The sequence below is a fragment of the Salegentibacter salarius genome (assembly GCF_900168265.1).
GTDB classification, from domain to species: domain Bacteria; phylum Bacteroidota; class Bacteroidia; order Flavobacteriales; family Flavobacteriaceae; genus Salegentibacter; species Salegentibacter salarius.
Window position 1 is genome coordinate 173015 of sequence record NZ_FVZF01000001.1, and the last position, 57671, is coordinate 230685.

The 57671-nt window shown below is 35.1% G+C and carries 48 protein-coding genes and 1 pseudogene (3 of these 49 only partly in view); 38 read left to right on the forward strand and 11 right to left on the reverse strand.

What is annotated here, in order from left to right; translation table 11 throughout:
• Positions 1-2: a 2-nt sliver of an HpcH/HpaI aldolase/citrate lyase family protein gene (locus tag B5440_RS00685; RefSeq protein ID WP_070052513.1), read on the forward strand. Its footprint begins 841 nt before the window's first position; only 2 of the gene's 843 nt are visible here; its start codon lies beyond the left edge, outside the window; only part of the stop codon is in view: it crosses the left edge, with 2 bases visible at positions 1-2.
• Positions 1-444, forward strand: partial view of a MaoC family dehydratase gene (locus tag B5440_RS00690; protein WP_070052512.1) — the 3' portion only. 21 nt of this gene lie to the left of the window's left edge; the window shows 444 of its 465 coding nt (coding positions 22-465); its start codon lies beyond the left edge, outside the window; it ends in the stop codon at positions 442-444. The genes B5440_RS00685 and B5440_RS00690 overlap by 23 nt, the downstream gene beginning before the upstream one ends.
• A complete protein-coding gene (locus B5440_RS00695; protein ID WP_070052510.1) occupies positions 441-1334 on the forward strand; it encodes an HpcH/HpaI aldolase/citrate lyase family protein in 894 nt (297 codons plus the stop codon). Before B5440_RS00690 ends, B5440_RS00695 begins: the two co-directional genes overlap by 4 nt.
• A gap of 33 nt (positions 1335-1367) precedes the next feature.
• Positions 1368-2045 (forward strand): formyltransferase family protein, encoded by a 678-nt coding sequence (locus B5440_RS00700; RefSeq protein WP_070052509.1) that lies wholly within the window; start codon positions 1368-1370, stop codon positions 2043-2045.
• Entirely contained in the window at positions 2023-2739 is a 717-nt protein-coding gene (locus tag B5440_RS00705; protein ID WP_070052507.1) for a PIG-L deacetylase family protein, read from the forward strand. Before B5440_RS00700 ends, B5440_RS00705 begins: the two co-directional genes overlap by 23 nt.
• Positions 2740-2744: 5 nt before the next feature.
• Positions 2745-3404, forward strand: a complete 660-nt coding sequence (locus B5440_RS00710; RefSeq protein ID WP_070052505.1) for a PglD-related sugar-binding protein — start codon at positions 2745-2747, stop codon at positions 3402-3404.
• Positions 3401-4393 carry a glycosyltransferase gene (locus B5440_RS00715; RefSeq protein ID WP_070052503.1) on the forward strand — a complete coding sequence of 331 codons (993 nt, stop codon included), beginning with the start codon at positions 3401-3403 and terminating at the stop codon, positions 4391-4393. Before B5440_RS00710 ends, B5440_RS00715 begins: the two co-directional genes overlap by 4 nt.
• Entirely contained in the window at positions 4386-5378 is a 993-nt protein-coding gene (pseI, locus tag B5440_RS00720) for a pseudaminic acid synthase (protein ID WP_070052500.1), read from the forward strand. The genes B5440_RS00715 and pseI overlap by 8 nt, the downstream gene beginning before the upstream one ends.
• A 183-nt stretch (positions 5379-5561) precedes the next feature.
• On the forward strand, positions 5562-7037 hold the full coding sequence (locus tag B5440_RS00725; RefSeq protein WP_070052499.1) for a lipopolysaccharide biosynthesis protein: 1476 nt from the start codon (positions 5562-5564) through the stop codon (positions 7035-7037).
• A 165-nt stretch (positions 7038-7202) separates the two neighbouring features.
• Positions 7203-7790, forward strand: a complete 588-nt coding sequence (locus tag B5440_RS00730) for a serine O-acetyltransferase (protein ID WP_070052497.1) — start codon at positions 7203-7205, stop codon at positions 7788-7790.
• Positions 7791-7858: 68 nt separating this feature from the next.
• The gene (locus B5440_RS00735; protein ID WP_157823630.1) at positions 7859-8596 is read left to right on the forward strand and encodes a polysaccharide deacetylase family protein; all 738 of its coding nucleotides are present in this window, start codon (positions 7859-7861) and stop codon (positions 8594-8596) included.
• The gene (locus tag B5440_RS00740) at positions 8593-9702 is read left to right on the forward strand and encodes a glycosyltransferase family 4 protein (protein ID WP_070052494.1); all 1110 of its coding nucleotides are present in this window, start codon (positions 8593-8595) and stop codon (positions 9700-9702) included. Before B5440_RS00735 ends, B5440_RS00740 begins: the two co-directional genes overlap by 4 nt.
• Entirely contained in the window at positions 9696-10586 is an 891-nt protein-coding gene (locus tag B5440_RS00745; RefSeq protein ID WP_070052493.1) for a GNAT family N-acetyltransferase, read from the forward strand. Before B5440_RS00740 ends, B5440_RS00745 begins: the two co-directional genes overlap by 7 nt.
• A gap of 4 nt (positions 10587-10590) precedes the next feature.
• Positions 10591-12822, forward strand: a complete 2232-nt coding sequence (locus B5440_RS00750) for a glycosyltransferase family 4 protein (RefSeq protein ID WP_070052492.1) — start codon at positions 10591-10593, stop codon at positions 12820-12822.
• A gap of 192 nt (positions 12823-13014) precedes the next feature.
• Positions 13015-14124, forward strand: a complete 1110-nt coding sequence (locus B5440_RS00755) for a glycosyltransferase (protein ID WP_070052491.1) — start codon at positions 13015-13017, stop codon at positions 14122-14124.
• Positions 14125-14225: 101 nt separating this feature from the next.
• Complete coding sequence (locus B5440_RS00760) at positions 14226-15158, forward strand: GNAT family N-acetyltransferase (protein WP_070052489.1); 933 nt, start codon at positions 14226-14228, stop codon at positions 15156-15158.
• Between the two features lie 303 nt (positions 15159-15461).
• Positions 15462-16361, forward strand: a complete 900-nt coding sequence (locus B5440_RS00765) for a hypothetical protein (RefSeq protein WP_232755970.1) — start codon at positions 15462-15464, stop codon at positions 16359-16361.
• A 217-nt stretch (positions 16362-16578) separates the two neighbouring features.
• Positions 16579-17547 (forward strand): polysaccharide deacetylase family protein, encoded by a 969-nt coding sequence (locus B5440_RS00770; RefSeq protein WP_070052485.1) that lies wholly within the window; start codon positions 16579-16581, stop codon positions 17545-17547.
• Positions 17537-18397: a glycosyltransferase family 2 protein gene (locus B5440_RS00775; RefSeq protein ID WP_070052483.1), complete on the forward strand. Its 861-nt coding sequence runs from the start codon at positions 17537-17539 to the stop codon at positions 18395-18397. The genes B5440_RS00770 and B5440_RS00775 overlap by 11 nt, the downstream gene beginning before the upstream one ends.
• Here the strand turns inward: B5440_RS00775 and B5440_RS00780 are convergent.
• Together B5440_RS00780 and B5440_RS00785 are read right to left on the reverse strand one after the other, a co-directional pair.
• On the reverse strand, positions 18389-19324 hold the full coding sequence (locus tag B5440_RS00780; protein WP_070052482.1) for a glycosyltransferase family 2 protein: 936 nt from the start codon (positions 19322-19324) through the stop codon (positions 18389-18391). The two genes, B5440_RS00775 and B5440_RS00780, sit on opposite strands and share 9 nt — an antisense overlap.
• Positions 19324-19983, reverse strand: a complete 660-nt coding sequence (locus tag B5440_RS00785; RefSeq protein ID WP_070052481.1) for an acetyltransferase — start codon at positions 19981-19983, stop codon at positions 19324-19326. Before B5440_RS00785 ends, B5440_RS00780 begins: the two co-directional genes overlap by 1 nt.
• 287 nt (positions 19984-20270) lie before the next feature.
• On the opposite strand from B5440_RS00785, the gene B5440_RS00790 reads away from it, so the two are divergent.
• The 9 genes from B5440_RS00790 (at position 20271) to B5440_RS00830 (ending at position 31045) form a co-directional block, all read left to right on the forward strand.
• Positions 20271-20948 (forward strand): hypothetical protein, encoded by a 678-nt coding sequence (locus B5440_RS00790; RefSeq protein ID WP_070052479.1) that lies wholly within the window; start codon positions 20271-20273, stop codon positions 20946-20948.
• A gap of 164 nt (positions 20949-21112) precedes the next feature.
• Positions 21113-22075, forward strand: coding sequence for a hypothetical protein (locus B5440_RS00795; RefSeq protein WP_070052478.1), 963 nt, complete (start codon positions 21113-21115; stop codon positions 22073-22075).
• Positions 22076-22192: 117 nt separating this feature from the next.
• Positions 22193-23359 (forward strand): glycosyltransferase family 4 protein, encoded by a 1167-nt coding sequence (locus tag B5440_RS00800; RefSeq protein WP_070052477.1) that lies wholly within the window; start codon positions 22193-22195, stop codon positions 23357-23359.
• A gap of 46 nt (positions 23360-23405) precedes the next feature.
• Positions 23406-24011 carry a sugar transferase gene (locus B5440_RS00805; RefSeq protein WP_070052476.1) on the forward strand — a complete coding sequence of 202 codons (606 nt, stop codon included), beginning with the start codon at positions 23406-23408 and terminating at the stop codon, positions 24009-24011.
• 1 nt (position 24012) lies between these two features.
• Complete coding sequence (locus B5440_RS00810; RefSeq protein ID WP_070052475.1) at positions 24013-24621, forward strand: acetyltransferase; 609 nt, start codon at positions 24013-24015, stop codon at positions 24619-24621.
• Complete coding sequence (locus B5440_RS00815; RefSeq protein WP_070052473.1) at positions 24608-25768, forward strand: DegT/DnrJ/EryC1/StrS family aminotransferase; 1161 nt, start codon at positions 24608-24610, stop codon at positions 25766-25768. Before B5440_RS00810 ends, B5440_RS00815 begins: the two co-directional genes overlap by 14 nt.
• Before the next feature lie 101 nt (positions 25769-25869).
• Entirely contained in the window at positions 25870-27846 is a 1977-nt protein-coding gene (locus B5440_RS00820) for a polysaccharide biosynthesis protein (protein ID WP_070052472.1), read from the forward strand.
• A gap of 10 nt (positions 27847-27856) precedes the next feature.
• The gene (locus B5440_RS00825; RefSeq protein WP_070052746.1) at positions 27857-28639 is read left to right on the forward strand and encodes a polysaccharide biosynthesis/export family protein; all 783 of its coding nucleotides are present in this window, start codon (positions 27857-27859) and stop codon (positions 28637-28639) included.
• The gene (locus B5440_RS00830) at positions 28640-31045 is read left to right on the forward strand and encodes a GumC family protein (protein WP_070052470.1); all 2406 of its coding nucleotides are present in this window, start codon (positions 28640-28642) and stop codon (positions 31043-31045) included. It begins immediately after the preceding gene.
• 224 nt (positions 31046-31269) lie between these two features.
• Here B5440_RS00830 and B5440_RS00835 read toward each other — a convergent pair whose 3' ends face one another.
• The gene (locus B5440_RS00835) at positions 31270-32001 is read right to left on the reverse strand and encodes a tyrosine-protein phosphatase (protein ID WP_070052469.1); all 732 of its coding nucleotides are present in this window, start codon (positions 31999-32001) and stop codon (positions 31270-31272) included.
• Positions 32002-32077: 76 nt separating this feature from the next.
• Here B5440_RS00835 and B5440_RS00840 point away from each other — a divergent pair, with 76 nt between their 5' ends.
• The 4 genes from B5440_RS00840 to B5440_RS00855 all read left to right on the forward strand — a co-directional run bounded on the left by B5440_RS00840 (position 32078) and on the right by B5440_RS00855 (position 38051).
• Entirely contained in the window at positions 32078-33436 is a 1359-nt protein-coding gene (locus B5440_RS00840) for a capsule assembly Wzi family protein (protein WP_070052467.1), read from the forward strand.
• A gap of 86 nt (positions 33437-33522) precedes the next feature.
• Complete coding sequence (locus B5440_RS00845; protein WP_070052466.1) at positions 33523-35637, forward strand: PAS domain-containing sensor histidine kinase; 2115 nt, start codon at positions 33523-33525, stop codon at positions 35635-35637.
• Positions 35638-35859: 222 nt separating this feature from the next.
• A complete protein-coding gene (locus tag B5440_RS00850) occupies positions 35860-37617 on the forward strand; it encodes a PAS domain S-box protein (RefSeq protein ID WP_070052464.1) in 1758 nt (585 codons plus the stop codon).
• Between the two features lie 23 nt (positions 37618-37640).
• Positions 37641-38051, forward strand: a complete 411-nt coding sequence (locus tag B5440_RS00855) for a response regulator (RefSeq protein WP_070052462.1) — start codon at positions 37641-37643, stop codon at positions 38049-38051.
• Here B5440_RS00855 and B5440_RS00860 read toward each other — a convergent pair.
• Together B5440_RS00860 and B5440_RS00865 are read right to left on the reverse strand one after the other, a co-directional pair.
• Positions 38048-39124: an endonuclease/exonuclease/phosphatase family protein gene (locus tag B5440_RS00860; protein WP_070052461.1), complete on the reverse strand. Its 1077-nt coding sequence runs from the start codon at positions 39122-39124 to the stop codon at positions 38048-38050. The genes B5440_RS00855 and B5440_RS00860 overlap by 4 nt on opposite strands.
• An 11-nt stretch (positions 39125-39135) precedes the next feature.
• A complete protein-coding gene (locus B5440_RS00865; RefSeq protein ID WP_070052460.1) occupies positions 39136-39951 on the reverse strand; it encodes a phosphatase PAP2 family protein in 816 nt (271 codons plus the stop codon).
• A 189-nt stretch (positions 39952-40140) separates the two neighbouring features.
• On the opposite strand from B5440_RS00865, the gene B5440_RS00870 reads away from it, so the two are divergent.
• The 6 genes from B5440_RS00870 to thrC all read left to right on the forward strand — a co-directional run bounded on the left by B5440_RS00870 (position 40141) and on the right by thrC (position 48366).
• Complete coding sequence (locus B5440_RS00870; protein ID WP_070052458.1) at positions 40141-41271, forward strand: vWA domain-containing protein; 1131 nt, start codon at positions 40141-40143, stop codon at positions 41269-41271.
• Between the two features lie 79 nt (positions 41272-41350).
• Positions 41351-41722 carry an endonuclease domain-containing protein gene (locus B5440_RS00875; protein ID WP_070052745.1) on the forward strand — a complete coding sequence of 124 codons (372 nt, stop codon included), beginning with the start codon at positions 41351-41353 and terminating at the stop codon, positions 41720-41722.
• 82 nt (positions 41723-41804) lie between these two features.
• Positions 41805-43268 carry a magnesium chelatase gene (locus B5440_RS00880; protein ID WP_070052456.1) on the forward strand — a complete coding sequence of 488 codons (1464 nt, stop codon included), beginning with the start codon at positions 41805-41807 and terminating at the stop codon, positions 43266-43268.
• A 329-nt stretch (positions 43269-43597) separates the two neighbouring features.
• Positions 43598-46045, forward strand: coding sequence for a bifunctional aspartate kinase/homoserine dehydrogenase I (gene thrA / locus B5440_RS00885; RefSeq protein ID WP_070052452.1), 2448 nt, complete (start codon positions 43598-43600; stop codon positions 46043-46045).
• 3 nt (positions 46046-46048) lie between these two features.
• Positions 46049-46972, forward strand: coding sequence for a homoserine kinase (locus B5440_RS00890; RefSeq protein WP_070052450.1), 924 nt, complete (start codon positions 46049-46051; stop codon positions 46970-46972).
• Positions 46973-47070: 98 nt separating this feature from the next.
• The gene (thrC, locus tag B5440_RS00895) at positions 47071-48366 is read left to right on the forward strand and encodes a threonine synthase (protein ID WP_070052449.1); all 1296 of its coding nucleotides are present in this window, start codon (positions 47071-47073) and stop codon (positions 48364-48366) included.
• Positions 48367-48507: 141 nt separating this feature from the next.
• Here the strand turns inward: thrC and B5440_RS00900 are convergent, their stop codons facing one another.
• From B5440_RS00900 to proB, 6 genes and pseudogenes are all read right to left on the reverse strand, one after another.
• A complete protein-coding gene (locus tag B5440_RS00900) occupies positions 48508-49992 on the reverse strand; it encodes a S10 family peptidase (RefSeq protein ID WP_070052447.1) in 1485 nt (494 codons plus the stop codon).
• A gap of 57 nt (positions 49993-50049) precedes the next feature.
• The gene (locus B5440_RS00905; RefSeq protein WP_070052445.1) at positions 50050-51714 is read right to left on the reverse strand and encodes an ABC1 kinase family protein; all 1665 of its coding nucleotides are present in this window, start codon (positions 51712-51714) and stop codon (positions 50050-50052) included.
• Positions 51715-51899: 185 nt separating this feature from the next.
• Positions 51900-53906, reverse strand: coding sequence for a cation:proton antiporter (locus B5440_RS00910; RefSeq protein WP_070052443.1), 2007 nt, complete (start codon positions 53904-53906; stop codon positions 51900-51902).
• 112 nt (positions 53907-54018) lie between these two features.
• Positions 54019-55884: pseudogene (locus B5440_RS00915) on the reverse strand (M61 family metallopeptidase).
• A 208-nt stretch (positions 55885-56092) separates the two neighbouring features.
• A complete protein-coding gene (locus B5440_RS00920; RefSeq protein ID WP_070052441.1) occupies positions 56093-57292 on the reverse strand; it encodes a glutamate-5-semialdehyde dehydrogenase in 1200 nt (399 codons plus the stop codon).
• A gap of 104 nt (positions 57293-57396) precedes the next feature.
• Positions 57397-57671: the final stretch of a glutamate 5-kinase gene (gene proB / locus B5440_RS00925; RefSeq protein ID WP_070052440.1), read on the reverse strand. The gene runs 496 nt beyond the window's last position; 275 of the gene's 771 nt are visible here — the last part of the coding sequence; its start codon lies beyond the right edge, outside the window; the stop codon is at positions 57397-57399.

Genomic DNA, 57671 nt, shown 5'->3' on the forward strand with positions numbered 1-57671 from the left:
AATTACTATGAAGATTTTGAAATTGGTGCAGTAATTAAGCACCAGCTTTCGAAAACTATCTTTGAAAGTGACAACAATTTATTTAGCTTACTTACAATGAACCATCACCCTGTTCACCTCAATGTAAATTACTGTAAAGATGAGAAGTACGGAGAAATTTTAGTAGTAGGAACTTTAGTGTTCAGTTTGGTTGTAGGGATAACCGTTCCTGACATTAGTGGTAAGGCAATTGCAAACCTCAATTATGAGGAGATAAATCATCTTGGCCCCGTATTTATAGGTGATACAATTTACGCTTCAACTACTGTGGTTGATAAAAGAGAATCGAAATCCAATACAAATGCTGGAATAGTATATGTTGAAACTGTTGGAATGAATCAAAAAGAGGAAAAAGTGATCTCTTTTAAGAGAAACGTTTTGATTAAAAAACAAGAAGCTTTATGAAAGACAAGGAATTTTTCTTGATGAGAAGTTTAATGTTTGTGCCAGCGCATAATTCAAAATTAATGGAAAGTGCTAGCACCAGAGATGCTGATGTTCTATTGTTGGATTTAGAAGATTCAGTTCAACCTGCTGAAAACAAGCCCATTGCTAGAGAAAGCATTAAAAAATGGATTGAATCTGGACGCTTTGGTAATAAAAAGATATTTCCTAGAGTAAACGATAGGGAAAGCGGACAATTGCTGAAAGATATTTATCAACTTACTATTGAGGGAATCGATGGATTTATGTACCCTAAAGCAAAGAATGGGGACGATATCTATTTCATTGATAAATTACTTGAAACTATTGAATATGAAAAAGGAATGCCTATTGGGACTTTCCAGCTTATACCGTTAATTGAGACGACAGCGGCCGTTTTAAATGCGCAAGAAATATGTAAAGCATCTTCTCGTGTTATTGCAATAGCATATGGTTGCGAAGATTTTATCTCGGATTTAGGAGGCATTCACGATAAGGAGGGTCAGAGCTTGTTTACCCCCAGATCAATTATTGCGATGGCAGCAAAAGCAAATAATGTTATCCCTATCGATACTGTTCATATTAATGTTCATGATTTAGATGAACTTGAGGACAATCTTAAAATAGCTAAAATTTTAGGTTTCGAAGGAATGATGGTACTTAATCCAAAAGAAATTCCATTGGTTCATCAATATTTCTCACCTACAGATGAAGAAGTAAAGAATGCTAATGAAATATTAGAATTAGCAGAAGCTGCTAAAAAAGAAGGAAAAGGAGTGGCATTAGTGAATGGTAAATTTGTAGGACCTCCAATGATAATTGCTGCAAATAAAACTATTAAAAAAAACAACCTAATCAAGAATAAGACTTAAATTAATAAATGAGTTAACATATATAATCAAAAAATGAAAACTTACATTATTCTTTCAAATAGAGTTTGGAGTAAATTTCTTTATCAAGATTTAGCAAAGCAAATTGAAGCCAATTGGATATTTATAGATGACAAAAATGAAGTCAATTTTGATTATCTTTCCAGCCTGAATCCTGAGTACATTTTCATTCCAAATTGGTCTCATATTATAGAAGAACCTATAATAAGAAAGTTTAAATGTATTGTTTTTCATGAAACGGACCTACCCTTTGGGAGGGGAGGAAGTCCGATTCAAAATCTAATAGTTAAGGGCTACGAGAGCACTGTTGTATCTGCAATACGAGCCTCAGAAAATATTGATGCTGGACCAATTTATCTAAAAAAAGAGGTTTCTCTTTTGGGAGGAATAGAAGAAATATTTTTAAGAATTTCTAATGTTGTGCAGGAGATGATTGTAGAAATCATTAGTAAAAATATTGATCCTGTCCCTCAGTCAGGGGAAGGTACTATTTTTAAAAGAAGAGGCCCTAAAGATAGTTTAATAAAAGAATTCGAATCAATTGAGAAAATATTTGACAAAATAAGAATGTTAGATTCAGACTATTACCCTCACGCCTATTTCGAAAGTGAAAAATTAATTTTTGAATTTACACGACCTACTTTAAGAGGAAACAAAACAATAATTGCAGATGTTAGAATCATTAAAAAATAAAAAAATACTGGTAATAGTAGCTCATCCAGATGATGAACTCCTAGGGCAAGGAGCAACTATTAACTTATTGTCAAAAAAGTTTAATTGTAATATTAAAACAGTAATACTTGGAGAAGGAATTACTTCAAGGGCCAACGAGCGGGATACAGATAAATGGTCACAAGAGCTAATACAACATAAAAGCAACATCACGAACGCCTGTGAAAAAGTTGGATACAAATCATTCAGTACATATGATTTCCCTGACAATAGGTTTGATCAAGTAAATTTACTTGATATTGTAAAAGTCATAGAAAGTGAAATTGAAACTTTCAAACCTTCGGTAATTTTTACTCACCATCCGGGTGATACTAATATTGATCATAGGTTAACCCATGATGCTGTATTACCAGCTATTAGACCTATGAAAGGACAGACCGTGGAAACATTAATTACCTTTGAAACACCGTCGAGTACAGAATGGCAATCGCCAGATCATGAAAATTCCTTTATCCCTAATTTTTTTGTTGAAGTTGAGGAAAAAAATATTGATGCTAAAATTGAAGGAATGCAATCTTATTATTTTGAAAAACGTGAGTATCCTCACCCGCGGTCTCCAGAGTCGCTGAAAATCCTTTCTAAAAGATGGGGCATAGTCATAGGGACTGAATTTGCTGAAGCATTTAGAGTAATAAGAACAATTTCTAGAATATAAGAACTATGAAAAAACTTATCATTATTGGTGGACATGGAAATGGTACCGTTGCAGCCTCTACCGTCGAAGATTTAAATAAAAGAAAAAAAGAATGGGAAATTATAGGTTTTCTGAACGACTTTGAAGAATCTATATATCATTATCCAGTTTTAGGCCCTATTTCAAAAGAGTCGGTTAATAAATATATAAATGATTTTAATATCTTTTTTTTGTACACTTTAATCACACCTAAGTTTCGTGAAAAGAGCTTGAATAAACTATTGGATCTGAAGATCCCAAAAGAAAAGTTTGCAACGGTCATTCATCCAACTGCTGTAGTTTCAGAATTCTCAAAAATTGGTTACGGTTGTGTTATACAACCCTTGGTTTCAGTTGGCCCAGGTGTTGAAATCGACAATTTTGTACAAATATTCGCTCAATCATTAATAGGACACGACGCTAGAATAAAAGACTATGGATATGTTGCTAATAATGCTTGTGTTGGGGCAAAAGTGATTTTAGAGGAAGGGGCTTATCTAGGTACAAATTGTTCTCTTTTGGAAAATATAGTTATAGGTAAATGGGCTTTTGTTGGAATGGGTAGTGTGGTTATTAAGCATGTATCAAATTATACAAAGGTTGTTGGTAATCCTACAAGAGAAATTGGAATGATAGATCAAGCATGAAATTTTTGTTTCGAGTTGATGCGGGTGGAAAAATTGGGTTAGGTCACTTTTTTAGATCAATAAATTTGGCTAAAAAGTTAACTAAAAGAGGGCACAGTGTTATTTTCGTGCATAAAGAGTCTTTGTTTTGGAAAGAACAAAAGAATAATAATTTTCCATTTGAAGCCTTTCAAATATTAACTTCTCAGACTGAATTAGAGATAATCAAAAAATATAAAATAGATAAATTTTTCGTAGATGGTATAATTAACTTTAGTACCGAATTCGTTGAGGAAATAAAACTACATTCTGAAATAATCTTTTATCAGAATTTGTCTGATTCAAAATTCTTTGCAGATAAATTTATTCTACCGTCAATACATCAAAGCGATTCATTTTTTAATAATTTCAACAAATCAACAAAAATTTACCAAGGATTACAGTATTTTACGTTTAATGAAAATATTGAAAAGCTAACTGAAAAGAAGCCAGTAGAAAAGGTTAAAAATATAGGTGTGATAGCAGGAGGTTCCGATCCTAAGAACACATTAGAAAAAATTTTATCTATGCTCGAACATTTTGATTCAGAGTATGTGAATTTTATATTTTTCTACGGGGTGGACAGCTCCTTTGATAAAATTTTTAGGCATTCAAAATTAAAAAACTCTAATATTTCTTGCTTGCCTTATGATCATAGTAAAATATTAAATTGTGATCTATTAATTTCTGCTTTTGGGGTAAGCACTTATGAGTTTATGGTGCTAGGAATGCCGATAATAGCGTATGGTCACCAGTTATCAAATAGCATTGCAGCAAATTATTTAGCATCAAATACAAAAGGATTGGTAAGCTTAGGGTTTATTGAAGATGTGAGTCAGGAATATTTGTTTCAAGAATTAAGAAAACTTATACAAAACAAAGAAAGTAGAGACCAATTAGTTAATAATGCGAAATTATCAATTGACCTTTTTGGAATTGAGAGAGTTATTAAAATTATAGAAAATGAGTAAGAATAATACATTTATAATAGGTGAACTGTCAGCAAATCATAATAATGATTTTGATATAGCAGTGAGAACTATTGAAGCAATAGCTGAAGCAGGAGCAGATGCTGTTAAAATCCAGACTTATAAACCTGAATCAATGACTTTAAACATTGATAATAAATATTTTGGTCCAAGAACAGAAGGTTTATGGAAAGGTCGAAAGCCTTACGAACTCTTTATGGAGGCAGGCATGAACTATGACTGGCAACCTAAATTACAAAAGGTTGCGAAGGACTTAGGATTAACGTTCTTTAGCTCCCCATTTGATTTACCTGGTGTTGACTTCTTGGAGGATCTAAATGTTCCAATGTATAAGATCGCGTCTTTAGAAATTACACATATTCCTCTTATTGAATATGTCGCATCTAAAGGTAAACCAATTATTCTATCGACCGGAGCAGCAAAGCTATCAGATATTGAATTAGCTATCGAAACTTGTAGAAATGCTGGCAATAATGACATTACAATTCTCAAATGTACTGCGGAATACCCTGCTCCTTTTGAAGAGGCTAACCTTAAAACGATACCTAATTTAATTGATACTTTTGGAGTAAAAGTTGGAGTCTCGGACCATACAATGGGCAGTACTGTTCCTATTGTTGCCGTTGCTTTAGGTGCTACAGTGGTTGAGAAACATTTTATTTTGGATCGTAGCATGGGCGGTCCAGATTCAGCATTTTCAATGGAACCAGATGAATTTAAATTTATGGTAGATTCAATAAGAGAAGCTGAAAAAGCAATAGGTACTATTAATTATAATGTTCCCCAAAAAAGAGCTTTAAAAAGACGATCTATATTTGTCTCTGAAGAGATCAAAGAAGGAGATATTCTTACTGAAAACAATATAAAAGTATTAAGACCAGGAAACGGAATGCACCCTATACACTATAAAAACTTGTTAGGATCTAAAGCTATAAAAGGCTTTAAAAAAGGTGAGCCTTATATTTAATAGGGCATCTAAAAATATTATGATTAAGCAGGGAAACTTATGAAGAATATTTTCATTATTAGAATAAATTGGTTGATTAAAAAATTAATATAATTGTATTAATCCACTTAAATTTACGGTATATCTATAGACTTCTTTCTTCACTCTAAAAATCTTTTTTTTTTCACTCGATTAATATAATTTATGTCATTACAGAGTAAGACACTCTCAGGTATTAGCTGGACATTTCTTGAACAATTTGGGAGTAAAGCAATAGGTTTTATTGTTCAAATTATTTTGGCAAGATTAATTGAACCTGAAGAATTTGGTCTATTGGGAATGATATTGATTTTTAATGCTGTCGGAAATTCCTTATCCGATTCTGGCATGAGTCAATCTTTAATTAGGTCGGATAATCCGGATGAAAAGGATTTTGCTACCGTTTTCACTATGAATTTTGTGATTTCAATGTTCCTGTACCTTGTTTTTTGGTTTACCGCACCATTAATTTCAGAATTTTATGATCAACCAAGATTAACTAATCTTATACGCGTTTATAGTCTTGTAATTGTAATAAACAGCTTATTCACTATTCAAAAAACAAGATTAACTTATAATCTAAATTTTAAATATCAAATGAAAGCTCAGTTGCCTGCTTTATTAATTGCTGGTTCAATTGGTATCCTTTTAGCTTTTTTGGATTTTGGAGTATGGGCTTTGGTTTATATGGAAATAGTTACTGGTTTAGCACTTACTATTATTTATTTTTTTCAAACCAGATGGATACCAAAGTTTACATTATATAGGGAAAAATTAAGTGAGCATTTTTCTTTTGGTTATAAAATTACATTGGCAGGAATTCTAAGTCGTATTGTTAGAAATATTTTTCCGATGATTATCGGAAAATATTTCTCTGCAGCAATGGTCGGTTATTACACCCGTGCCAGTACCATGAAAGAATTCCCGGTTGCCACTATTTCTGGTACTCTGGACAAAGTCTTTTATCCGTTGTTTTCTAAGATTAAGAATGATACAATTAAGTTAAAAAAGGCCTATCAAAGAGCACAGATCCTGGTTTTGTTGGTTCTGAGTACAATTATGTTATTATTAATTTTGACTGCTCATCCTTTATTTGGTGTTTTGCTCGGTGAGAAATGGTTGCCTGCAGTTCCTTATTTCCAATTACTTTGTATAACAGGAATTTTTTATCCTTTAAATAAGTATAACTCTAATATTTTAAAAATTAAAGGGCGAACCGATTTATATCTGAAAATGGCAGTTATCACTCAAGTTACCTTAATTTTAGGCATTATTTTAACTGTTAGATATGGCATTATACCATTAATCTTATCTCAGGTGGTGAACAGCTTTATTGGGGCCTTGATCAATATTCATTTTGCGAATAAGTTTATTGACTATTCTTTTAAAGAACAATTTACAGATGTCTTTAAAACGGTTTTTCCCGGCTTAGTTGTTTTTACGATATTATTTTCAATAATTAAGCTGTCTCCAATATTTGATGATATTCATTACTTTTTTCAGTTGATTACACTTGGAAGCGTATTTCTGGTTTTACTAGTATTTATCCATCTAATATTTAAAACCCGGTCTATCCAGGAACTATTAGGACTTATTAAAACAAGTCATATAGGAAAACCATTACAAAAATTTTTAAAATGATATAATCGTACATATGTCAAATCATACAATATATGATTTTATGAAACTATGGCATAAGAAGATAGAACATTTGAAGAATTTTTTAAACTGATATCTAAAATAATGCGTTTTGTTACTTATTACTTTAATTAAACTGCATAGTTTTCTAAATTAGCACATCGAAATATGATTAAAAAGCCTGTAAAAGAAGAAATACTCGCAGATCTTTACCGTTCTAGGCCGGAAAGACTTTCGAAAAAAGGAATTATAAAGGTGATTTTGTCAGATCCCTGTGTGAGATATATGTTTGCATATAGGCTGGCATCATCTTATCACAAAACGCACTTCTATGGTTTTTTTAGCCGGGTGTGGCTCCATTTTCTAAAGCCGAAATTTAATATTCAAATTTATTTAGGAGCGAAAATAGGGAAAGGGTTCAAATTAAATCATTATGGACATATTTTAATAAACCAATGTGTAAAGATTGGTGAAAACTGTAATGTTGCTCAGGGAGTATCTATTGGTAATGTTAGCCGTGGAAGACTGAAGGGTTGTCCTACAATAGGGGATAGGGTATGGATAGGCCCCAATGCGGTAGTTGTTGGTAAGATAAATATTGGGGACGATGTTTTAATTGCCCCGCTAACCTATGTAAATATGGATTTACCAGATGGTGCGGTCGTGTCAGGAAACCCGTGTAAAATTCATAATTATAATGGGAGTGGGGTTTACGTAAAGAATGTTTATGAACCCCAGAATTACAATAAAGTATAGAGATCTTGGTTGTTTTAACATATCATAAAATAAAACAGAAATCTGAATTTGAAAAGCAAATTCAATATTTGAGTGAACACTATCAAATAGTAGATGAATTCACTGAAAGTAAGACAGCTCAACGACAATTAATAATTACTGCCGATGACGGTGACCCTAGTTTTTATTACCATGCTTTTCCAATTTTAAAAAAATATAAAATTCCTGCAATTCTCTTTGTAATTACCGATTTAATAAACAGCCAGAAAGCATTTTGGTGGGATGAGTTTGAATATTATTTAGGAAGGGAAGAAGGGAATAAAAAAGCCTGGGAGGTAAAAACCTGGGCTAATAGTAAACGGGAAGCTTTTTTAGAGGAACTACGAAATACTTCTTCTAAACCACTTTTAAAATATAAACAACTCACTACAGCCCAACTTAAGGAAATGCAGGAGGCTGGTATTAGGATAGCTAATCATTCGCATACCCATCCCATGTTTGATCAATGTACTGATCAAGAACTCGAATGGGAAATAAAAAGTTCTATTGAAATACTTAAAGATTTAGGGTTTACTCATGATGTTTTTGCATATCCTAATGGGAACTATTCAGAATTGGCAGAAGAGAGACTTAAAGAATTTGGAATTAAACAGGCATTTCTTTTTGATCACAAAATCCACAAAAGCAGCCTTAATCTTTTACGTATTTCCAGATTAGCAGTCAATGATAATACTCCAATGTGGAAGTTTAAATTAATTTTGAGTGGTTGGCACACTAAACTATTGCCCATAACTAAAGGCTTTGCCAAATTGAAAAATAAGCTATGAAGATATTATTTGTAATTGATTCACTTGGAGGTGGTGGTGCTGAAAGATCTACTCAGGTTTTATGTGATTACCTTCATGAACACAATGTTGATTTTAAAATTGTTTGCCTTTATTTTTATCCTGATGGGTTTCATCAGGAAATGATAGATAAAGGATACGATATTCGGTTTCTTAAAGAGAAGAGCTTTTTGGGGCAAACTAAAGAAATTGTAGGTATAATCAAGGAAGGAGACTATGATATTGTTCATAGTATTTTATTCAAATCTAATTTAAGAACCAGATTTGCAAAATTGTTTACAAAATTCCAACATTTAGAAAGCCTGGTTAATACAACTTATTCTGAGGAAAGAAAGCTGGATAAAAAGGTTAACCAGAATTTGCTTTCGCTATATAAGGTTTTAGATAAATATTCTGCTAAATTGTTTGTGGATCATTTTCATAGTATAACAAATACTGTAAAAAAACACTATATAGACCATTTGGGTTTGAACTCAAAAAAGATCACTGTGGTGTACAGAGGGAGAAAACCGATTAAATTAGGTACAGTTAGAAAAAAATCCTCCCCTGAGTTCATCCTTTTAAATGTGGCTAGACAGGATTATCAAAAAGGGCAGATATTTCTTCTTCAGGCTATGAACGAATTGAAAGCCCAAAATGAGAAAAATATAAAGCTCATTATTTTAGGTGTTGAAGGTAGTGTGACATCAACTTTAAAAGATTATGTGAAACAAAAGGAACTACAAAATATGGTTAATTTTGCAGGGTTTTCTAATAATGTAGAAAAGTATTTCTCAGAAGCTGATGTTTTTACTTTTTCTTCTCTTTTTGAAGGACTTGGAGGGGCCTTAATTGAAGCACAATCTGCAGGCCTGCCTATTATTGCTAATGATCTAGAAGTGTTGAGAGAAGTAGCTGTAGATAATAAGAATGCAATTTTCGTTGATATTAAAGATTCATCATCTGTAGCGCAGGCCATATTAAAACTCAAAAATTCTTCTTTGTTGAGATCTGAATTCTCACAAAATAGTTTTGAGAATTATGATGAAAAATTTAGAGAAGAAGTTAGTAATCGGGGTATGCTTAAATTATATAAGGAATTATGTTAGAGTTTAGACCTTTAAATTATGATGATGAGATCGATGAAGTAGTTAAACTAATTCAACTAAATCTACAACCAAATTATTCCAGGGACTTCCTTATTTGGAAACATCTAAATAACCCATTTGGCCCATCTCTATCTTTAGTTGCAATACATGAGGAAGAAATTGTAGGAGTTGTATTTTATATGCGGTATAACTTCTATAATAAAGAGGGGGAGATGATAAAATGTATAAGACCCTTTGATGCCTGTACCTCGCCTAAAATGAGAGGAAAAGGCATTTTTAAAAAATTAATGACCAAAGGTCTTGAAAGATATAAGAATGATTATCAAATTCTGTTGGCTAATCCAAACTCCAATAGTCACCCGGAATTTTTAAAATTGGGTTGGAAAGAGCCCAGACATAATTATGTATATAAATTTGGTTTTATTGTGTCTTCAAAATTAAGAAAGGGAGAAAGCTTAAACAATCTCCCAAAATCAGAAAATTCTCCAGACATAATTTCAACCAGTCACCTTTTCCAGGTTGGTAATTCTCTTGAATTTATACAATGGCGTTATGAGGATCCTAATTACCAGAAAGTAAAGTTTAAAACTCCTAACGAAAAAATACTTTATGTGGTTTATCGCAGGGATCGGATCAAAGGTATACCATCAATTGTATTATGTGATACCTATGGTGATAATGATATATTGCAGAAAGCAATAAAAAGAATACTGGCCAAAGAGAATACTCCTTTTGTATATTTTCTAGAGAATCAAATTAATAAAAAGATTTCATCTTTATTTTCACTAAAACATAGGAAGGCATTAATTGTTTTTAAGGGAAATGACTCCCACATTCCAGATAACTTTATAATATCTCTAGGTGATCTTGAAGGTAAACTTTAACTAGGTGAAAAAATTAAAGGTTCTTTATATAATAGATACTCTTGAAGGCTATGGAGCGGAAAAAAGCCTGGTGGAAATCACCAGTAATCTGAATAAAGTGACTCCTGTTTTTGTTCATGTATATCAGGGAGATATGTTGAAGGCAAAATTAGAAGATGCCGGAATAAAAGTGTACTCGTTAGATTTAATGAAGAAATACGGTTTCCGTGAAGCAGTAAAAAAGTTAATCCCCTTAGTGAATAGAGAAGAACCAGATTTAATACATGCCACCTTATTTAGATCTGAAATTATTGCACGAAAACTAAAGAATTATTTCCCAGGTATTCCTCTGGTGGGCAGTTTTGTAAGTAATGCATATTCCAAAGTTCGTTACCACAATAAAACTTTTGTAGAGCGGCTTAAACTTGCTTATATCTTTCGATTAGATAAAAATTCGGTTAAAAAAGTAGACTTTTTTATTTCTAATTCTCATGCTATAAAAGACAAGACGGGAAAAAAGTTGGGAATCGACTCCAAAAAAATTAAGGTTATTTATCGCGGGCGAGATAGTAAATCTTTTAGTAAATCTTTAGATAGTTTAGATATTCCAGGATTAAGAAATGATCATAATTCTTCCTTAATTTTAAACGTAAGTAGATTAATTCCTCTAAAAGGCCAATTAGATATTATTAGAGCTTTTGGGCTAGTAATTAAACATATTCCTGAAGTAAAGCTCTTGTTTGCGGGGCACGGGCCTTCTAGAAATGAATTAGAGAAAGAGGTGTCTAAACTTAAACTGCAGGAGAATGTTGAATTTTTGGGAAGAGTAGATCATATTAATAAATTATTAGTATCTGCTGATATTTTTGTTTACCCATCTTATTCTGAAGGTCTGCCAGGGGCGCTTATTGAAGCTATGATGGCTGGTAAGATTATTATAGCCTCTAATATTCCTGAGAATCTGGAATGTGTGAATAAGGATTGTGCCCTCATTTTTGAAAAAGGGAATATCGAAGATCTTGCCAATAAGATTATAGCTGTATTGCGAAATCCTTCAGAATATAAAGTTAAAGCTGAGCGTGCAAGAGAACTTGCAATAGAAAAATTTGCAATAGAAAAAATTGTTATGGAATATGAAGAGGTTTACAAAAACTTTTCTGATGCATTTCATAAATCTGGTATGAAGATCTTGCATCTAATTCAAAAACCTCAACATCGTGGTGCCGAAATTTTCACCTGTCAGTTAGCGAAGCATCAAAAAGAGGCAGGCCTTCAGGTTAAAATTGCTTGTATTTTTAACGGAGATGCCCAATTAGTTTGGGATGAAGGAATTATTAATATGGAGGGTAATCCTAATTCTCGATTCGCTGACTATAATGCATGGAGAAATTTATCTCAATTAATTAAAGACTTTAAACCAGATATCATTCAGGCCAACGCTGGTGACACATTAAAATATGCAGTATTTTCGAAAAAAGTCTTTGGTTGGAATACGCCTATAATTTTTAGAAACGCCAGTGAGGTGGGCAGGTATTTAAAATCGGGCTTACAGAAGAAATTCAATAGCTATTTATATAAGAATGTGGCAGGAGTGGCTTCTGTGTCGAAAGCTTCGGAAATAGATCTTTTAGAGCATTTTCCTTTTTTAGAAGGAAGAACTGGAATAATCCCAATTGGACTTGAGGAGAAAAAAGTAAGTAACCTTTTTAAATTTGAGCCGCAATCTCATAAACACATAGTTCATGTTGGAGGTTTTAGTTTTGAAAAAAATCATAAAGGCTTATTAGAGATCTTTAAAGAAATTAAGATTCAACAGCAGGATGTTACATTACATCTAATAGGAGACGGGGTCTTAAGGCCTGAAATTGAAAGTTTAGTTCAAATAGAAAATTTACAGGACCATGTGAGGTTCTATGGTTTTGTAAATAACCCGTTAGATTTTATAGCTGCAGCAGATGTATTGGTTTTACCAAGTATTATTGAAGGGCTGCCCGGCGTAATTTTGGAAGCTATGTATTGTAAAACTCCAGTTGTTGCTTATAATGTTGGCGGGATTAGCGAAATTCTTGATTCTGGAACTGGTCATATAATTCTCAAAAATGACAATAATAGTTTTGCTCAGGCTGTTATAGAAGTTTTAAAGGAGCAAAATGAGGGACAAACAGAGAAGGCCTTTACTTTGGTAAAGGAAAAGTTTATGAATAAACAAATTTCCAAAAAGTTCATGGAAATGTATAAAGAGGTAGTTAAATTATGATTTCTCTTAAGGCTTATAATTTGGTATTTTTCAATTAGATTGAGGCTCTTGTGAGAAATAAACGATTAATACTTTTAAAATTTGGGTGGTTTTTTTAAGTATTAACTGGTGGCTCAGTAGTTCTTTCTTAATAAAATTCAAATTTCTTGTTTAGGGTATAGAATGGCTTAACTTTGCCATATTAATTAAGTTATGGCTAAAATAAAAATTCTTCATATCATTAAATCCTTGGGTAGAGGCGGTGCTGAAATGTTATTGCCCGAAACTTTAAAGCTTCATAATAAAGAAAAATTCGAATTTCATTATATTTATTTCCTTCCCTGGAAGAACCAAATGGTTGAAGCCCTAACGGAAGCTGGTGCTAATGTTAACTGTTTCGAAGCGAAAGATAATATTAGGTTGATCCTACAGTATAAAAAAATAATCGCTTATTGCAAAGAACAGGAAATAGCACTAATACATTGTCATTTGCCTTGGGCTGGCTTTTTAGGCAGGCTGGTGCATAAAAAGACTGGCCTTCCGGTTTTATATACGGAGCACAATATGCAAGAGCGTTATCATATAGCGACTAAAACAATAAATAAGTTAAGTTTTAATTCTCAAAACCTTGCTTTCGGTGTTTCTGATGACGTCTCAAATTCCATAAAAAAGAATATAAAGCCTAATATACCTGTTAAAACCTTACTTAATGGCGTTAATACAAATTCGTTTGTAAGAACTTCAGATTCGAAAGTCCGCAAAGAATTAGGTATTCCAGATGATGCTATAGTTATCGGTAATGTAGCCGTGTTTAGATTTCAGAAAAGGCTTGTGGAATGGTTAAGAGTGATTAATAAAATACGGGAAGAGAATCCAAATGTATACGGAATAATTGTGGGTGCCGGACCTTTGGAGGAGGAAATAAAAGAAGAATGGAAACGTTTGAAATTACAGAATGTGGTATTCTTTCCGGGACTTAAAACCGATGTGAAACCTTATTTTGAAGCCATGGATATTTTTATGATGTCTTCTTCTTTTGAAGGTTTACCCGTCGCGTTATTAGAGGCTATGAGCATGGAATGCGCAGTGGTTTCTACTGATGCAGGTGGAATTAAAGAAGTGGTAAGAAATGGAAAAGACGGACTAACTTTACCGGTGGAAGAGTGGAGAGAATTAAGTGAAAAGTTAACAATATTAGTTCAAGATATAGCAAAACTCAAAAAATTCCAAAAGGCAGCCAGGAATAGGGTAAAAGAAAGCTTTAGTCTTCAGCGAATGGTAGGGGAACTGGAAGAATATTATGTGGAAGCGGTGAAATTATGAAGGTGTAAAAAAGTAAAGTAGTGATGAAGTTATAAATTGATGAGGACAAGGTTACAATATTATAGCATCACAACATAACAATCTGAAATAAAGAAAGAATAATGCAGGTTAGGGAGGCAACAGATAATGATATACCAGAAATCCTGAAAGTTTTAAAAGCAAGCTTAGGAGAAGTTTCTTCACAGAAAACAGAGAAGGTCTGGAGATATAAACATATAGATAACCCCTTTGGTAAATCTTTAGTGCTGGTGGCCGAAGAGAATAATAAACTTATTGGAGTTAGGGCTTTTATGCGGTGGCAATGGCAAAAAGGGGAGCAGGTTTATTCTACATTTCGTGCTGTAGATACTGCTACTCATCCAAATCACCAGGGAAAAGGAATATTTAAGAAGCTAACTTTAAGAGCATTAGAGATAGCTAAAGAGCAGGGGGATCACTTTGTATTTAATACACCGAATTCTAAAAGTAAACCGGGTTACCTAAAAATGGGATGGAAGGAAGTGAATAAACTAAAAATCCAATTACGTCCATTAAATCCATTAAAAACGGTTAAGAATCAATTTGAATATAAGATTATAGGTGAAAAATCGGCTAGTGAAAAGGTTGTGAATTCTTTTTTTGAAAAGCAAAAAGGGATCAATAGCCTTTTTACTCCTAAAAATATTAATTATCTATTGTGGCGATATGTCAATAATCCTTTACAAAATTATTCGGTAATTTTTGATAGGGAATATTTTGTCGCAGGATATGTTAAAAAGCGAAATAGATTGGAGGAATTTAGGGTTTCTGAAGTTATATTTTCTGAAGCTGGAGAAAAAGAAGCAAAAGCGGCTATGTTGAAAATGGCAAATACTTCTGGAGCAAATATTTTAAGTCTTTCCCCTAATACTGGAATCAATTTAAAAGCTGGAGTAACCGGTAATTTTGGTCCCGTATTAACCTTTAAAAATATTAACTTAGGTGTAATAGAAGAACAAGAACTTTTAGCTTTGTCAAGTTGGAACTATGGGTTAGGCGAACTGGAATTATTTTAGATGATAGGAGCAATAGTTTTAATATTATTTTTATTTGCTATAAATCAGGGGTTATTTAGCTCTTTCTCAAAGAAGCATAAATGGTTTTCTAAGAAATTAATGAACTCCTTATTTCTTTATCATATTTTCTTTTTCTTGGTATATTATACTTATGCTACCTTCAACCGCTCTGATTCTAAATCATATTTCGGGAGACCTCAAGGCGGGAATTCCTGGCTAGAATACTTTGGGACCAGTACTACCTTTATAGATTTTATCTCCTGGCCGTTTATAAATGTACTCGGATTCAATTATGAAATGATGATGGTGCTTTTTGCCTGGTTTGGATATATCGGTTTTGTATATGCCTATATGTTTTTTCGAGAAAATATTCCTATAAAGATCAAAGTATTTAAAAATTTTGATCTCTTGATGTTGACACTATTCCTCCCTAATATGCATTTTTGGACCGCTTCACTAGGTAAAGGGGCACCAATTTTTATGGGGTTGATGATGTTTGCTTATGCTATTAAAAATCCCAAATCAAGGTTTATGACTTTAATTTTAGGCTCGGCATTAGTGTATTTCATTAGACCTCACGTGTTTTTATTTGTAGCGGTTGGAACTGTTTTAGGATATATGACAGGACAAGAAAAAATTTCTTTCGGAAGAAAGCTTTTGATTTATGTAGGAATGATTGGGGGGCTAATAATAGTACAAGATCAAATTTTAGGAGTGGCAGGTTTAGAAGATTCCGAAAATTTAGTCTCTGATTTTGAAAATTTTTCACAGGGACGTTCTCAGAAATTAGATAATGCAGGGTCTGGAGTTTCTATGACTTCTTATCCATTACCATTAAAACTTTTTACATTTTGGTTTAGACCTTTATTTTTTGATGCACCGGGTATTTTGGGCCTAATCGTTTCAGCAGAAAATTTAATTTATTTGCTTTTATTCTTTAAAATTTTAAAAAAAGATTTCATTTCCTTTCTGAAAAAATCTCCAGTTTCTGTAAAAATGAGTTTAGTAGTTTTTTTTCTTTCTTCATTCGCTATGACCTTTTTAATGTCTAACCTTGGAATTATCATGCGTCAGAAATCGATGGTGATGTATTTCTTGTTTTTCGTGATCTATTATTATCTGGCGCAGAAGAAGTATGATAGGATTGTGAAGTTGAGAAGGCGCAGGAAGAAAATACTGGATGGAAGGGACTTGGTAAGCTAATTAGTTAATGAATAAATGATTTAAATTAGAGCGCTGAAATAGTGACTATTATACGGATTAATGATTTTAGGATTCAATACGTCGGTATTCAAGACGATAAAAACTAATTTTAGCTAAAACTTAGTAAAGTCTCTTTTAAAAAGTAGAATGATTATAGAGGTGATAATCTTTAGAAAAGAAAGTTTTTTGTAATTTTTTGAATTTTTAAAAGAGATTTATGGAAAATGGTGCATTAGTTATATCATTAGATTTTGAACTTCTGTGGGGAGTTTTTGATAAGGTAGACTGGAAAGAAAAAAAGGAGTATTTTCAAAATACCAAAAAAGTAATCCCAGAGATTCTACAGCTTTTTGAAAAGTATGAAATTCAATGTACGTGGGCTACAGTGGGAATGCTATTCAATGAAAATTGGGATGAATGGAACCATAATATTCCCGAAATACTGCCTGACTATGAGAATGATAAACTTTCCGCCTATAAATATGGGAAGTCAATTCAAAATAAAGGAACTGAAGAGCTTTGCTTTGCTCCTGAGCTCATAAAACTAATTACAGAAAGTCCGGGACAGGAGATAGGAACCCATACCTATTCTCATTATTACTGTCTGGAACCGGGACAAAATATTAAAAGTTTTCATACAGATCTGCAAAAATCCAAGCATTTGGCAGAGAGTTTTGGGATTGAATTAAAATCTCTGGTTTTTCCTCGAAATCAGTATAATTTAGATTACCTGGAAGTTTGCAGGGAAATGGGCTTGGAGACTGTGAGAACCAATCCTGATGTTTGGTACTGGGAAAATACACAGGAAAATAGTTTTCAACGGAAGATTTTTAGAACCGGGGATGCCTATATTGGGTTAAACAATAAATCATATACGGATGTTCCTGAAATAGCTCCTGGAATTTCCGGGCAAAAAGCCAGTAGATTATTAAGACCGAATAGTGGAAGAAATTTTCTTGATAGGGTTCGCATAAAAAGAATACAATCTGAAATGAGTTCGGCGGCTAAGAATAATGAGGTCTATCATTTGTGGTGGCATCCTCATAACTTTGGAGGGAAACCAGAAAAGAACCTGCTCGAGCTAAAAGTTATATTGGAACATTTTAAAACTTGTCAAAATAAGTTTGGATTTCAATCTTTGAATATGGCAGGAATTAATCAAACTGCAGTAGGGAATGATGAATAACATTATTTCCATTGTTATTCCTACTTTTAACAGGGAAAATAGTCTTTCTAAAGCCATTCAAAGCGTTTTAGACCAGTCGGCCCCAAACTGGGAACTTATCATTGTAGATGATGGTTCGACCGACAAAACTCAGAAAGTAATCGAAAAATACCTTTCAGATGAAAGGATTCAATATTTTTTCCAGGAAAACTCGGGAGTTTCTGTAGCCCGAAATAAAGGGGTAGAGATAAGTAAGGGGGATTATTTGATTTTTCTTGATTCAGATGATCAGTTTTTACCCGGGCTTATTTCCCGCTTGAATAAAATTAACTATACCGAATATGATTTAATATGCTGGCAGGTTTCGAAATTGATTGATGGAAAATCTTCGGTTTGGAAACCACAAAAGCTGGAAAAGATCTATAATAATATTACCGCTAGCTTTCTTGCGGGTAGTATTTGCTATAAAAAAGACACCTTTTTAAAGGCAGGCGGTTTCGATCCAGAAATGTTCTTTGGAGAAAATTATGAACTTGGAATAAGAATTGGAGATTTGGGAGGTTTAAAGATTAAAATTCTAAATGAAAACTTTCTTTTTTATAGAATTCAGTCCAAACATAGAACGAGTGATTCAATTCTCAATAAACTAAAATCTAATAATTATCTTCTTTTCAAGCATAAAGAAAAATATAAAAAAGATATTGACTCTTATTCTAAATTGAAATATCAAATTGCTTATTTAAATGAAAAGTCAGGAGATAAAGGAAAGGCTTTAGAACTTTATCGGGAAGCCTGGAATACAAAACCTTTGTATCTAAAAGCATTTCTCAAAACACTTTGGTTAAGTTTAAAACTCAAAAAATCAAAGTAGTTTTGGTATTAACCTTACTGCTTTAATTGGCATTCCACTTTTTAAATATAAAACTAAAAGCATTTTTCGGGTATTTTTCAGATTGCTTTGAAAGTTTCTAGTCAGACTTTTATCCTTATAATAAGAAACTAAGTTTTTAAAAAGAAGGATCTTTGTTAATAGCTGGATTTCTCTATTTTTTCTTGTCCAAATACCTCTTGGATGTCTTCGGTATACGGAAGCCGAAATTTCGGACTGGAATTTCGCTTTCCCGAAAGTACCCAACATACTAAGTAAAAAACTATCAACATTAATTACCTGCATCACCTCTTCCGGAAGATCTTTCAAATAGTTACGAAAACAAACTGTAGAAAATAAGGGATGATAAATAAGAGCTGACAATTCGTTTTTATTCAGATCCTGTTTGGGCTGCTCTAACGATAGTTGTTCTATTTTTTTTGATGATTGCTCAAACTTTTCTTCGAACCGATGGTATGATAAAGCGAAATCTGATTTTATTTCTAGGAAATCAACCTGTTTTTGCAGTTTTAGAGGATCGGTCCAGTAATCATCTCCTTCGCAAAAAGCTATATACTTTCCCCTGGCCTTATAGAGATTATAGAAGGCATTAAAGTTTCCAGTAACTACATCCATCACCCTAATTTTATTAGCTGGATGATGAAGAAATAGCCTAATCTTTTTTGGATAATTTTGAGCGTATTCTAGACATATTTCTCTTGTCTTATCGGTAGAAACGTCTTCCCCTAATAAAATTTCAAAATCAAAATTTGTTTTTTGAGCTAAAATAGCATCCAGACATTGTTTTATATAAAACTCGTGATTGTAGGCTTGAACCAATACAGATACCAATGGCTTAGAGGTTACCTGATGTTGGAAGTGCTGAACTTCCTTTTTTTGATATAATTCTTTGAATTTATTGAAATCCATTATTTAAGGAATAGTCTGGAAATTTGATTGGCATCTAAATTTCTTTTGGTTGTTCCTTTATGGGTGAAAACAGATGATTCTAGTACGTTTTTTTCAATAATACATCCCATTCCAATAATAGTTCCTGATGCAATTTCAACATTTTGTTTTATGGAAGCGTTTAAGCCTAAATAACAGTGGTCACCAATCTCTACATTTCCTCCTGTTTTTGATCCACTTATCAAGGTGTGTTTTCCAATTCTGGTATGATGTCCAATTTGGGATGTGAATAAGATTGTATTGTCAGAGATGCTTATAAAAGGTTGCAGTACACAACCTTCATCTATAAAAACATTTTTTCCTATTATCAGGTTTTCCCAATGGCTGGATTTGGTGGATATGTAGGAGGGGAAATTATAACCTAGCTCTGTAGCTCTATTATAAAGTCGCTCTCTTATTTTATTATTTCCCACAGCTATAAAGATTGAAAATTCATCTGGAGGAAATTCATCATTTAAGTTCTCGAAACTTGTTAAGGGTTTATTACAGAATGAATTTTGTTTCAAAAATTCGTCTTCAATACAATATGAAATCACCTTATAATCAGTGTCATTTTCAAAAACATAACCAACGTATTCAGCGAATTTACCTACCCCGTAAATAACTAATTTTTTTTTCATTCATTTTCTTTTCTCAAAGATAAGATTTGTTTTTAGATAAGATTGTACAGTAGGTTTTTGTAAGAAAAAGAGAAGAACTTAACCCTTATTGAATTTATGCTTAAGTATATCGAAAATTATGTAATCATTTAGTTTTGAGTATTATAAATAGTTGAATTAAACATGTTATTAATTTAATAATTAGAAAGATGATTAAAAAGATTTGGTTGTTAGGCTTAAGTATTTTTGCCTTTTCCTGCAGTGTGGACCGGGAAGAAGTGCCGGAAGAAGATTTACTTGTCTGAGATATGATTACATCCGTTGATGGTTGTACAGTCCATCAATATGACCTGGGGGAAACAGGCCGGGTAGAAGTTCGGAACTTCCATGATCATCTGGTTATTAGGGTTTCAAAGCTGGGGTCTAACTCTTGGAGCCAGATAAATTTTCATTTTGCTGAAAATGAAGAGAGATTTCCTACAAATAAAAAAGGTAAATTTTTATTGGGTCAAATGGATTACAAGAATAAATACCCTCAAGGAACTTTTTATGAAGAATTCAAGATTCCACTTTCTGATGTTCCACGGGAATTTATGATGGTAGTTTATGCAGAATTTGGATCTGGAAAAAACAAAAGTAGCGCCTGGGCTGGGGGTCTCAGTTTAAATGAAGCTGATTGGAGTTATTTTGAATATAAGGTTTCAGATTTTCCGTTTTATACAGGTACCGATCAAATTCGGGAAATTGCCATATCAGAAGCTCTTGCAGTAGAGAGTGGGGACGAAGTCCGTAAAATTTATGCCAATATGATGGATGAGGGGGTAGATAAAAGTCAATGGTATGCCTATAAACCGAGTATAGATGAGATTATTGATGACTTTAATGATCCTTCTCGGGAATCTCAATTGGGAGATTATAGCACTACCTATACTTTAGGAAGTGGAGAGTGCTCAGATTCCGTGAATTTAACATTAAGAATAGATTAAAAATTTTATTTTTTTCGTACAAAAAATTTACAAAAACCTCCAAAAAAAATTTAAACTCCTACACAAAATATGTATTGACAATTATTTATGCCCTACAACGATTAGCTGAATTTTTTGGGATTTTTAGAGTTAAATTTAGGTAACCATTTTAAATCCAGACAGCTATGAAAGCAAAATTATTTTTCTTACTAATAATGGGATTTTTAGTAACGTCCTGCTCGGTAGATCCCATTGAGGAAGAAATCAATTTCCAAAAAATTGATCTGATTACAGAAGAAGTGGGGTGTGCAGGCCCGGATAATTCCAAAACTATTACTCTTTCCGAAGCGGAAGCCGTTCCCAGTTGGGATGAAGTGCGCAAGCTTTACCTGAGTTTATTGGCACCCGGCATAGCTCGTAACGGTACCTTTGATCCATCTATTTGGAATATAATTGATGCTTTTAACGATGCTGAAGAACCATTAGGAGAATATATCACTACCTACAGTTTAGAAGGAGACTGTGCCGATTCAGTAGAATTAACAATAATTATTATTCCAGATCCCATTTTGGAAGATCCCTGCGAGGATTTCTCGGCAGGCGAGGATAATTCCAAAATCATTAGTTACTCTGAAGCAGCAGGAATTGAAAGCTGGGATGAAGTTCGAAAACTTTATCTGAATTTATTAGAGCCAGGTATTGCAAGAAATGGAGAATTTGATCCTACTATTTGGAATTTAATAGATGCTTTTAATGATGCAGAGAATCCATTAGGGGACTATACAACAACCTATACCGTTACAGAAGGTGAATGTAGTGATTCGGTAGAATTGACTATTACGGTAGTAGCTGATGAGCAACAGCAACCCAATTGCGATGACGTAAATGCCGGGCCTGAAAATATGAAAGAAATGAGTGTGTCTGAGGCAGCTGCAGTACCTAGTTGGGATGAGGTAAGAAAATTGTATTTAAATCTTTTAGCGCCGGGAGTTCCTCGTGATGGATCTTTCGATCCTTCTATTTGGGATATAATTAATGCTTTTAATGAAACCGATAACCCTGTGGGGGATTATACCACAATCTATACTATAACAGATGGACAGTGCACCGATTCAGTAGAATTGACCATACGAGTTGTTCCAGATTAAAAAATAAATTATAAGAAAATTTTCTAAGGCCATGCGTAAGTATGGCCTTTTTCATTAACACTACTTTCAGATAAATACTTTTAAAAAAGCTTAGTTTTGCGTCATAATATCGTTTATATGCCCAAAAAACTCATCCGAATCACAACCATCCCTCTGTCTTTAGAAAAACTCCTGGAAGGTCAGCTTACTTATATGAGTCAATATTATGAGGTTACCGCTGTCGCAGCTGAAAAGGAACGACTGAATAAGTATGGAGCAAAAAACCAGGTAAATACTTTTTGGGTTGAAATGACAAGGGCTATAACACCGGTAAAAGATCTAAAAGCGGTTTGGAAGCTGTATAAATTTTTTAAAAAAGAAAAGCCGGAAATTGTTCATACGCACACTCCAAAAGCGGGGATTGTCGGAATGTTGGCCGCTAAACTAGCTGGAGTTCCTTTGCGCTTGCATACAGTAGCTGGACTACCGCTTATGGAAACTACCGGCACAAAGCGAAAAATATTAGACCAGGTGGAGAAATTTACCTATAAGTTGGCTACAAAAGTTTTTCCGAATTCGCGAGGCCTCAAAGAGATTATCCTCGAGGAAGGTTTTGCTGAAGAAAATAAATTAAAAGTGCTTGGAAAGGGAAGTTCCAACGGAATTGACACCAAATATTTCGATCCATACAGCTTTAAAGAGGACCAGAAGAAAAATAAAAGACAATCGCTTGGGATTCCTCAGGATGATTTTGTGTTTATTTTTATTGGAAGATTGGTTAGTGAAAAAGGTATAAATGAATTAGTAGATGCCTTTAAAAAGCTACACAAGAAAAATAAGAATATTTCTCTGCTGCTAGTAGGGCCTTTTGAGAAAGAGTTGGATCCTTTAAAGCAAGATACGTTTAATAGTATAAAAAACCACGAAAAAATTATCACTACCGGGTACCAGGAAGACGTTCGCCCTTATTTTGCAATTGCCAACGCATTGGCTTTCCCCAGTTATAGAGAAGGTTTTCCAAATGTAGTGATGCAGGCTGGAGCTATGAACCTTCCTGCAATAGTGAGCGATATTAACGGATGTAATGAAATTATCGTAGAAGGAATTAATGGGGTTATAATTCCGGTTAAAGATACCTCTGCTTTATTGTCTGCTATGGAGTTGTTTGTTGAGAATATCAATTATACCAGTAGACTTTCATCAAATGCCAGAGATGAGATCTGTAAATATTATGAGCGTAAAGAATTTTGGCAAATTCTGTTAAAGGAATACAAAAATCTAGAAAAGGAATATATAAAATCATAGTTTTGCACAGCCTAAATTTTGTTGGCATAAATGTCTTAATTCCTCTATGTACAAGCACTTTTTAAAAAAATTACTTGACTTTTTTATTGCTTTTACGGCATTATTAGTGCTTAGTCCGTTATTAATTCCAATTACAGTTTTATTAGCTTTGGCGAATAAAGGGAAACCCTTTTTTTTTCAGAAAAGACCTGGAAAAAATGGGCGTATTTTCAATATCATTAAGTTCAAAACGATGACTGATGAGAAGGATGGAAATGGAGATTTTCTTCCGGATGAAAAGAGGTTAACAGCGGTTGGAAAATTTGTTAGAAAAACCTCTATAGATGAGATTCCACAGTTGATAAATGTTTTAAAAGGAAATATGAGTTTAATAGGTCCCAGACCGTTATTACCTCAGTATTTACCTTTGTATTCTGAAAGACAAAGAAAACGACATAACGTAAAGCCTGGAATAACCGGATGGGCCCAGGTTAATGGTAGAAATGCGATTAGTTGGACCAAAAAGTTTGAATATGATGTTTGGTATGTGGAAAACCTATCTTTTGGATTAGATGTGAAAATTATAATCAAGACGATTAAAAAAGTAGTGATTTCTGAAGGAATAAATACAGCCAATATGGCAACTACGGAAGCTTTTAACGGAAAAAATTAAAATGAATATTTACGGAGCTAGTGGTCACGGAAAGGTTGTTTTTGATATTCTAAAAAGCAGGAATATTCAAATAGATTCAGTATTTGATGACAACCTCGAAGTTGAAGAATTCCTTGACTTCAGGGTAATTCATAAACCTAATGAAGATCAACTTAAGAACCCTACGGTTTTAGCTATTGGAAATAATGCGATCAGAAAACAAGTTGCGAGTAAGTTTAACGGTGTAATCTCGGAGGCAATTAGTCATTTTAGTGCAATGATTTCAGAAAACAGTAAAATGGCAGCTGGGACAGTAGTGATGCCTGGGGCTATTATAAATTCAGGTTCTAGAATTGGAAAACACTGTATTATAAATTCTGGTGCGGTTGTTGAACACGACGTGCGCCTCGAAGATTTTGTGCATATTTCACCAAATGCGGTACTCACAGGAAATGTTAGTGTTGCCGAGGGTACACAGGTGGGAACCGGCGCGTCGGTTATCCCCGGAGTTAAAATTGGCAAATGGGCATCTATCGGGGCCGGAGCCGTAATAATTGAAGATATTCCAGACTTTGCTGTTGTTGTTGGTAATCCTGGAAAAATTATAAAATACTTAGATGAACAAAGATAAAATATGGTTATCCTCTCCACACATGGGTGGAACTGAGCAAAAATTCGTTAATGAAGCTTTTGAGCAGAATTGGGTAGCACCTTTAGGTCCCAATGTAAATGGCTTTGAAGAAGATATAAAAAAATATCTATTTGATAGCTCTTCGAAAGAAGGAGCTGTAGCTGCTTTAAGTTCCGGCACGGCTGCCTTACATTTAGCTTTAATAATGCTAGGGGTTAAAGCGGGCGATGAAGTACTTTGCCAAAGTATGACTTTTGCAGCTTCAGCCAACCCTATTGCTTATCTGGGAGCAACACCTATCTTTATAGATAGTGAAGAGAAAACCTTGAATCTTTGTCCCAAACATCTAAGAACAGCTATTGATGATAGGATTTCTAAAGGAAAAAAGCCAAAAGCATTAATAGCTGTACATTTATACGGAATGCCTTATCAGGTAGATCAAATTAATGAAATATCTAGGGAGTTTGGAATTCCGGTGGTAGAAGATGCTGCCGAAGCACTAGGTAGTACTTATAAAGGAGAACGATGCGGAACTTTTGCTGAGTACGCGATCCTTTCATTTAATGGCAATAAAATTATCACGACCTCAGGTGGTGGAGCCTTAGTGACTAAAACTCAATCTGCTAAAGAGAAAGCCGTTTTCTTGGCAACCCAGGCTCGAGATGCGGCGCCCCATTATCAGCATAGTGAAATTGGTTATAATTACCGATTGAGTAATATTTCAGCGGGAATAGGGCGTGGTCAAATGCAAGTAGTGGACGAACGCGTGAAAGCCAGAAGAGAAATGCACGAATTTTATGTAGATTTGTTTTCTGAAATTGAAGGAGTTAAGGTTCATAGTGCTCCCAATGATGACTTTTTTTCCAATCATTGGTTGAGTGTAGTGAGCTTAAATGAAGAAAAGACCGGGGGAATAAATCGCGAGGATTTACGTTTGCATCTTGAAGAATTAAATATAGAAAGCAGACCTTTATGGAAACCGATGCATATGCAGCCGGTTTTTAAAAATGCTCCTTTTTATGGAGATGGGGTTGCAGAGAGTTTATTTGATAATAGCCTATGTCTACCTTCGGGTTCTAATTTAACCCAGGAGGAAAAAGACCGAATCAAGGCTGGAATTTTATCCTGTTTTAAAAAACAGAAGTAAACAACTTCGGAGCAAGCTCACGAAGCATTATGATTGGAAAATATAATTTGATTTCGAGGCAAGCCTCGGAGTATTTAATCTCGATTATCGAGTAAACAATTATGGGAGATAAGGTAAATAAGATATTAAGAAATATACTCTCGGGAACCGATAACGCCCTCGATTTAAGGAATATAAAGTATCTTCCCAGGTGGGCGGTTTATTTGATAGACCTTTCTCTGGTGGCGATTTCTACCCTGTTTACCGTTTTACTTATTATAGATCTTACTCCAAATTATTATACGGTGCTCAGTTTTTATGATAAGGCCTTTATCGTAATAGCAGTTCATATTTTCTACTTTTATATTTTTAAAACTTACGCAGGGATTATTAGATATTCTTCTAATATAGATGCTTTGAAGTTGCTCCTGGCTACCATGAGTTCGTTTTTTACATTGCTGGTTATTAATTATATAACTTTTTTCGTTACAGGGGAGAAAATATTCTTGGTAGGCGGTTTGTTCATTAATTTATGTATTTCTTTTTCCTTGCTATTTCTTTTCAGACTAGGGGTGAAACAGATATATGAATACTTTAAACTAGTTAGTCGGGACGAAGACATCTTAAATGCGGTTATTCTTGGAGCTGATGAAAACGCCATTTCTATAGCAGGTGCGCTTGATATAGAAATCCCCAGGAGATTTAAAATTGTGGGTTTTCTGACCAATGAAAGGCACAATAAAAGTATAAGATTGCTGGATAAACCGGTAATTAATTATTCTTCTGAAATTCATAAAGCTGTTCAATCTGTAAATGCAGAAGCGGTTATCCTTTCTGAAAATAATTTTTCGGCCGAAGAAAAATTTAACTTTGTAAAAGATTGTCTTGAAAACGATATTAAGGTATTTAATGCACCAATTGTTTCAACCTGGGGTGAAGATACTCAGCCTATCGCGAAAAAGGTGAAGTCTCTTCAAATCGAAGACCTTTTAGAACGTGAACCTATTAGGCTTAATCCTGAAAATAAGATCGAGCAACTAACCGGAAAAACTATTTTGGTTACTGGTGGAGCAGGATCTATAGGAAGCGAGATAGTAAGACAGGTAGCCCAGTACAACCCAAAGAAACTTATTATTCTTGATCAGGCTGAAACTCCGCTTCACTCGTTAAGTCTGGAAGTAAACGCAAAATTCCCTGAATTGGATTGTAAATTCATTATTTGTGACGTAGGTAACTTTAAGCGCTTAGAGCTTATGTTCCAGAATCAGAATATTGATGTGGTTTACCACGCCGCGGCTTATAAGCATGTTCCATTAATGGAGGAGAATCCTCACGAAGCGGTGTTTGTAAATATCCAGGGAACAAAAAATCTCGCCGATCTTTCGTTAAAGTATCAAGCTTCACATTTCGTAATGGTTTCTACTGATAAAGCGGTTAATCCGAGTAATGTGATGGGGGCTTCTAAAAGAGCCGCTGAAATGTACGTTCAGTCGCTTTATCATTCCAGGATCAAAGAAGACTCAAATACTACAAAATTTATCACAACCCGTTTTGGTAACGTACTGGGCTCAAATGGATCTGTAGTGCCTTTGTTTAAAAAGCAAATAGAAAAAGGAGGGCCGGTTACTATAACCCATCCCGATATCATAAGATATTTTATGACCATTCCGGAAGCTTGCCAGCTGGTTCTTGAAGCCGGGGCAATGGGAAAAGGTGGAGAGATCTTTATTTTTGATATGGGAGAACCGGTTAAAATTATGGATTTGGCTATAAAAATGATTAAACTTGCCGGTTATGATCCAAATAAAAATATTAAAGTAAAGATTACCGGACTAAGACCCGGAGAAAAACTTTATGAAGAATTATTAAATGATGAATGCAAAACACTTCCTACACATCATAAGAAAATTATGATAGGTCAGGAGGTAGTTAGAGATCACGAATTGATAAAAGAGAAAATTGAGAAAATCATTAATTCAGCCAATTCATTAAAGGCAGAAAAGATGGTTAAAAAATTAAAAATACTTATCCCGGAATTCAAGAGTAATAATTCTTTATTTGAAAGCCTGGATAACAAAGAAGAAGTAATAAGTGAATAAAAACAATTGCATGTTCAAATCTATAGGGAAACTGGGATGGTTTCTTATTTTAAGTATTATTGTATCAAGTTGCGCTACCAAAGATGATGTGGTCTATTTCCATAATTCTCAAAGTCTGGAAGGCAAAGAAAATCTATTGGATTACGAACCGAAAATTGAAGCCAATGATGTACTAAGAATTAATATCTCTTCTTCTTCGGTAAATGAAGAAATAGTAGCTCCATTTCAAATGAACCAACAAGGTGGCCAATCCGGGGGCGGTGGTGGCCAAAACCTTTCGTTAACAGGTTACCTTGTGAGCCCTGAGGGTACTATTAACTTTCCCGTTCTTGGCACAGTAGAAGTAGAGGGACTAACGCGTACCGCAATTCAGCAAAAATTACAGAAGCAGATAGCTGAATACGTAAGAGATCCTGTAGTGGATGTTAGGATTGTAAATTTTAGTGTAACAGTTTTGGGAGAAGTTGGTTCTCCCGGAAGAGTCCAAATAACAGACGGGAGAGTTACTATGCCCGAACTTTTGGCAATGAGTGGGGATATCACTTATAACGGGAAAAGAGAAAATATTAAGATTATTAGAGAGGTCAATGGAGTAAAAACTGTAGGGTATATTGATATGACCGAATCTGATCTGTTTGATAGTCCGTTTTATTATTTAAAGCAAAATGATTTGGTATATGTTGAGCCTACTTATAGGACTGTTAAATCCGCCGGATTTTTTACTAGTTATCAGGGGATCATTTCAGTGGGAACTACAATAATTAGCCTTTACTTTTTAATTAATAGTCTTTAAATGGAAGAATTAAACGATTTTAACGAGGATAAAGAAGAATCTACCTTCGATTTAAAAGCTGAACTCTTTAAGTACCTTGCATATTGGAAGTGGATTCTTTTAGGTTTTCTTATCGGCGGTTTGATAGCCTATTTATATAATAGGTACACTATTGCGAAATATAATACTGAAGCTACAATGATGATCGTAGACGATCAGGAGAATAATGCCTTGAACGCTGGTTCGTCAGGAGGTGTTGGTATTTTTTCACTTGTAGATGAAGGTATTCAAAATCACATAGAAAAATTAAGATCCAAACAACTTGTAGAAAGTGTTGTTGATGAATTAGATCATAATATCAGCTATTTTACAGAGGGAAATGTAATTACTGTTGAGTCTTATAAAACCAGTCCTGTTTTAATTGAATTCATCACCCCGGATAGTATTGTTCATTCTGTTTCCAAAGATTTAATTGTAACCCCTATATCAGATACTTCATTTAAACTAGAAGACGAGGCAAGTAAATATTCAGAAACTCATAATATAGGGGAAGTCATTAAATTAGATGATATTCAATTCACTATTTTACCGAAATCGGGTGAAGAAGAAGGGACTTTTCGAAAGACTAGTTCGGTAAATATCAAAATTCAACCTCTCAGATCTGTAGCTGCAGAATATATTTCGAAATTGCAAATAGCTCAAAAAGGGCAGGCAAAGGATATTTTATCCTTAAGTTTAGTTCAGAATACTCCAGAGAAATCGGAGGACTTTCTTAGTAAATTGATGGAGCGTTTTAATGAAGAAGGTATTAAAAATAAACAGGAGGTAGCAGAAAATACTACAAAATTTATTCAGGATAGACTTGAAATGATAACTACGGAGTTAGATTCAGTAGAAGTAAACATCGCTGATTTTAAAAGGGATAACCAAATAATGGATGTTAGTAGCGGGGCTTCCCAGTTTCAGTCAAAATTTACAGCTACTGAGCAAGAGATTTTTAATATTGAAACTCAGTTGGAACTTTTAAATTCAGTAGAGGAATTACTAAGAAATCAAGGTAAATACGAGCTACTACCTGATGTGGGTATCAGTGAAGGTGGTGTTTCTGGACTTGTGAATTCTTACAATACTCTTATTATGGAGCGTAATATGTACCTTGAAGGAGGTACAGAGCGTAATCCTATCGTAAAAACAATAACTCAACAGCTAGACAGTTTAAGAGAAAACCTTTTTGAAAATATTGAAAGTACCAGGCGTTCACTCAACGTACGGTTAAGAGAACTTAATCAAAGAGGAAATGTTGCACAAGGCCAGTTCAGTAACTTTCCTGGGCTTGAAAAAGGGATGCGAAGTATAGAACGCCAGCAACAGATTAAAGAGCAACTTTATTTATTTCTACTGCAAAGAAGAGAAGAGGCGGCTATTTCTTTTGCTGCTACAGCTTCTGTAGCCCGGGTTATTGATGCTCCTTTTACCAATAACGACCCTGTTGATCCTAAGCCATGGCTTATTTTAACAGGAGGTTTTATTATTGGATTAATAATTCCAATCCTGATAATATTCGCTAAGAATATGCTGGACACTAAAGTTCATCATAAAGGCGAATTAAGTGGGTTGATAAAGCATATTCCGTTTATCGGGGAGGTGCCGCGTATTGGTGGAGAGCAAAATGAACGTATCGAATTAAACGATCGTACTCCCTTGGCTGAATCATTTAGGATTTTACGGACAAACCTTGCTTATTTATTTCAGAATAAAGATAAAGATAAGGGAGAGATAATTTTTGTCACTTCTACTATTAAAGGAGAAGGAAAGACCTTTGTATCTTATAATATGGCACGTACTTTAGCGAGTACGGGAAAGAAAGTTTTACTGATTGGTGCAGATATTCGTAATCCCAAACTTCATAGGTATGGCGAAATAAGTGATGCGGCACCTAAAGGTCTTTCAGATTATTTGTACGATTTTGAAGTTACTGAAAATGAAGTTATTTCTATAGAAAAACAGGCAGGGATAAAAGTAGATATGGTTCTTTCAGGCCCTATTCCACCTAACCCTGCAGAACTTCTTATGAATGATCGATTAGAAAGCTTATTAGAGTATGCAGGGGGAGTTTATGATTATGTACTGGTGGATACCGCTCCAACTATGATAGTAACAGATACCTTGTTAGTAAGTCCATTGGCTGATACTACCTTGTATGTTGTGCGAGCTGATTTCACTGATAAAAAGATGCTGGATTTCCCTAAAGAACTTAAGCAACAGGGAAAACTTAAAAGCCCGGCGATTATTTTAAATGATGTGGATTATTCAAAATTCTCTTATGGAGCTAAGTATGGGTATTCTTATGGCTACGGATATGGTTACGGTGCCGATAAAGAATCTCGCTGGCAACGAATAAAAAACAAGATGTTTGGAAATAAATAAGATTTCCTAGGCTAAATTTTTTGAATATCCGTAAACAGCAGTCATACTTTTAAATGTTAACGTCACCCTGAACTGGTTTCAGGGTCTAAGGTGAGTGGTAGGTACTATTCGTGTTAGATGCTGAAACAAGTTCAGCATGACGATTTTTTCATAAATTCACTTCTATGAGTGAAAGGGGATATACATTCTTAATTTTATATCGAATTGTAAGTCCAGAGTTTTGTTTACTTAAACAAGGCTTTGGATTTTTCAATTATAGGTTCTAGAAGATTAAGCTGCTTTTTCTTTAATTTTATATTCCCGATTTTTTCCAGGTGTTCCATTCTGTGGGCATCACTGCTAATAAAATCAATCATCCCTCTTTCAAGTAACTGGAAGGCTTTCTTTTGTATTCCTGTTCCATAGTGAGGGGTAAGGGATAACATATTTAATTGGAAATCACATCCTCTTGTTTTTAGGTCTTTATACTTATCAAAACTGCTATCGTGATAAAAAGCATAACGCTCTGGATGAGCTAGTATTGGTTTTAAATTTGTATTCTGAATTTTAAATAGGATTTCAGCTAAATTAATAGGTGCCTGAAAATACGACATCTCTACTAAAACACAATTTTCTGCAACATTCAATACATTATTCTTTTCCAGTTGATCTATTAAATATTGATCCATCATATATTCTCCTGCAGCTTTAATAGAATTTCCGTGTGGCAAATTCTTTTTTACTTTTTCCAAAGCGGGAAAAATCGTCTCTGGAGTATTGGGGTAAAATTCTCCCATAACGTGAGGACTGGCTACAAAATTAGTGACTCCAAATTCATTAAATTTTTTGATCATTGCTATAGAGTCTTCTGCACTATTAGCACCATCGTCTATACCGGGCAGTAAATGATTGTGGAAATCGGTGAAACCTTCCAGCAAATCGACTAAAAAATATTTTTTCTGAAAAATGGATAGCATTTCTAAGTTTTAGAAACATAAAATTACATATTTTTAAATCGAATTAAGCATATTTGAAAAGTCTTAACGCCTACTTATGAAACAAAATTTACTAGTATTTTTATTTCTTTCCTTTTTCCTAAATGTCCACGCACAAAATTTTGAGTTCAGTGGACAAGTGAACGCAACCGGATTATTGTATAGCGAGGAGAACTCTCCATTTTGGTTGCACACCAATCAAAGAGGAAGAATAGATGAACTTACCAATTTTTCAGGCTTTATTAGCACTCACGGATTTTATAATCTTTCTGAAAATTCTAATTTAGAGTTTGGGCTGGGAGCACTTTACCAGGACGGTTTTTCCGATAAACTTCAATTAGATGAAGCCTATTTAGCTTTTAATAATTCCTGGTTGGGAATTGTGGCGGGACGTAAACAGCGCAAAGAATTGTATAGAGGATTAAGCGCTACTAACCAAAGCATTTTATGGTCTTTAAATGCAAGACCACTTCCCGGAATTCGACTTTTTACTAGACGCCCCATATTTTTTAAAAATAATCGCGGATTTGGGTTCCAGGCTTCATTTGAAGAATACCTTATGGATGATGAGCGTTTTGTAGAAAACACCCGTCTTCATCATAAAAGCTTCCATTTAGTTTATAAATCTTCACCTAAATTTCAAATTTTAGCTGGGTTGAGACACTTTGTACAATGGGGCGGCACACACCCGGAATTCGGAGATCTTCCTTCCGATTTTGAAGCTTATACCAGGGCAGTTACTGGAAGAGGAGCAGGCGAAGACACGGGAGATGGAATTTCTGAGCAGGAAATTAACGGTTTAGGAAATCATTTGGGGAGTTACGAGATAAATATCAAAACCATATTAGCTGGTTATAATGTTGAATTTATTTACAATCATTTATTCGAAGACGGCTCTGGCAGTTTGCTAAGAAATACCCCTGATGGACGTTACGGCATTTTTATAGAAGATCCTGCGGCTTCTTTAGATTCCTGGTTTCAAGCAGTAATGTATGAATTTTACTATACCAAAAATCAAAGTAAAAATACACCCACCACCGATGGTGAGGATAATTATTTCAATAATAATTTATACCGATCTGGTTGGACTTACGAAAATAGAGTGCTGGGGCTTCCATTTATTACCCTTGGGCCAGATAGATTTAGGATAAATAACAATAAAATAATTGCACATCATTTAGGTTTAAGCGGGATGGCCTTTAATAAGGTGCCATATAGATTTCTAGGAAGTTTCAGGAAGAATTATGGCGGAAAAGGAAGTGCAAATACCAATGGGAAACACGTTCTTTCTACTTACCTCGACTTAAATTTACTCCAAAATGTAGTGAACTTAAATCTTCAGCTAGGATCCGATTTTAGCGAAATTGAAGGTCCTAATTTTGGTGCCGGCGTTTCTATTTCTAAATCGTTTTTATAAAAAGAAACCGTAAATTCAAACTGCGCCTCAATGAAAAAAATAACAACACCGGTTTTAAAAATTGATGGGAATTTTGAAATTATAAGTTGGAATACTTCCGCAGAAGAATTTCTAAAGAACACTTTAAAAAAAGACTTAAGGCGCAGCTAAGTGTAAAAGAAATATTTCCACCTGAGATCTGGACTGAATTCCTTGGAGATTTTGAAACAAATCAAGGGGTACTTCACAATGTCTTTGCTTTTTCAAAAACTGAAGCTATAGAGATTTTTAGTAGTCCTTGTTTAGATGATGAGGGAAATATTAAAAATTATTCGCTAGGCATAAAAGTTGTTCCTCCTAGGGATACTAATTCGTCTGAAAATATAATCCAATTAAAAAATATTCTGGAGAATTCCTCTCTAGCTATTTTTCTGTCTGATCCTAATGGTCTAATAGTAGAAGTTAATAGGGCTGCGTGTAGACTTTTTGGTTATAGTATTAAAGAACTGAAACAATTAAGTCGGGAAGATATAATGCAAAAGAATTCCGACTTGGAAATGGCCGTTCAGCAGAGAAATAAAGCCGGCGAATTAAGAACGGAATTGGTAGGAATTAAAAAGAATGGCGAGACTTTTCCTTGTGAGGTACATTCTGTTATTTATACCAATAATGATGGTGAAAAGAGAACCAGTACCACGATTGTAGATATTTCAGATAGAAAAAAACAGGAATTAATGGCAGAAAATAGCAAGCAAGCTTTTCAGTCTTTATTTGATTATAATCCTGATGTTGTCTATTCGTTTGATCTTAAAGGTAACTTTGTAGATCTTAACGAAGCTGCTTTAAATCTTGTAGAAGGTCCCAGGGAAAAAGTAAGAGAAGTTAATTTTTTACCTTTAATCGCGCCAGAAGATAGAGATCGTGTAATGATGCACTCTTCCATGGCAGTTTCAGATGAAGTGCAGCGTTATAAAACTAATTTTATAAGTCTTAAAGGAACAAAAAAGGTGCTTGATGTCACAAACTTTCCAATATATGTCAATAAGAAAATAACCGGGGTATACGGAATTGCCAAAGACATCACTAAACAGGTGGAAATAGAGCAGAAACTGCGGGAAGAACATAATATGTTTAGGGCAATTATAGATTATATTCCAGATCATATTTTTGTAGTGAATGAAAAGCACGAAACTATTTTAACCAACCATAGTTTTTATAAAAATTATTATGGGGTTGAAAATGAACAGGAAAGTTTAGGACTAACGGCCTTAGAATTTTTTGAAAAAGAAGAAGCTACCAAAGTACTCGAAGATAACACACAGGTTATGAATAATGGTATTCCTGTAATAAATCGCGAGGATATAGATCAGAATTTTAATGGTAAAAAAAATTATACACTGTTAACCAAAGTTCCCTTTAAATTTGGGGATAATAAAAAAGGCCTGGTTGGGATTTCAAGAAATATTACTGAAATTAAAGAGAAAGAAAAGGCTTTAGAAGAATTAAACGCGGCGCTTAAAAAACATGCGGATGAATTAGCATTATCTAACAAAGAACTTGAACAATTTGCTTATATAGCCTCACACGACCTGCAGGAGCCGCTTAGAATGGTAACTAGTTTCCTAACACAGCTCAAGAAAAAATACGACCATAAATTAGATGATAAAGCGCAACAATATATTTATTTTGCGCACGATGGTGCAACCCGAATGCGCCAAATAATTTTAGATTTACTTGAATATTCAAGGGTGGGACGGGTAGCGCATAAAGTTACAGCAGTTAATCTCGAGCACTTAGTTTCTGAGGTGCTATCACTTCAAAAAAAATCTATTGAAGAAAAAAATGCTAAAATTGAAATAGGTGTACTGCCAGAATTGGAGGTTGAAGAACCGGTGTTAAGGCAATTATTCTCTAATTTAATAGGCAATGCCTTAAAGTATTATTCAAAAGAAAGGCAGCCAGAAATCAAAATTTCATCTTTAGAAAAAGAGAAGCATTGGGAATTTAAAATCAGCGATAACGGTATCGGGATTGAAGAAGAATTCAAGGAGCAAATTTTTATAATTTTTCAGCGTTTACATCAGCGCGATGAATATGAAGGAACCGGAATTGGCCTGGCAATATGTAAAAAGATCGTAGATAATTTTGGTGGTGAAATTTGGGTAGACTCCAGGCTTGGGGAAGGGAGCAGCTTTTATTTTACAATCCCAAAACAATTTTAGTATATTTACTTGATAATCGAGATTAAAATGCTCAGAGGCTTGCTTCGAAATCAGATTGTATTTTGCAATCCTAATGTTTCGTGAGCTTGCTCCGAAGTAATTTACTTTGTAATGCGAAGCTAAGTGCTTTTAATTTTGAAGGCTTTAAATTCAGGTTTACCTCTTGTAACTGGTTGATTCAGTTCATACGAATTCTTAGTTTGTTATTTAAAATAGTATTAAATGATTCAAAATTCCGGGGAATTAAAGGTTTTAGTTATGGAGGACAACCCGGGCGATTTTATTCTTATAGAAGATTATCTTTCCGAAGAACATGCAGCACTGGAACTGCAGCGCGCCGAAAATTTTAAAATGGCGAAAGAAATGCTCCAGGCTTCCAAAAATTTTGATACCGTCTTACTCGACCTATCACTCCCGGATATTAAAAATACCGAAACTCTAGTAAAAGAAATCCTGGCTTTGGCTAATGGTGCACCGGTGGTGGTACTAACAGGATATACCAATAAGGATTATGGAATGAAAACTCTTTCCTGGGGCGTTTCAGACTACCTCCTGAAAGATGAAATTAATGCTTCAAATCTTTCTAAAAGCATCCATTACAGTATCGAGCGAAAAAAGGTACAGCGGCAGCTTTATGCGTCTGAAGAAAAGTACCGAACATTATTTGATTCCAGCCCTTTACCAAAATGGGTTTTAGATAGACATACCCTTGAATTTTTAGACGTTAATCAAGCAGCCATAAACCTCTACGGCTATTCTAGAGAAGAATTCATGAAAATGACTGTGAGAGATCTGTGGGTAGATGATGAGGATGAAATAGAACAAACTGTAGAGGATAATTTTCACGATTTCTCCAGTATTAGAGTTAAGCATTATACTAAAAGCAGGAACCTTCTTTTTATAGATGTTCAAAGTAACCCTATTATATTTGGAGGCAGGGAAGCTCGCGTTACTTTGGCGCACAATATTACCGAAAAACTTAAAGCTGAAAAAAAATTAAGACACAGTCAGCAGCGTTTTAAGGCCCTGGTGCAGGATGGCAGCGACGTGATAAGTATTTTAGATGAAAATTTTCACTATACTTATATTAGCCCTAGTGCAAAGAATATTTTAGGTATAAACCCTGATAAACTGATAGGAAGTAATGCATTCGAGTTTATTCATAGTGAAGACCATCCGTATATAGAAGACAAGATCAAATTTCTAGGTAATAAAGTAAAATCTTTCCAATTGCCATCCTATAGATATAAAAATGGAGAAGGTGAGTGGCGATGGTTAGAAACTATTATAAGTGATTTAAGAGATGATCCTGCAGTAAATGGTTTGGTGGCAACTTCAAGAGATATTACCAGTTTTAAATTACAGGAAAAGGAATTAAGAGAAAGCCTGGAGCGTTATGATATTGTTGCCAAAGCTACCAGCGATCTAATTACCGATTATAATATTGAAAACGATACTTTTCAGTTTAGCAATGCGATCCATGATATTTTTGGATATAGCCCGGACGAACTGGGAACTTCCCGAGAATGGTGGAGGGAGCGTCTGCACCCCGAGGATTCCAAGCGTGTAACTGAAGCTACTAAGGAAATTTACAACAATCACAAAAAGCTATTGAATATTGAATATCGCTTTAAATGTGCTAACGGAAACTATAAGTATATCCTTGACCGTAGTTATGTGATTAGTGATGCTGAAGGCAAACCTTCGCGTATAATTGGTTCTGTACAGGACATTACCGAAAGAAGAAAATATATTAATGCCATAGAGCGCAGTAATGAAAGGCTTCGGGAAATTGCCTGGACACAATCTCACGTAGTTAGGGCGCCTTTAGCAAGAATTATGGGTTTAATAGATTTATTAAAAAATGAAAGAAATAACCTGGATAATATTGAGGAAATTATAGATAATATCTTAAATTCGTCTGAAGAGCTTGATAAGATTATTAGAAAAATCACCAATAAGACCGAAGAAGATTTTTAAGCCCTTGCCCTAAACTCTCCAGAATGCTTGAAGTAATTATCGTAGATGACGATCAAATTGTGGTGTTTATTCAAAAGAAAATGATATCAAATCACGAGATCGCATCTAACCCGGTTTGTTTTAATAAGGCTGATGATGCCTTAAATTATTTAAATGAACAGCAGCAACCTAGAAATAAAAAGGACTTCCTTATTTTTTTAGATATCAATATGCCTAATATGAATGGCTGGGATTTTCTTGACTGTTTAGAAAATAACGAACAAAAATCTAGTTATCATGTGGTTATGGTTACCTCTTCAATTAACAAAGAGGATAAGGAAGAAGCTAAAAAATACAGTATGGTACGCTTATTTATTGAAAAACCTATTCGCTCTTCAGATTGTGAAAAAGTAAAAGAAATTTCAGAAATAAGTCATTTTTTCGAACGGGTTTAAACACCTTTTTCACGGGGTTGAGCATCATCTATTTTTTCCTGAGCCCAATCTTTTTCCTCTTCTTCAGCTTCTGGTTTATTTTGTTCCAATTCTGCCTTTCGCTCAAAATTCAATTTAATATACATTGGGAAATGATCTGAGCCTATATGTTTTTCGCGGGCAATATCCACCAGGGTAAAATCATTACTATGAAAAACGTGATCCAAGGGCCATCTAAAAAAACGATAATCGGCGTGGAAAGTATTAAAAAATCCTCTACCAATTCTTGGATCTATTAATCCGCTCATTTGCTGGAATAACCTTGTGGTTCTGGACCAGGCCACATCGTTTAGATCTCCAAATACCAAAACACTATCATCCTGTTCCCGCACATCTCTTCCCAGCATCAGTAATTCTGCATCACGATTAGTAGAAGTATCAGCTTCAGAAGGACTTGGTGGCTTGGGATGCATACAATGAATTCTAATTTTTGAATTATCATCTAAGCGCACAAACCCGTGAATAGAAGGAATATCGTTTTTCACCAAATACCTGATCTCGGTTTCTTCCAACTTCAGTTTAGAGTATAGGTGCATTCCGTATAGGTTATCCTGAGGTACTTTTATACAATATTTATATTCCTCTTCCAGCTCCTTTAATGCTTCTTCCCATTTTTCATCAGATTCCAGGGTTAGTAAAATATCGGGTTGCCTACGGTTTACAATTTCAAGAAGTTTGTGATAATCCTTATTTGGAGTAAGCACATTGCTTACCAGGATTGAAATATTATCGGATGGATCTCCATCCTCAAATTGCATGACTTCCTTTTTTGCAAACCAGGTATAAGGATAGATTTTTTCAACCTGGTAAATGAGGCTCACTAAGAGTAGTGCAATAGCGATAAAATGAATTACTTCAGAAAAATCAAAAACGATAATAGCTACAATAATTACCGCACTAATAAGTATTGAAATTTGCAGTCGTGGAAAATCGAAAGCTCGTATCCACCATTGATCAAAACGTGTTGCAGATGCCAGGCTGGGAATTAAAAATAGTCCGCAGGCTATAAGCATTATTATTTCTGAAATTTCCATAGAGAATTAGCTTAAAACTTATAGGTAAGGGCAAGGCCCTTGGTATTTATACCAGTGCCATTCACATTAAAATTGGCAGTGGGATAGAGATCAATATTTTCTTTGCCTTTTTTATGTAACTCGGGAATTAAAATACCACTGGCGGCTCCTACTACAAACCCTGCAATATTATCGGTTAGAAAATGCTTTCCAGCTTTGGTACGTAAATAACCCATTAATACCGAAATTCCCGTAGCGCCTCCCCATACATAGGGTATTGCTTTAGAATCTGGATGAAAATCATTAAAAACCTTGGCAGCAAAAAAAGTTCCTGCAGCTGCCACGGCCGTATGTCCCGCTATAAAGGAGCGTTGGGCACCACCTTCAGTACGCTCACCCGTGGGAAGATCTTCGTTATAAACCAATGGCCTACTTTTATCTATTAAACCGGCCGTCATAGTATAAAAAACTCCGGTAGTAGCCATAGTTTCAACAAATAGAACACTTATTTGACCAAAATTCTTTCTTTCGGCCTCGCTGGGTAAAAAGGCCAGCGGCATTCCCAAGGCAGCATAAAAAGGAATATAGCTTGCAGCATCTGCCTTTTCAGAATAATTTCCCGCTGCCCACCGGTCTATTCCCCAAATGTCATTTTTATTAAGTGCATTAAGTTCAGATTCGGATAGTGATTCTTTATTTTGAATAAAAGTAAATCCTAAAACGTTTAAACCAACAGCGCCTGCAATATATACACCATCTTTCCAGGTATTGGTTTCATAGGGAGAATCCTGGGCGTAAGTGCTAAAAACCAGGCTTAAACATAAAAGGCTTAGTATTATTTTTCTCATTTATTTACAGTCTATATTTAGTAATATTCAAATCTCTAAACTCCTTATTAATTGCTGAAGTAATTAAGAAAAGAATAACAATATAAAGCTCAATTGCAACAATCACAAATTTATAGATTAACATAAGTTTAATCACTGTTGGAGCTAAAGATTTTCCAATTCTACCCAAAATACTGTAATTTTAGGATTATGAAGAAGAAAGATTACAGACAGGGCAGCGGATTTGTTTTTAATAAATTTGAAGAACCGGACAAATCGCCATTTGATAGATTGTTCGAGGTTTTCAAAGAATTGATAACCCATACTTCTGGCGATCTAGATGAAGCGCTGGATTGGCTGAAACAGCTAGATGAAGAATATAAGTTAACTACAGAAGATTATACACTGGATGATTTTGTTGAAGACCTTAAGAAAAAAGGTTACATCAAAGAAGAAAGTGAAGATGAAGGTGGTGGAATGGCCATTACCGCTAAAACCGAGCGTGCTATTAGAAAGCAGGCTTTAGATCAAATCTTTGGAAGACTTAAAAAAAGCGCTTCCGGCAGTCATAGAACAAATCACGTAGGCCGGGGAGATGAGCATACCGGCGATTTTAAGGCATTTCAATTTGGAGATACCCCAGATAAAATTTCGGTTACCGAAAGTCTGCGTAATGCACAGATCAATCACGGGATAGGAGATTTTAATATGACCGAAGAGGATTTGGTGGTTGAAGAAACACATTACAAATCCCGAATGAGCACGGTTTTAATGATAGACCTTAGCCATAGTATGATACTTTATGGCGAAGATCGTATTACTCCGGCAAAAAAAGTCGCCATGGCACTCGCCGAATTGATCACTACCAGATATCCAAAAGATAGCCTTGATATTATTGTTTTTGGTGACGATGCCTGGCTGGTTTCTATTGCCGATCTTCCTTATTTAAAAGTTGGCCCATATCATACCAATACCGTTGCAGGTTTAAAACTGGCTATGGATATTTTAAGAAGAAAACGTAGTACCAATCGCCAGATTTTTATGATCACCGACGGGAAACCAAGTTGCCTGAGAGAACGGGATGGTTCTTATTATAAAAATAGTATGGGGCTGGATCCTTATATTCTAGGAAAATGCTATACCATGGCTAGACAGGCTAGGAAGTTACATATTCCTATCACTACATTTATGATCGCCCAGGATCCTTATTTAATGCAGTTTGTTAAGGAATTCACCTATGCCAATCAGGGTAAGGCATTTTATACAGGTCTAAAAGGTTTAGGAGAAATGATCTTTGAAGATTACGAAACCAATAGAAAAAAGAGGATTAGGGGGAATTAATAAAATTCAAACTCCCCATTTTGGTTTGCAACCAAAACTTCCCCTCTTTATCTAAAGAGGGGAGCAATTAAAAAGTATGATGCTGAAAAGACAACAAATTCATACGCGCAAGGAATTAAAGGAATACCGTAAGTTCCTAAGAGAAAATATGACTTTGGCTGAAGCTTTTCTGTGGAATTTTTTAAAAGCTAAAAAGCTTGAAGGAAAGAGGTTTACAAGACAACATAGCATAGGAAATTATATAGTAGATTTTTATTGTGCTTCAGAAAAATTAATAGTAGAGTTAGATGGTCAAGTACATTTAAACAGTACAATAGAAGAAAAAGATTTAAAACGAACTAGATATTTAGAAAGTTTGGGGTTCAATGTTATTCGTTTTGAGAATAAAATGGTATTTGACTTTCTACCTACTGTTTTAAAAGAAATTAAAGATAATTTTAAAACCCCTTAAAGTTCCTCCCTTTTCAAAAGGGAGGTGGCTGAATTTCGATAGAAATTTAGACGGAGGGTTTAATCAGAAATAAAAAACAAACATGAAAAAAGAAAATATAAATACACTGGGAGAACTTAAAAAATCCGGATATAAAAGTCGGGGTATTAAAGAAGAACTTAGGGAGAATTTAATTGAAAAGATTAAGAAAAATGAACCAACTTTTCCCGGGATTCACGGTTACGAAGACAGTGTGATTCCCGAACTGGAAAGAGCAATTTTATCCCGCCATAATATCAATTTACTTGGCTTAAGAGGTCAGGCAAAAACCAGGTTAGCTCGTTTAATGGTTAATCTGCTTGATGAGTATATGCCCGTGGTACAGGGATCAGAGATCAACGACGATCCTTTGAATCCTATTTCCCGATACGCTCGAGAGTTAGTGAAGGAGAAAGCAGATGAAACTCCAATAAGCTGGGTGCATAGAGAAGAACGATTTTTTGAAAAACTTGCCACACCAGATGTGACGGTGGCCGATCTAATTGGTGATGTAGATCCTATTAAAGCTGCAAACTTAAAATTAAGTTATGCCGATGATCGCGTAATTCATTTCGGGATGATTCCCCGTACAAATAGAAGTATTTTTGTAATTAACGAGCTACCAGATTTACAAGCAAGAATCCAGGTAGCCTTATTCAATATTCTTCAGGAAGGCGATATCCAAATCCGAGGATTTAAACTAAGATTACCATTAGACCTGCAGTTTGTATTTACTGCGAATCCTGAAGATTACACCAATAGAGGTAGTATTGTAACTCCGCTTAAAGACCGGATTGGGTCTCAAATTCTAACCCATTATCCAAATAGCATTGAAACTGCTAAAATTATTACCGCGCAGGAGGCTAAACTTGATAAAAGACAAAGTGAACTGGTTTATGTTCCCGAACTGGCCAAAGATCTATTGGAACAAATTAGTTTTGAGGCACGGGAAAGTGAATTCATAGATGAAAAAAGCGGGATAAGTGCAAGGCTAAGTATTACGGCTTATGAGAACCTGTTGAGTACTGCCGAAAGACGCTCATTGAAATCTGGAGATGAGGAAACCCTGTTGAGGTTTGGCGATTTTCTTGGGGTTGTACCTGCAATTACCGGGAAAGTAGAACTTGTATATGAGGGGGAAGAAGAAGGAGCGGCTAGTGTAGCTTTACAGTTAATTGGCGATGCGGTAAAAACTTTATTCCCGCAGTATTTTCCTAAGATTGAAAAGTTACAAAGACCAGACGAAACCACACCTTATGACGATTTGGTAGAATGGTTTTTTGAACAAAGCGGTTTCGAATTACCCGATGATCTTTCAGATGCAGATTACAAGCAAAAACTAGATTCGGTAAAACCTTTGAATGACCTTATTAAAAAATACCATCCTGAAATTTCAGAAAAAGATTCTTACTTCTTAAAGGAGTTTTTGCTGTGGGCTCTGGTTGAATTCAAAAAATTAAGTAAACATAGGTTTGCCAAAGGCGTTCAATTTAAAGATTTATACGGTAGTTATATAAGTGATCTTTAAGTATTTAATAATTCAGTTCGAAAAATGCCCGATTATTTTAATGATCGGGTATTTTTTTTATCCAATAAGAAGAAATTCATAATTCTTACCCCAAAGGCTCATTTTTGTTTGTAATACCTCTGAAAATATATACTTTTATTACCAGAATAATGTCAAAAATGAAGATTACAAAAAACACTAATTTCCACACTTCAACAAGCGTTCTTGGCTTGGGCATTTTTGGCATGACTATTATTCGTATTACCCCTTTTGGGGTATAATTCTACATAGCGCTTCTGTACACACCTGTTTTTTAAAACACAATCATTCTAATTTAACCATTTTGACTTATGAAAGTCCTAAAATTCGGAGGTACCTCTTTGGCATCTCCAGAACGAATAAAACTCGTAGCAAAAACTGTTCAAAAACATTTAAAAGAAGATAAAACCCTGGTTGTTTTTTCAGCTTTTGGTGGGGTGACAAATGATTTGCTGAAAATGGCAGATCTGGCTTCAAAAGAAGACCTTGCCTATAAAGAATTGCTCGTAAAAAACGAAAAACGCCACCTGGAAGCAGTAAAAGAATTAATTCCCGTACAGGCACAAAGCAGTATTTTAAGCAAGGTTAAAACCGAGCTTAATAGGCTGGAAACTTTGTACGAAGGAGTTTACCTGCTGAACGAGCTTTCTAATAAAACCCGACACGTAGTTTCAGGATTTGGGGAAGTTTTGTCTTCATTAATTATTGCGGAATATTTTAAAAATCTTGGCGTAAATTCTCAATATGTTGATTCCCGAGAATTGATTGTTTGTAAAAATACCAACGAAAAAGTTCAGGTCAATTATCAATTAACCAATGCTCATATTGAGAAGTATTTTGCCGAAAAAGATGCCTCTTTGTTTATCGCTCCCGGGTTTGTTTCTAGAAATGAACAAGGCGTTCCCAGTACGCTAGGGCGGGGCGGTTCAGATTTTACTGCAGCCTTGTATGGTGCCGCTTTAGATGTGAAAGAAGTACTGATCTACACAGATGTGAATGGAATGTATACAGCAAATCCGCAAATTGTACCGCACGCTTATCCGCTAAAGGACATTTCTTACCAGGAAGCAATGGAATTATCTCATTTTGGAGCCAAAGTGCTTTATCCGCCTACTTTACAGCCTTTACTGGATAAACAAATTAGTATTCGTATTAAAAATACCTTTAAACCCGATGAAGATGGAACCTTAATTTCCAGGTCTTCCGAAAAGAATTTTCGCTGGGTTACAGGAATCACCCATATAGATTCTATAAAGTTGCTGAATATTGAAGGCAGTGGAATGGTTGGTATCCCGGGTTTTTCCAAGCGCTTTTTTGAGGTGCTTTTTCTGGAGAATATCAACGTGGTATTGATTACCCAGGCGTCTTCAGAACATAGTATTTGTATCGCGGTAAAGGATGATGAAGCAGAGCTGGCCAAAGAAGCTTTAGATGAAGCTTTTGAGGTTGAAATTCAGTATAAAAAGATTAAACCGGTAGAAATTGAAGAAAATGTAGCCATTGTTGCGCTGGTTGGGGATAGGATGAAAAGTCATCACGGTTTAAGCGGAAAAATGTTTAGTGCATTAGGAAATAATAACATTAATATTCGTGCAATAGCACAGGGTTCTTCAGAGCGGAATATTTCAGCGGTTATCGCGAAAAAGGATGTGAAAAAAGCACTGAATACTTTACACGAACAATTCTTTGAAGTGCCATCTAAAGAATTAAACCTGTTTATTACAGGAGTTGGAAATGTGGGAAGTAAGCTATTGAATCAATTAAAAAAGCAGGAGAAATTTCTACTGGAAAATTTAAGGTTAAAAGTTCGCGTACATGGGCTTTCAAATTCGAGAAAAATGCTTTTTGATGAAAATGGAATTGATCTGCAAAATTGGGAAAAAGCACTCGAAAAAGGAGAGAAAGCCGACAAAGCTGAATTCTTTAAAAAAGTGGATTCCTTTAACCTGCGAAATAGCATTTTTGTAGATAACACGGCGAGTGCAGAAATTTCTGCCTGGTATAAAGAATATTTAGCGAATTCGGTTTCTGTGGTGACCTGTAACAAAATTGCCTGTGCAGATAGTTTTGAAAATTACCAGGAACTGCAAAACCTGGCCCGTGAATATGGAGCTTCATTTCTATATGAAACTAACGTTGGAGCCGGTTTACCAATTATAGATACTCTTAAAAATCTCGTGGCTTCCGGAGATAGAATTACCAAGATACAGGCGGTGCTTTCAGGAAGTTTAAACTTTGTTTTTAACACGTATAAAGCGGAAGAGCCTTTCTATAAAACCGTAGAAAAGGCAATGGAAGAAGGCTATACAGAACCCGATCCAAAAATAGATTTAAGTGGAGTAGATGTAGCTCGAAAAATTCTAATCCTGGCGCGGGAAAGTGGTCAAAAGATGGAATTAGAAGATATTGAAAGTGAAGATTTCCTATCGGAAGAAAGTTTAGCGACTACCAATAATGAAGACTTTTTTGAATTATTGAAGAAAGATGAACCAAAATTTCAGGAAATATATAGGTCTGCTGAAGAAAAAGGCGAACAACTTAAATACGTTGCACAATTGGAAAATGGGAAAGCTGTGGTTGGTTTACAATCGGTAGATGCTCAACATCCGTTTTATAATTTAAGCGGTAGCGATAATATTGTATTATTTTTCACCGAACGTTATCCCGAGCAACCTTTAATTGTAAAAGGCGCCGGTGCCGGAGCTGAGGTTACTGCTTCAGGAATTTTTGCCGATGTGATAAGAATAGGAAAAAAATAGGCTATGGATAGAATAAAACTTTTTGCGCCGGCTACCGTGGCCAACCTTTCCTGCGGCTTTGATGTTCTTGGTTGTTGTTTAGATGGAGTTGGAGACGAGATGATTATTTCTAAGAATTCAGAACAGAAATTAAGAATCACCAAAATTACCGGTCAGGATTTGCCTTTAGAAGTTAATGCAAATGTAGCCGGTGTTTCGGCAAAAGCTCTATTAACTGAATTGGGCGAAAAGCAGGGTTTCGATATAGAAATAAAAAAGAATATTAAAGCCGGCAGTGGCATCGGTAGTAGTGCAGCCAGCGCTACAGGAGCCGTATTCGGTATTAATAAATTACTCGGGGAACCTTTTTCCACAAATGAGTTGATAAAATTCGCCATGGAAGGAGAACGCCTTGCCAGCGGAAATGCTCACGCCGATAATGTAGCACCGGCTTTGTTGGGTGGTTTTAGTCTTGTAAAGAGCTACGAACCTTTGGAAATAATAAGTTTACCAAGTTTGCCGAAATTACGAATGTTGATATTACACCCTCTAATTGAGCTTAAAACCAGAGATTCTCGTTCTATCATCAAGCAGAATGTGGAATTAAAAAAAGCCATTAGTCAATGGGGAAACCTGGCAGCCCTGGTAAGTGCGCTTTATACTCAGGATTATGATTTATTAGGTAGAAGTTTGAAAGATGAAATTATAGAACCTGTGCGTTCCATTTTAATTCCCTATTTCGATGATCTGAAAGCCTTAGCCTCAGCAAACGGGGCTCTGGGTTTTGGTATTTCCGGTTCGGGACCTTCGGTTTTTGCTTTGTGTAAAGGAGATATTGTAGCTGAAAAAGTAAAAGCCGAATTCCAGGAGTTTTATCAGGATAAAAATATAGATTTCGATCTTCATTTATCGAAAATCAATCCGGAAGGAATAAAAATAATCAACTAATGAAACCAGCATGATGCTGGACGCAAAAATGGTAAACCACAGGGATATGATTGGAATCCCGAAGCTAATTCCTCGAACTGGGGAGAAATTTTAAACAAATGAAATACAGAAGTTTAAACGATAAAAATCATAAAGTTTCCTTTGAAGATGCGGTCGTTAGGGGGCTTGCTCCCGGAAAAGCTCTCTACTTTCCTGAAGAAATTCCTAAGCTCTCCCAGGATTTTTTCCAAAACCTGGATAAATATTCAAAAGAGGAAATCGCTTTTGAAGCTATAAAGGCTTTTGTGGGTGATGAAATTGAAAAAAATGGCCTGCAGGAAATTCTTAAAAAGACATTAGATTTTGAATTTCCGGTAGTACCAATTTCAGAAAATACTGGAACCCTGGAGCTCTTTCATGGTCCTACCTTGGCCTTTAAGGATGTTGGCGCCGGATTTATGGCAGGATGTCTTGGACATTTTGTAAAAAAAGGGAATCTGGGGAAAATTACCGTATTGGTAGCTACTTCTGGTGATACCGGCGGGGCGGTTGCAAATGGGTTTCTAGGAGTTGAAGGGATAGATGTGGTGATCTTATATCCTAAAGGAAAAGTGAGTGAAATTCAGGAAAAACAACTTACTACTTTAGGACAAAATATCACAGCATTGGAAGTAAATGGTAATTTTGATGATTGCCAGGATATGGTTAAAAAAGCGTTTTCTGATTCAGAAATAAGTGAGAAACGCCAACTGACCTCTGCAAACTCTATAAATGTAGCACGTTGGTTACCGCAAATGTTTTACTATTTTTTCGCTTATAAGCAATTAGCTGAAAAGAAGGAAAAACTTGCATTTTCGGTGCCTAGTGGAAACTTTGGTAATATTTGCGCCGGGATGCTGGCCAAGAAAATGGGATTGCCAATAGATCACTTTATTGCTTCGAATAACGATAATAATGTGGTGACCCGCTATTTGAAATCTAAGAAATACACGCCAAAACCAAGCGTACAAACTATCTCTAACGCCATGGATGTTGGGAATCCAAGTAATTTTGTTCGGATTCTGGAATTGTTTGACAATGAATTTAATTCGCTGTCACAGCAACTTTCATCTTTTAGTTATTCTGATGATAAAACACGAAAAGCTATAAAAGAGGTAAAGGATAAATACAATTATGTCATGGATCCTCACGGCGCAGTTGGATATTTGGGACTCCAGGAGTTTTTAGCTGAAAACCCTGAATACTACGGAACGTTTTTAGAAACAGCACATCCGGTAAAATTCCTGGAAACTGTGGAAGAAGTGATAGGAGAGAAGGTCGAAATTCCGGCTTCAATAAAGGAAGCGATGAATAAAGAAAAAAAATCCTTCGAAATTTCAGATTATGCTGAATTGAAGGATTTTTTGGTGCAGTAATTTAGAAAGAAAATATTTGGGAAGGATTGTTCTTCTAACGTCACCCTGAACTCGTTTCAGGGTCTAATATCTACTTCAACTTAGATTCTGAAATAAATTCAGAATGACGAAATTTATATAATCCTTCCCAAACATTTAAAATTAATATTTAGCAGGAGCACCTTCTTCAGGCAGACTATTTTCTATAAACTCCCTAATATCTTCATTGGCATTTTTAAGATCTTCGGCTCTTAGATACATCATATGGCCGCTTTCATAACCTTTAAAGCTTAAACGATCTTTCAATTTTCCGCTTTGGTCTAACTGCCACATGGTATATTTTGCATTGAAATAGGTTGTAGCACCGTCAAAATATCCAGATTGAATCAACACATCGAGATTTGGGTTTTGAGCCATTGCCTGTCTTAGGTTTTCGCCGGTATTGTTCCCGCTGCGATCCCAGGGATGCACAGGACCAAACATAAAATACTTAAGATCGGTTTCAAAATTAAGATCATTGCGTAAATAATGATTAATTGCCGGCGTAAAAGAATGCAACCAGGAAGTTAGTTCAGCGTTATAATCTGGAGAATCCCCGGCTTCCTTAGCATCTATACCCAAATACCTGGAGTCAAGTCTACCCACGGTAACACCGTCTTTTCGTTTTAATTCTTTCCAGAAATAACGATAGTCAACATCCAGATTATTTTGAAGTATTACTTCCTTGGAAATTCCGGAATAATAGGCCATTTTTTCAGCTGCAGCTTCTTTTTTAGAACTTTCGGTAAAACCTCCTTTTACGAGCACCGGTGTTAGCTCATTAATAGTATAATTTTCTACTTCTTCCAGCAAATCTTTTAATTCTTTATTTTGAAGTTCTGCAGGTAAAGCATCGTGATACCAGGCGGCAGCGGCAAAATAGGGTAGCCTGTTCGCAATTCCTACCGGGCCGTCACGCTCAATTCCCAATTCGGTTGGAGAGACCAGGATCACTCCATTAAGATACATCCACTGGCTGTTTTGTAGCTCTAAAGCCAGTCCCGATACACGGGTGGTTCCATAGCTTTCGCCAATAAGATATTTTGGAGATAACCATCTATTATTTCGGCTTACAAAAGTGTTTAACCATTCGGCTAAATACTTTACATCGGCATCTACACCAAAGAATTTTTCTTTATCTACTTCTCCTTCTTCATTAGGAATAGGTCGTGAAAAACCTGTATTTACGGGATTTACATAAACAATATCAGCAACATCTAAAATAGAATGTGGGTTTTCTTTAATTCCGTAGGGTTGAATAGGAAAACCTTCATCGTCAATTTTTAAAACTCTTGGGCCTGTATAAGCAATATGCATCCAAACAGAAGCGGAACCTGGCCCGCCATTAAATGAAATAACCAAAGGACGGTTTTCGGTATTTTTTATATTACTTCTTTTGTAATAGGTATAAAAAAGACTTGCTATAGGTTCGCCATCGTTATTCCAAAGCGGCTGCATTCCCGTGGTAGCGGTATAATCTATATTTTTTGAATTAATAGTAACCGAATGCTTTGTAGTTACCGTGGTATCAACCGGAATTTCGACTTTTTGGCTCCAGGCCGTTGCTATAAAAACAAGTAAAAATAGAGGGGTAAAAATTTTTTTCATGTGGTCTAAGTTTTTAGAACCGAAAAATACACTGAAAAGCACAATTACCCAAACGGGTTAATCTTTATTATTCAGATTATCATCCCTAAACACAATGATATAACTAAGAATAATGCCTCCAATGGCAGCCAAAAGAAAAAATATCATGGCGAGCCCAGGATAGCCCAGAATCGTAAAATCTGAGGGCACTTGCATTAACATGGAAGCGCCTATAATCATTGCGGCTATTATTAAACCTAAGGTAATGCGGTTAGCTACTTTTTGAAACCCATCGGTAACCCGTTTTTCATCAAAAGCTTCGATTTTAATTTTAAATTCATTTTCAGAAAGATTTTTTGAAATGGTATTTAGCCGATCGGGTAAATATTCCAGGAATTTCTTTGATGCCAGTACAGAAGAGAAGAGGTTTTCAGGCTTTAGCTCTTCATACATTTTATCGCGCATTATTTTATGAGAATGTCTTTTAATAGCATCCCGAAGATCAAAATCTGGATCTAAAACTGCGATAATTTGATCCATATTTAGGAGAATTTTTCCAAGTATATTTACTTCAACCGGAATGTGGATACCATTATCAGCAGCGAGTCGATTTAATTGAATTAGTAAGCGGCCGGTTTGCATGTCTTTTGCCCTGCTATGCTCACTATCCATAATAATATCGCTAATAGTTTTCTTAAAGTATTTTAGATTAGCATTTTCTGTAATCTCACTCATACTTAGCAGCACACGAGCAGTTTCTTCGCCATTATTTTTACTTATAGCCAGTAAAAGCTCTAAAATATATTGTTTGATTGCCGGGCTAAACCGGGCAACCATTCCAAGATCTATGAGTGCAATTTTATCGTCTTTTGTAAACTGAATATTTCCGGGATGTGGATCAGCATGTACAAAGCCATCATTAATTACCTGCTGCAAATAAGCATTTACCAGCTGGTCTACCAAAGGTGAATAATCTACTTCAATTTGTTTTAGCGGTGAAATAGAAGTGATTTTGCGACCTTCAATATACTCCATAGTAAGCACCTTGCCCGAAGAATAATCGAGGATTGGTTGTGGTACAATTAGGTCTTTAAACTCTTTTAAATTTTCGCCCAGGCTAATTAGGTTTTGTGCTTCCCTATGGTAATCTAATTCCTGTAATAGAATTCGTCTTAATTCAACTAAAACATCATCAAAAGCATATTTTTGAGCAGTAACGCTGTGTTTAACAGCCATCTCGGCAAGCTCTTTTAAAGTGTCCAAGTCTGAAAGAAACTGCTTTTTAATTCCTGGTCTCTGGATTTTTACCGCCACCGGTTGGCCCGATCTTAAGGTAGCTTTATGTACCTGCCCAATAGAAGCACTTGCCAGTGGTTTTTCATCAAAACTTTCAAATGCTTTAGAGATTCTGGTTCCTATTTCTTCCTCAACAATATGGTGAACCTCTTCGTATGGAATAGCCGGAACATCGTCCTGCAACGTAGCCAGAGCTTTTAAGTAGGCATCTGGTAAAAGGTCTGGCCGGGTAGACAACAATTGACCCATTTTTATATAAGTAGGCCCCATATTTTTTAGATCCTCTACCAGTTCTTCTGGTGTTTGATCGTAAGAATTTTGGGTTTCATCTGAATTCCCATCCATTGCTTTAGAAGCAGTATTTGCAAACAAATCGCTGTTCCAGTATTTTAGCATAAAGCCTATAAATTTCTGGTAACGCAGAAGATGATCGGGCAGTACAGACATAAAATTATTGGTTGTTAGGTTATCTAATTTTTAAAGATATCTATTTAAAATTATAACACCAATATGTGTTTAACCACATCCCTATTTTTTACTATTATTTAAGAAAGCTTTTTGTAGAAATTAGGTTCTTAGGTTTTAAAACTTCTAATTGCCTCTGGGTTCGAGATTATTAAACTTGATTAGTTTTAATAAGAAAGCTCTTCGTTTAGCCTGTTTATGTTTATTGGATTACCAAAAATATATAATAAATCTCCCTGTTTTATCTTAGTGCCGGGGAGGATCTCGGTAATATACTGGGTGTCTCTTTTTATAGCTAATACGGTAACCCGGAAGTTTTTACCAATACCAGAATTCTGAATACTTTTCCCAACAATATCCCTGTTATTTTGCTGAACACTTAAGGTTACAATTTCACGATTGGGAATGTGCAAATGTTGTAATGAGGGTTTATGGGGCCTGCCTTTTACTGAAGTTAGCATTTCATAATCTGAAGAACGTATACTGGCAGTAAAATCCATTATTTCATTATAGGGAACCAGGTATTTTTTTAGAACCCGGTTAAATATCTCGATAGACGTTTCAAATTCTTCAGGAATCACTTCGTCAGCTCCCAGCTTAATATTTTCTTCAATCTCCCGTATATAACGGGTTCTCACAATTATAAAGGCTGTTTTTGTATATAAGCGCACATTGCTGATAATCTTCTTTGTAGCACCAGGATCTGAAATCGCAATAACTACAACCCGTGCTTCCTGGACGTGTAGATGTTTTAAAATAAGTGAATTTGTAGCGTCACCAAAAATAACCGGTTCGTTATTATTTTTTGCTTTTCTAAAAGTTACGGGATCTGTATCTACAATAGTATAAGGAATCTCAGCATTTCGGGCAGCTTTAGCAATATTTTCGCCGTTAATTCCGTAGCCGATAATAATTAGGTGATCTTCCAGTTTTTTAGGTTCCTTACTGCTTTCTTCAGTAGATCTCTGTTTATTAAAACTTTCTAATCTATGTCTTACTGGAGCAGGAATTCTAGACTTTAAAATAAAATAGGTGATTTTTGGAGCCGCTGCAATAAGGAATGGAGTAAGGCCCATAGTGATAATAGAAATTGCAAGGAAATACTGATAAATACTATCTGGGATAATATTATTATCTAATCCCACCCCAGAAAGTAATAAAGAAAATTCTCCTACTTGAAATAAGCTAAATAAACTTAGAAATATAGTTCTTGGAGGATATTTAAGTAAGAGAACGGTGGCGCCAACTACTAACATTTTTAAAAGCACAACTCCAATTACCAGGAGCAGGATCATTAAAATATTTTGGATGAAGAATTCTAAATTCAGCAATGTTCCTACCGAGATAAAAAAGAAACTGATAAAAATTTCTCTAAAAGGCAAAACATTTACGGTAGCCTGGTGGCTGTATTCCGATTCAGAAATAATAAGTCCCGCAAAAAAAGCACCTAAAGCCAAAGATAATCCGACTGAAGAAGTAAGCCAGGCAATGGCAAAACAGAAAACTACAGTAGTTAATATAAAAAGTTCCTTACTTTTTGTTTTAACTACCATACTAAAAATACGAGGTACAATATATCTGGCCAATAAATAGATTACTACACCAACTCCAACAATTTTTGCGATAAGAACAAGCACAGTGGTTAAAAGATCGCCACCCTCACCAGCCAGAATAGGGGTGAGCAGCATCATAGGAACCACAATTATATCTTGAAAAATAAGAATTCCTAATGCTACCCTGCCGTGTGGAGCGGTAATTTCGCCCCGTTCCTGAATGAGCTTCAAAACAATTGCCGTACTACTTAGAGAGAAAAGAAAACCAAGGAAAATAGCCGAGTTTAATGGTAACCCGAGAAAATAAGCAATTATAGCAGTAAAAAGAATAGTACCTCCAACTTGAAGTCCGCCGCCAATTAATACGGTATTTTTCATAGAGATAAGTTCTTTTACCGAAAGCTCTATTCCTATGACAAATAGGAGGAAAATGATACCAATCTCAGAAAGTAATTCTACTTCGTGGGAAGAGCTAATAAGGTTAAAGGCATGTGGTCCGGCAATTATCCCTGCCAAAAGAAACCCCAGGATTGATGGCACTTTTATCTTTTGAAATAAAAGAATGATCAATATTGAGAGTCCCAGAATAATAACAATATCCTGTAAAATAGGAATTTCCATAAATGAATCTTCAAGTTGGTTGGCCGCCCTAATTTAAAGGATATAACCCGATTATGGAAATAAAAAAGCGGCGGGATTCCCCGTCGCTCCAAAATACTTAAATTAAAATCTATTAACCTTTTAACCAAGCATTTCTAAGTTTAACTTCTTCACTGCTTTCAGGCAGGTCTTTTTCTGTAAGCGTAGTTTCTGTATCGGTAGGTTGAGCTGTGGTTGCTGTAAGTTCTAGCTCTTCACCATCTCGCATAACTACAAAGCTCACTTCTTCTCCTTCTTTCCAGGATTCAGCTTTCATAATTAAATTGTAAACATTTTGAACATTATATTCTTCCCCATTTACAGATTTAATTACATCCCCGCCTTCTACACCAAGTTTTTCCAGAAAAGAATTAAATTCGATATTTTCTCTAAAGAATAATTCTTTAGTCGCGGGATCACCATCAATATAAGGAGTTTGTCCTTTTATAAAATAGCCGGTGTTTACCTCGGTTTCAGCTTCTTCCAAGCCTACTTTTGCGAAAAATTCATCGTAAGGAATAGGAGTAGAACCACTCACATAAGTTTCCAGGAATGTTCTTATTTCAGGATAGGTTAAAGCGACAATATCATCAAATAATTCTTCATCGTTAAATGGTTTATCCATTCCGTATTTATCGCTAAGCGTTTTCATAAGGTCTAGAATTCCCATTTCGCCATCGCTTAATTCTCTTAAACGAATATCCAGGGCCATCCCAATTAGAGCTCCTTTCTAGTAAACATTATAGTAACTTTCTTTGTAAGGTTCTTCCAGGATATTTTTGCTCATTTCTGTAAACGGCATCGTGTCGTCAAACTGTTGTGCCGATTTTATCTTACCTGAAATCCTATCGTAAAAATCCTGCTTTTCTATAAGTCCCTGATTAATTTGAAAAAGATTCGCGAAATATTCGGTTACTCCCTCATACATCCATAAATGTTGGGACATTTTAGGATCGTTATAATCGAAATAATGAACTTCTTTTGAATGAACATTTAAAGGAGTTAAAATGTGGAAAAATTCGTGAGAAACCACATCGGTCATTGTTTTTTGTAATTGCTCAGGCTGCATAGCCTCCGGAAGTACTACCACGGTAGAAGTGTGGTGTTCTAAAGCTCCAAAACCGCGTGCATCCTGCGTTTCGCTATCTGAAAGGTATAACAGGATCGCATACTTCCCGGTATTATCTACTTCACCCAGAAATCTCTTTTGGGCGCTAATCATTTCTTCAATTCCCGGTTTTATACTTTCTGAAGTGTATTTTTCGTTTGGAGAGTATACATTAATAAGTACTTCCATTCCTTCTACCATAAAACTTGTGGTGTCCGGTTTGGCGTACATTATTGGATTATCAATAACTTCAAAATATCTGTCTAAAGAATAGATGTCTTCTTTGAATTCCATACTGGTTGAAGCCGCTACAGTTTTGCTTAGTGCGGTTCCGGGAATAAGCGAATGAGGTCTTTTAACCAGTAAACGATATGCCTCTTCTTTCTCGTTTTCAAAATAACCTACAAAACCGTGAAGATTAAGCATAAAGTTTTCGCCAGCTTCAATATTTGTTCCGGAAGGGGAAAAAACTCCTTCTTCGCCTTCAATATCATAAGTGTCATTTACCTGGTAGCTAACTTTATCTAAATTTTTAGCATTTGGGATAGACCAGGAATTGTCATCAATTTTTTCGAATTCCAATTCATTCCCATCATAATCTATCGCTTTAAAATTTTCGATAAATTTTCCGTAGTTATCGGTAGAGTAGGTGCCGGGAACGGTTTTAGGAATATAAAAAGTGGTATTTTCTGTGGTGAATCTATCGGGATCAATACTTACCGAAACCTTGTCTTCTTCAACATTTACAAGGTCTATGCTTGCAATTACCGGTTGTTCTTCCTTTTGGGTTTGTGTAGTTTTACAGCTGTAAAGTGCGCCAACAAGCGCCAGCGTATAAATTGCTTTTTTCATGTATAAACTTTTCTTTTTTATAAGACTCTAAAAATGCATAAAAGTTACATTGTGATAGGGAAGAAATGAGAATTTTATAAAATTTGTGAACTAAAATTAGATAAAGGCTAAAAAAAAGCAACTAATGAATTTCCGCTAGAGATTAATCTAAAAGCACAAAAAAACCGCTGAGATCATCAGCGGTTTTTTGTTTTAAATAGAAAATAGATTATTCTCTAATATGGCCTTCACCTAACACATAATATTTGTTGGTTACCAATTGTTTTAAACCAAGTGGTCCACGGTGGTGAAGTTTATCTGTACTAATAGCGAGCTCTGCTCCAACTCCCATTTGGCCACCATCAGTAAAACGGGTAGAGGCATTGTGATAAACAGCAGCACTATCTACCTGTTCCATAAAGTTGGCAGCTTCTTTTTTATCTGTAGTCACAATTACTGCAGAGTGGCCACCAGAATATTTATTGATCTTCTCGATAGCAGCGTCATTACCATCAATAGCACCCAGAACAATTCTCATGGCAAGAAATTCTTCATACCACGTATCTTCTGAAGGTACTTTTTCTTCGTTAGGCAGTATTTTGGCAATATCTTCATCTACCTGAATATGTACTTTATTTTCAGTGAACATATCGTAAAGCTCTTTTACTCTTTTTTCAAAGTCTGGAAGATTTTTATCTACCAATACTTTATCTAGAGCATTACATCCTGAAATCTTATCAATCTTAGCATTCAGCATTACTTTTCTAGCAGTGTCAAAGTCGGCGTTTTTAGAAACATATAGGAAGTTATTTCCACGACCGCTAACTAATACGGCGCCAGTTGAATGTTCCTTAACAAAAGCGATAAGTTTTTCTCCACCTCTTGGTACTACTAAATCAATATGTTGTGGTGGATTTTTAAGGAAATCCTGAGTTTCGGTTCTGTTCATTTGTAACAGCTCGATCCAGTCTTTTTCTAAATTATTTTCCTTAAGAGCTTCATGCCAGCAATCTTCTAGAATTTTATTAGAATTGTTTGCTTCTTTACCACCTTTTAGGTAGATCTTGTTATTTGCTTTAAAAGCAAGAACCGCAGCTTCAATCGTAACATCGGGACGAGATTCATAAATAATCATGATTGTTCCGAAAGGCGCAGTTTTATTAGTGATATCCAGACCGGTATCTAATTTCCTATGCTCTATAACCTGGCCAACAGGATCTTCCTGATCCATAACTTCTTTTACAGAACGAATCATATCGTCTACTTTGGCATTGTTTACCACCAATCTATCGTACATAGCCTGATCTCCTTCACCAAAAGCGTCAAGGTCTTTTTTATTTGCGGCTACTATTTCTTCACGTCTTTTATCCAGAATATTAATCATGGATTGTAGTACGTTATTTTTAGTTTTAGAATCTAATAATTTCATTACTTGATTATATTTTAGTTTGATTAAACTTCAATTTTTTGCTCACAAAGTGAGCCTTAGAATACCCAAAAAACTTAAAAAGTTTAGGGGTTTTCTAAGTTAGTTTAAGCGGTGAATTTAGTCCCAACCGGTTTACCGGCTACGATATCTAAAATCACATTCTTCTGTTTACCATTAGCGATGTAAGTGGTAATATTTTTTGCTGCGGTACCTTTGGCAATCTTTATTTTAGACTCCATACCGCCACGGCCTTCACCTTCTCCTTTTCCGGATTCCTGAACATATTTTTCAACATTCTCATCAACCGTAACTTTGTTTAATTTTTCTGATTCATCATCTTCAGGGTGACCAGTGTATAGACCATCGGTATCACTCAAGA

Coding starts and splice junctions, on each gene's coding strand:
- B5440_RS00695 (WP_070052510.1), top strand. CDS start 441: ATGAAAGACAAGGAATTTTTCTTGATGAGAAGTTTAATGTTTGTGCCA.
- B5440_RS00700 (WP_070052509.1), top strand. CDS start 1,368: ATGAAAACTTACATTATTCTTTCAAATAGAGTTTGGAGTAAATTTCTT.
- B5440_RS00705 (WP_070052507.1), top strand. CDS start 2,023: ATGTTAGAATCATTAAAAAATAAAAAAATACTGGTAATAGTAGCTCAT.
- B5440_RS00710 (WP_070052505.1), top strand. CDS start 2,745: ATGAAAAAACTTATCATTATTGGTGGACATGGAAATGGTACCGTTGCA.
- B5440_RS00715 (WP_070052503.1), top strand. CDS start 3,401: ATGAAATTTTTGTTTCGAGTTGATGCGGGTGGAAAAATTGGGTTAGGT.
- pseI (WP_070052500.1), top strand. CDS start 4,386: ATGAGTAAGAATAATACATTTATAATAGGTGAACTGTCAGCAAATCAT.
- B5440_RS00725 (WP_070052499.1), top strand. CDS start 5,562: ATGTCATTACAGAGTAAGACACTCTCAGGTATTAGCTGGACATTTCTT.
- B5440_RS00730 (WP_070052497.1), top strand. CDS start 7,203: ATGATTAAAAAGCCTGTAAAAGAAGAAATACTCGCAGATCTTTACCGT.
- B5440_RS00740 (WP_070052494.1), top strand. CDS start 8,593: ATGAAGATATTATTTGTAATTGATTCACTTGGAGGTGGTGGTGCTGAA.
- B5440_RS00745 (WP_070052493.1), top strand. CDS start 9,696: ATGTTAGAGTTTAGACCTTTAAATTATGATGATGAGATCGATGAAGTA.
- B5440_RS00755 (WP_070052491.1), top strand. CDS start 13,015: ATGGCTAAAATAAAAATTCTTCATATCATTAAATCCTTGGGTAGAGGC.
- B5440_RS00760 (WP_070052489.1), top strand. CDS start 14,226: ATGCAGGTTAGGGAGGCAACAGATAATGATATACCAGAAATCCTGAAA.
- B5440_RS00765 (WP_232755970.1), top strand. CDS start 15,462: ATGGTGCTTTTTGCCTGGTTTGGATATATCGGTTTTGTATATGCCTAT.
- B5440_RS00770 (WP_070052485.1), top strand. CDS start 16,579: ATGGAAAATGGTGCATTAGTTATATCATTAGATTTTGAACTTCTGTGG.
- B5440_RS00775 (WP_070052483.1), top strand. CDS start 17,537: ATGATGAATAACATTATTTCCATTGTTATTCCTACTTTTAACAGGGAA.
- B5440_RS00780 (WP_070052482.1), bottom strand. CDS start 19,324: ATGGATTTCAATAAATTCAAAGAATTATATCAAAAAAAGGAAGTTCAG.
- B5440_RS00785 (WP_070052481.1), bottom strand. CDS start 19,983: ATGAAAAAAAAATTAGTTATTTACGGGGTAGGTAAATTCGCTGAATAC.
- B5440_RS00790 (WP_070052479.1), top strand. CDS start 20,271: ATGATTACATCCGTTGATGGTTGTACAGTCCATCAATATGACCTGGGG.
- B5440_RS00795 (WP_070052478.1), top strand. CDS start 21,113: ATGAAAGCAAAATTATTTTTCTTACTAATAATGGGATTTTTAGTAACG.
- B5440_RS00800 (WP_070052477.1), top strand. CDS start 22,193: ATGCCCAAAAAACTCATCCGAATCACAACCATCCCTCTGTCTTTAGAA.
- B5440_RS00805 (WP_070052476.1), top strand. CDS start 23,406: ATGTACAAGCACTTTTTAAAAAAATTACTTGACTTTTTTATTGCTTTT.
- B5440_RS00810 (WP_070052475.1), top strand. CDS start 24,013: ATGAATATTTACGGAGCTAGTGGTCACGGAAAGGTTGTTTTTGATATT.
- B5440_RS00815 (WP_070052473.1), top strand. CDS start 24,608: ATGAACAAAGATAAAATATGGTTATCCTCTCCACACATGGGTGGAACT.
- B5440_RS00820 (WP_070052472.1), top strand. CDS start 25,870: ATGGGAGATAAGGTAAATAAGATATTAAGAAATATACTCTCGGGAACC.
- B5440_RS00825 (WP_070052746.1), top strand. CDS start 27,857: ATGTTCAAATCTATAGGGAAACTGGGATGGTTTCTTATTTTAAGTATT.
- B5440_RS00830 (WP_070052470.1), top strand. CDS start 28,640: ATGGAAGAATTAAACGATTTTAACGAGGATAAAGAAGAATCTACCTTC.
- B5440_RS00835 (WP_070052469.1), bottom strand. CDS start 32,001: ATGCTATCCATTTTTCAGAAAAAATATTTTTTAGTCGATTTGCTGGAA.
- B5440_RS00840 (WP_070052467.1), top strand. CDS start 32,078: ATGAAACAAAATTTACTAGTATTTTTATTTCTTTCCTTTTTCCTAAAT.
- B5440_RS00850 (WP_070052464.1), top strand. CDS start 35,860: ATGATTCAAAATTCCGGGGAATTAAAGGTTTTAGTTATGGAGGACAAC.
- B5440_RS00855 (WP_070052462.1), top strand. CDS start 37,641: ATGCTTGAAGTAATTATCGTAGATGACGATCAAATTGTGGTGTTTATT.
- B5440_RS00860 (WP_070052461.1), bottom strand. CDS start 39,124: ATGGAAATTTCAGAAATAATAATGCTTATAGCCTGCGGACTATTTTTA.
- B5440_RS00865 (WP_070052460.1), bottom strand. CDS start 39,951: ATGAGAAAAATAATACTAAGCCTTTTATGTTTAAGCCTGGTTTTTAGC.
- B5440_RS00870 (WP_070052458.1), top strand. CDS start 40,141: ATGAAGAAGAAAGATTACAGACAGGGCAGCGGATTTGTTTTTAATAAA.
- B5440_RS00875 (WP_070052745.1), top strand. CDS start 41,351: ATGCTGAAAAGACAACAAATTCATACGCGCAAGGAATTAAAGGAATAC.
- B5440_RS00880 (WP_070052456.1), top strand. CDS start 41,805: ATGAAAAAAGAAAATATAAATACACTGGGAGAACTTAAAAAATCCGGA.
- thrA (WP_070052452.1), top strand. CDS start 43,598: ATGAAAGTCCTAAAATTCGGAGGTACCTCTTTGGCATCTCCAGAACGA.
- B5440_RS00890 (WP_070052450.1), top strand. CDS start 46,049: ATGGATAGAATAAAACTTTTTGCGCCGGCTACCGTGGCCAACCTTTCC.
- thrC (WP_070052449.1), top strand. CDS start 47,071: ATGAAATACAGAAGTTTAAACGATAAAAATCATAAAGTTTCCTTTGAA.
- B5440_RS00900 (WP_070052447.1), bottom strand. CDS start 49,992: ATGAAAAAAATTTTTACCCCTCTATTTTTACTTGTTTTTATAGCAACG.
- B5440_RS00905 (WP_070052445.1), bottom strand. CDS start 51,714: ATGTCTGTACTGCCCGATCATCTTCTGCGTTACCAGAAATTTATAGGC.
- B5440_RS00910 (WP_070052443.1), bottom strand. CDS start 53,906: ATGGAAATTCCTATTTTACAGGATATTGTTATTATTCTGGGACTCTCA.
- B5440_RS00920 (WP_070052441.1), bottom strand. CDS start 57,292: ATGAAATTATTAGATTCTAAAACTAAAAATAACGTACTACAATCCATG.